The organism is Salipaludibacillus sp. CUR1, from assembly GCF_021028955.1.
Lineage (GTDB): Bacteria > Bacillota > Bacilli > Bacillales > Salisediminibacteriaceae > Salipaludibacillus.
The window spans coordinates 1-57,671 of record NZ_JAIWPE010000029.1; the positions used below are offsets into that span (position 1 = coordinate 1).

Genomic DNA, 57,671 nt, shown 5'->3' on the forward strand with positions numbered 1-57,671 from the left:
ATTTGGATATTGATAATTATGACTGTTATGATCCATCTTCCCTTAAAGAAATCGTATCTGCTCTTGAAGACATTCATTTAAATAAAGATATTAATTATATAAAATTATAAAAAGCTGGCGGACATTGTCCGGCCAGCTTTTTATTTTACCGGATGAAAAGAAAACGGGCTGACGGACTGTATACATGCATGATGGCAAACTGCACACCCATTGCATAATTCCTGATTTAGTTCCAAACGCCCGGTTTTGTCCAGCGATAACGCTTTTTCCGGACATTTTCGTATACAGGAATCGCATAATACCCCTTCATAAGTTAAGCAATGATGGGAATGAAATTGTACTTTTGCAAGCTCCTGCCCATTTTCCCCTGTCAGGGCATCAGTGGGGCATACCTCTGTACATTTATTGCACATCGTACACGGATTAACTGTTAAGTCAATATAAGGGGTAAAGGCATACGCAGTACCCCCTCTTTCATTAAAAAGCTTAATAATACTTTGCGGGCAAACATCCTGGCATTTCCCGCATCTTGTGCAGGCTGACAGAAAAGACCATTCATTGTCGGCACCTGGAGGCCGTATAATAGTTGAATCTTCCTCATATGCAGAATTTACGAATTCTGCCAGGAACCGGAAAGATGATTTCATATTCACTTTTATAAAGTCTCTTCGGTTCATTAATTCTTCCTGTGTTTTCATGTTTCTGCCTGGGAATGGCCGGCCACTTCATCTTCAAAATTAGTATACACGAGACAAAGGTGAGTCAGGCCGGATATTTTTGAGATTCTGTCAGCTGTCTTGTAACTTTCATCTAATGTTTGCTTTTCAAGAGTGAGAATAAACTTAGTGTTATCTATCACTTTATGAATTTCCACCCCTGTAATTTTCTCCAGCGCGGAACGGACACCCTTCCTCTCTTCTTCTATGAATTCTGCAATAAAGCTGGAAATGACCATAATTCTTACCTCCTTAATCCTTGGCGTCTCTGTTGAAACCAGGCTTGTCGTCCTTCTGTTCCCCGTGGCACTGTATACAGTAGGTACGGTAAACGTCGTTTTCCGGATTATTATCTATATAATGATCGTCTGGAAGCATGGCAGCTCCTGTCCCTTCATTTTCATGGCAAGTTAAACAGCTGGCTTCCTGCTGCTCTGCATTCCACCTGTTCACATGGTCTTCAGGCTGAACAGGCGGGGCTGAAACGAGGACCATTGTCGCGGCGTCAGCTCTTTCTTCTGTTAACTGGGGAAGCGTAAAGCTTTCAGCTTCCGCTTCTTCTGCCTCGTCATTTCCGCTGCATGCTGCCAGTGCGAAAATAAACGCGGCTGACAATAAGAGTAATAGAGTTTTAGATAATGGTAATTTAAACATTTACAGCCCCCCTAAGCCTTTTCCAGTTTTGCGGCGCATTTTTTATAATCAGGCTGTTTAGAGATTGGACAGTAGGCATCAAGCGTTGTTTCATTTATTAATGTTTCTTCAGCAAAGAACGGTACAAATAAATAGCCTTTAGGCGGGTTTCCCCGTCCGTTTAATGTCGCTTTCACTTTTGTTTCCCCCCGCACCGTTTTAACTTTCACCCAGTCTCCTTCACTGATTTCAAGTTTCTCGGCGTCTTCTGGATGAATCTCGCAAAAGGCTTCCGGCACCGCACGATGCAGTTCAGGAACTCTTCTTGTCATAGAACCGCTGTGCCAGTGCTCGAGTACTCTCCCTGTACAAAGCCAGAAGGGATAATTATCATCCGGGATCTCAGGGGCATCCTCAAACGGGCGGAAAATAACTGATGGTTTTTTATCATCGGACTTATAAAATGATAAATCATCATATTTCCCCTGCTCTCCAAATTCTTTAACGCCTATCTGGTCAAATCCTTCTTCCTGTGGGCCATCTGCATAACGCCATTTTGTTTCCATCCATTCTCCGTTAACTTCGCGGACAGGCCAGCATATTCCATGCTGTTTCAGATATTCATCATAAGGAGCAAGCTGCTTAGCTTTCGTTTTTAACTTGTCACCAAGTTCCTGAACTTCTTTCTTTTCATGCAAATGAGGGCTGGAGAATTTCCTGTATTCTTCCCATACATTTCGGCAGACCTCTGTCTGATCTGCTTTCATATCATCGGTTTCTTCGTCCCAGATGTCTGTTCCGCCTTTACCGAATAGCAAATCAAACGCATCCTGCCCTCCGATTTTTTTACCTTCCAATACACGTTTAGCGACTTGGACTAAAGCCCATAAATCCCATTTAGCTTCGCCAGGCGGCTCTGTACATTTCTCAAAAATAGCATTTCTCCGCTCTGCGTTTCCAAACATCCCTTCTCTTTCAACCCACATAGCTGCAGGCAATACCACATTAGCCATTTCGGTAGACCGTGTCGGGTAGACTTCGCTTACGACGATAAATGCATCGAGAACTCCTTTTCCATCCTCATCGACTCCGCGGTATCTGTTGGCTTTAGGCATGGTCTGGCCCCAGTTATTTGACATGCTCCAGAGAAAATTAACTTTTCCGTTTGCAAGTTCTCTAAACATTTTTACGGTATGAAAACCAGGCTCACTTATCTCTTCAAGGTACCCTTCAGGCAGATTCCATATCATCTCTGCAAACCGGCGGTGATCAGGATTGTTGACGACCAGGTCTGCGGGAAGCCTGTGTGAGAAAACCCCAACTTCCCGGGCAGTCCCGCAGGCGCTCGGCTGACCGGTTAATGAAAAAGGCCCGCTTCCAGGCTTGCTGATTTTCCCGGTCAATAAATGAATGTTATATATTAAGTTGTTCATCCATGTCCCTCTTGTATGCTGGTTAACCCCCATAGTCCAGGTAGACATGATTTTTTTATCCGGGTCTGCAAATTCTTTTGCCAGCGCTTCCAACTGTTCTCTCGGTACGCCTGAAATTTCTTCCACATAGTCTAGCGTATATGGATCCACCATTTGTTTGAATTCTTGAAAACTGACGTTCCATGATTCTGTTGCTGCTGCTCCTTTTTCTGTTTCATCATAATCATCTTCAAGTGAATGCCCTAAATCTTCCGTTCCTGCTTTAAACTGGCAATGCTCTTCTACAAATGTTTTATCATAGGCCTCATTTTCAATTAAATATCTTATTATTCCATTGGCTATAGCCAAATCTGTCTGAGGCCTGAAAATTAATGTTTCTTCGGCAGCTTCTGACGTACGGGAGTAGCGGGTCGTTAAATCATAATGTTTGACGTGGTCGGCAGTCTGTTTTCTGTGCAAGAGTCTTGAATATAAAACCGGGTGCATTTCCGCCATATTAGCTCCCCATGTTACAAATACATCTGCTTTATCAAGGTCTTCGTAACAGCCCATTGGCTCATCTGATTGAAAAGTACTCATGAAGCCCGTGACAGCACTTGCCATACAGAGACGGGCATTTGGGTCTATATTATTATTTAGCAGACCTGCTTTCCATAGTTTGCTGGAAATATATCCTTCATGAATTGTCTGCTGGCCTGATCCCCAAAATGCTATGGACTGTGGATCTTTTTCGTGGGATTTTCTTAAATTATCAGCAACAAGATCCAGCGCTTCTTCCCAGGTCGCTTCCCTGAACCCTTCCATCGTCCCTTTTTTATTATTATCTTCCCTGATCAGCGGCTTAGTCAGCCTGTCTTTTCCGTACATAACTTTTCCCAGATAATAGCCTTTAATACAGTTTAACCCTTTGCTAGACCTGTTTTCAGGATCTCCTTTAACAGAAATAACTTTTCCCTCTTTTATGCCTATCTGTACGCCGCAGCCGGTACCGCAGTATCTGCAGACACCTGTTTTCCATTCATCAGGCTCAACTGACAGCTTACCTTCAGCCGCAGCTCTCATCTGTTCAGTTTCTCTGACTACAGGTTTCGAACAGCCTGCAGCGGCTAATGCTGCTGTTACAGCTGAGGCTTTCAGCAAGCTTCTCCTCGAGACTTTCATAGGACCCCTCCTTATTTTCAATAACGGTTCAACTTATCTATATTGTATAAAGGAGGGTAAATTAAAAAAGTGATAAAAATCACGTATAGCTAATATTTTTTAAAAATATGAAAAGTTAGTGAAAGAGTAACCAGACGATACGCTTCAGGTTTTATTTTTGATACTCTTAAAACGTTTCTGGTCCTCAAAGCCATTTAGTCCCCGCCCCTGCTCAAATGGCTTTCAGGCCGGCTCTGACCGGTTTTGTGCTGCCCAATATACCCTGCAAGGCAAGTGGGGTTATTTAATGACAATTTTTTGAAATTAATAAAAAAACTGTGTTTCAAGCAGCTGTCAGGCTGCCGAAAACACAGTGTAAAGTAAGTAGTATAGTTAACTGCCGGATTTGTCGGTACTTTCCTTTTCCCTTTTCAGCTTCCGCCTGTAAACAATCTTTGACATGTTAATACTGATTTCATAGAGAAGCAATAACGGAATAATAACTAATACATCCGAAATAAAATCAGGCGGTGATATAAGAACACTGACGACAATTAATGCAAAATAAGCGTATTTTCGGTTTTTCCTCATTGCCTCAGGACTGATTATTCCAATACTTGTCAGAAACATAACAACCAGCGGCATCTCAAATAATATACTGAACGGGAGGGTCATACGGAGAACAAACTGAAAATACTTATCTGCTGTAAACATGGTTTCAAATGTTCCGCTTCCAAGATCTATAAGAAAGTTCAGGACAATCGGCAATACAACAAAGTAGCCGAATGCCAGACCACCCGCAAATAAAATAAATGAAGCAGGCACATAAATAACAGTGGCTCTCTTTTCTTTTTCAGTTAATGCAGGTTTAACAAACAGCCAGATTTGAAAAATTAACACAGGAACAGTCAGTGCAAGAGCAAGAACCGCCGCAATTGTAAAATAAATAATTATAATATCCAAAGGACCTAATACAGCTAAGGTCATCTCAAGATCCTTTGTAAACCATTCGTAAATATCCCTCACAAAAATAAAGACCCCGATAAAGAAGACGATAAAAGCTCCTAACACGATCATTATTCTTGTACGCAGTTCATCCAAATGGTCCAGGATGTTCATGTTTTGATCAGTCATCGCTGGTCTCTCCTTAAACATGAAAAAGATGTAAGATGGAAGACACCTCACACCTCTTCGTCTATAATTTATCGTTGGTCATCCGATTTTTTGCCATTTACTGATTCATCATCATCATCTTTTGTAAGATCTTTTGTAGAATTCTTAAATTCCTTTAATGTTTGTCCCATCGCCTTACCTATCTCCGGAAGTTTTTTAGGCCCGAATATCACTAACGCGATTACAAGTATTAATATTAAACCGGGAATTCCAATATTGGATAACATACTAACCCCCCCAACCTTAATCTCAAAATGCAAGTATTACACCCTCTATTATAAAGGCTAAGACAGGATTTTACTATAAACATACTAAATTCTCAAATAAAGTTCATATTTCATTCACTTAGTGACAATGAATTAAGTAATTCTTCGATGGGTACGCCTGCTCCAAACCCTATTGCATCTCCTTCTCTCACTTCAGGGATATGCTCTTCGGAAAAAGTTATTTCTTCAATCCGTTGTAATTCCTCTAACTCCAGTTCGTTTTTAAAAGGATCTTCCTGTTTCTTACTTTCACTTTCATTAGGGACTGCCGGAGAATCAGAGACATCCCTGCTGACTGAAGATCCCGAGTCACTGTCCGCCTCATAGTTTTCTATTTCTGCCGTTTCACCAATACGGTCAATGGATATTAAATTAAAAAATACCCCCCAGACTGCAAACGTCATGGCAAAAAACACACCTAAAGTTACCCACTTTATCATCTTATCCTCATCTCCTGTGTACGTCTTTTTAAACAAAAATGCTATAATACGAGAGACTTACTCTTATTCAAACTATTATTAAGGAGCCTCTCTATGTTTCTCTTAATTGTAAACTCGTCTTCAGGACAATCTGTTTTTAAAGATTTTGCACAGAAGCTGACAATTAAACTGGACACATCTTTTGTACCATATTTTACCCATGATTATCAAGAGGATGATCTTTGGGTGCAGGTAAAAAGTTTTATTAAAGAAAAGAAAAGCGGGTTATCGGGAATTGTGGTTGTAGGAGGAGATGGTACTTTGCACCGGGCAATAAATGAATTATTCCAGTATAACCTTCCTTTCGGCCTCGTTCCGGCAGGGTCCGGCAATGATTTTGCAAAGGCACTTAATATTCCTTTACAGCACGAAAAAGCGTTCACAAGAATATTAACGCGAACACCTGACTCATACGATCTTATTAAAGTAAACAATCACCTCGTACTTTCTGTTGCTGGAGTGGGGATAGATGCAGAAACCGCTGCAAGGACACGTAATTCTTCACTGAAAAAATGGCTGAATCGTATTGGACTCGGTAAACTCAGCTATTTAATTACTTTTATTGCCATTCTCGGTTCCTTTACACCCTATTCCCTGGAACTGACCCAAAAAGACGGCCAAAAACATATCTTTACTAAAGTTTGGCTTACTGCCGTCGGTAATACCCCTTTTTATGGAGGGGGCATTCCTGTATGTCCTCAGGCAGACCCTCAGGATGGCTTAATGGATGTAACTGTTGTCCACCGGTTATCATGGTTTAAGTTACTTTTGGTGCTGCCTGCAGTATTTTTTAAGTTTCACACAAAGCTTCCGTATGTGACATGCCATAAAACTAAACAGATGACTGTCACTACTAAAGCTCCAGTATTAACTCAAGGCGATGGAGAATTAATCGGGCATACTCCGCTGGAGATCTCTATTCTGCCCCGCAGCATCAGGTTTTTCTAACAGGGAAATGATAGGTAATATTCAGAAATTCGGGCACATAACTTTTTTCTGTAAAGGTGATATTCCCGGATCGGTCAGCCAGAATAACCGTACTGCTTCTGGTCCCATAGTTTTCAGTTTGGATAAATACAGGAGAGAGTTTTCTCTCAAGGGCAATTCCTACTCCGGTATCCGGCAATTCCTTGTCGGCAAATGGCTCATTAAATGAAAGAAGCTGAAGTAAATATTCAACCAGCCTGCTTCCGGTATAGGAGGTGCTTTTTTCGATTCCTTTCTTTAACATAAGAGACTTTGGCCAAGGTGAATTTAAAGAGGCGTTACTTAAAACATGGATACCGCTTGTTAGAACCTTTTTCTCTCCAGACTGGTTAGTAATAAAAGTCAGTTTATTTAAATTTCCGTATAACAGGTTAAAGCCGCCGTACTTCTCTCTCATATTCAGAATTTGTTTGAAAGTGTTCTTTTTATTAAAGTACGTACTTATTATTTCCCCCCGGGACCTTAAAGCTTCAGTTTCAGAAGATGGTCTTCTGACATTGGTAAGAGCTGCCACATCCCCTGACGAAGAAATTCCAAGCCAGCTCCCTCCTCTTTCCAAATCTTTTCCTCCGAGTACAGAAGGATCCTCCGGCCAGAAATGAGCTTCCTTAGTTCTTCTGTTATAAAATTCGTCCCGGTTAGCTGCCATTATAAATGGATAGTCCGGATGCACATTCAGAGCCGTACCTATAATACACATGGATGGCGCCTCCTCGTCATTAAATAAAGTATCGTATAGCACAGCACAGAGAGGTTAAAAACGGCAAAGCCCGGGGAATAGCCTTCCGGAATAAAAAGGTAGAGCAAGATTCCCGCAAAAACAGTCATAAAAGCAGGAATATTTATTTTATTTCCTCCTTTGGCCAGATAATTTAACGCTTCTGCAGGTATGGACAGTTTTTTTACTATCACATAGTCAGCAACTACGACACCGGATAACGGAATAATCAAAGCGCCTAACGCAGAAATAAAAACTTCCGCTTCGTCAACGACCTGCGGTACACCGCTTAAAATAATTCCTGCCCCGCCGAAAAGAAGAGCACTCCTGATTCTTTTAAGTTTAGGAAAGGTATTCAGTAAGCTGTATCCCCCTGTATAAGCATTGTTCATATTGATAGTTACCATACTGAATAAAGCCGAAACCATTATTACAATTAACAGCACGCCCGATCCGGTCCATTGGCTGCTGATCAGAAAAGGATTCCAGTGACCCGCTGCGGCAGCTGTATAAGCTCCAAGCAAAGCAGTAATTAAAAATCCTAAACCATTGCCGATATAAATGCCAAAAAAAGCATGTTTGGAGGACTTGCTGTAACGGGCCATATCAGCAGATGAGCTGACTCCTGAAACGTATTGAACAAAGGCAAGACTCGCGTAAAAAAGCATGACAGGTATACTGCTCATTCCTTCCCCATAAATAACCTCCGTAAACGAGGCCCCTTCAGGGTGAGAAGTAATAAAAACATAAAACATGCCAGCTGCTGAAAATAATAAAAGAGGAATAAAATAAGCTGTAACTTTCCGAATGGCCTGAAATCCTATTAAAGCAAGGCAGACCATAGCGACAGCCAGCACCATTGACAAAAGAGTAAATGGAAGATGAATATTAAATCCCCGGCTTAAAATTTCCTGAACCATATATGTTCCACCGATGGTCTGTACACTGAACCAGTAAAGAGAAGTAACAGTCCTGACAGGCGAAGAAAGCCACATGGCTCCTTTATCCCCTATCATTGTTCTAATGACGTATTGTGCCGGCAAACCATATTTTGCCCCAGGCAGAGACAGCAGTGATACAAATAAAAAAGCAATCCACGCCCCAGCCACTGTGGATAAAACGGCTGCTGTAAACGTCAGGCCGCCTTCCAAAACGGCCAGAGCAGGAACAAGCATATTCCCTGCATTCACGGAGATACCCATTTGTATTTTTATATAATCAGCTGCTGTGGTGGTTTTTAAATGCTTCGGGACAGGTTCCAGACCAAGCCGTTCTATTTTGGAATGGTAATGAAGCTGTTTTACTTCTGAGGACAATCTTTTCACTCCTGTCTAATTCAGACCGGTTCATCTATAATTAATATCCGGTCATCCCTTCTGATCTGTCTATATACTTCATCAATAAAAGCTTTTTTGGTGACCGGATGTATCAATATGTATAATTTCATATTATGATACTCTTTCTCGTTAATTAAATTTTCATGTTTTAAACGGTCCAGAGCAGGAACTCTTAATTTATCTGAACTCATATAAGCAATATGTGTCTCTCCCTCTGCTGTTTTCAAATATATTCTCAACCCTTCAATTTCCGGGAAGATAAACGATCTGAATACCGGATCAGCTTTAAAGCGGGAAAGCGGAGCCTGAAAAATATCCGGGTTTCTGTTAGGGAGAGAAACAAAATAAGTCAATTCTTCATAAGAATAATAAATATCCTTGACCTGTTTATTTAACTTAACAAGTTTCTTCTTTGAGCTCCATTTTATAAGGAAGGTTAAAAAAGGTCTACTTAAAAGAATTGTACTTAGTAAACAGAACATAGTTAGAAACGCGCCAGTTAACTGAATCATAAATATACCTCTCTCTCTTGTTCGCTGTAAACGGCCACTTGGTCGCGTCCTTTCTTTTTCGCACGGTAAACAGCCTCATCTGCTTTCTGGATTAAGTCACTCCCGCTTTCTGCCAGTTCCGGATAACTGGCTACACCTATACTCACAGTTATACGCTGTAAGGGCTGGGTTTCTCTTCCATCAAATGGATAAGTCCTGACTGCCTTACGGATAAGTTCAGCCGTTTTTTCACCTTGCCGTAAGCTCTTTTTCGGAAGGAAAATAATAAATTCTTCTCCCCCAAACCTGCACACGATATCCTCTTTAGCTACCGCTTCTTCTAACAGCTTAGCAAATTGAATTAATATTTCGTTTCCCAAAAGGTGGCCATGCGTATCATTAAAACTTTTAAAATGGTCAATATCGAGAACAAGTGCTGTCAAACAATTATTTTTAGCAGCAGCCGATTCAAGTAAATGTGGAAGCATCCGGTCCAGAAATCTCTTGTTTTTCAATCCGGTCAAAGCATCTTCAATCGCAGTGTTTTCTGATTTCTCGTAGAGCATGGCGTTCTCTATTGCCATCGCTCCCTGTGTTGCAAGCGGCATGATATTATCCAGATCTTCATGCTTTATCGGTTCATTATCTACTATGTTATCTATAATCATTAATCCAATTACTTTTCCCCGGGTTAACAAAGGGATGACAGCAAATTCTTTCATTGAAAACGTCTCTTTCATATGTTTCAGCAAACTGTCTTCTTTATCGACCTCTCCCTTAACAATGATAGGTTCCATCTCTGTTAATACATGGTGGCACAATGGCTGTTTTTCATTAATTGTAAAAGAGTAAGACCTTATTTTTCGGTTTAATTCCTGATCATTTACTTCAGCTTCCCGCTGAAGCTTGATAAAATCTCGTAATGTTAATTTTTGCATTACAACATTTTCCCAAATAACATGACCCTCCTCCATACTTAAGGGCCCTATTCCAAGACGACCGGAGTATTGATTTGGGTTAGATTCTTCCTGAAGCAGAATAAAGGCTCTGTTGAATCCCAGTCCGTAACCCGCCGTTACCGCTGTTAAAAAAATATGCATCACTTTGTCCAATTTAAGGGTACTTTGCAGGGCAAGCGAGACCTCTCTTAATACATGAAGGTTTTTGGATTGTTTATAGAAAAATTCCTGCCATTGTTTCAATTGTGTATTATGCCGGCGGAAGTAATAGAGTATCCCCCCGGTCGATAATCCAAAGAAAACGTATCCGCCCGCTGCCATGACCCAAACTTCCAGCGTATATATATTAAATAATAATAAAAGACCTGCCATAACCGCGGCAATCGTCGCAGCCCCCATCCAACCATATACTGCGGCAAAAATGTACAGTAAAAAAAAACCCAGCCATCCTGAATGCTCAAAACCAAGTAATAAAATATTACCAACTGTAAAAATGACACCAGCTGCAATAAAAATCATCCTGTTTATATGACTGGCGAATTGAAACCTGTACATGTTCAAAAATAAAAATATTAAGCTATTAATAATTAGTAACAGAACTAACAGCATAATTTAACTCCCCCGGCCCCAAAATAGTAAGCAGCACTTCAGCTTATTTTGCTATTCCTTTTTTAAAAAAGAAATCGCTTCCATTATCCTGTTACCATTTTACCATATCCATCAGGGAATTTTGATTATTTATTTTATACAAAAGGGTACCTTTAGTTTGTGTCATCAGTTTTATAACTGTATAATTTAAGGTATATACGCATAACCTGAAACTTTTTTTATAACTTAACGTAAAAAAGCTTATTAAGATAAATCCCCTCAAAAACGGAGGTTTTAACTGTGGAAGAAAATAAAAATTACCAGCAAAAATCGGACAATGATTCTGATATTCAAAATAATGAGGACGAGATGAACTATATAGAAAATCTGCGGAACGAACAAAACATTGGTGAAATTCTTGATTCAATAGGAAAACTCGGTGCCAGAGAGCAGGAGAAGGCAGGTGAATCACTTGAGGCTTTAAAACGCCCAGTCAGCGATATGATGAATGAGCCAAATCATGACTTGCCTGACCAGCTTTCAAAGCTTAAGGAAGTGGTAGGCGAGTTAGAGCCTAATTATTTGCAGCAGGGGAAATTCAAACAGTTTTTAACAAAAATGATCAGGAAAAGCCCGGTTGAAAAGTACGCTCAGAAATATCAGTCTATTGAAGCTGAAGTGGATACTATTATCGAAGCACTGCTTCATGGGAAAGACCGCCTTCAGGAAGACACTGTCATGCTTCATCAGTTAAAAGATGTGGCCCGTGAAAGAATTCAAGGGTTAAGTGAGCAAATTCAGATTGGGAAACAGCTGAATGTGATGCTCGAAGATGAAATGAAGAAAGATGAGTGGCAGGAAGACCCTACACCAGTTCAAAAAGGGCAGCAGAAAGTCCTGTCAAGGGTAAAGAATATGCAGCAGGCGGTACTCGTGCTCCAGCAGTCGCTTGCCTCTGTAGATATTATTGTAGAAAATAACGAGAAACTTGAAGAAGCAATTTTTAATGCTATAACTATGACTAAAAACATTATTACGGTTACCGCATCCATTCAGCTCTCTCTCAGTAACCAGAAAAAAGTCATCGATGCTGTTCATAACGTAAACAAAACAACGGAATCCATGCTTTTAAATAATGCAGAAATGCTGAAATCCAATACAGAAGAAACATTAAAAACACTTGAAGAACCAGCGGTTGCGATGGAGACATTTAAAAAAGCATACGAGGATGTCTACTCCGCTATTGAAATGACTGAACAGTCAAACGAACGAATTATCGCATCGAGCAAAAAATTTATTACTGAGATGGACGAACTAAATACTCAAATGGAGCGGAAGCTGTTAAATTAATCCGCTAGCGAGGTGAAATCAGTGAATTGGCGTGAGCGGTTATGGGAACAAAACTGGGTTATCCCTCTGTTGCCCAACTACATGAAACCTTTAAATGAACCTGCGCTGTCAAATGAGCATACGAAAGAATTCGTTTATGAAGCCGAGGAATTTATTTCAGATCTCTCTGCTCTGTCCGAACTGCCTCGCTTAAATAAAACTTTTAAACGGAGCATACAGGGGTTCGCTTATAAAATTAAGATAAAACAAAAGAAAATCCATTTGGAAATGGCTGACACAAGCAAATCTCCATCAAATATTAAGAAAAGAGTATATATTACTATCTACAGGAAAAACGTTAAGATGGAAAATGGATTTGGTAAAATTATTGATTCTACAATATATTATCAGCTCAATGGAAAAGCAGTAGTCAGAAATATCCGGAAACACCCCTTATTTCTCTCGCTTTTTCACCATATTCACCGGCTGGATCTTTCCCTATCTGGTGAAAGTGTGAATGTTGAGGAAATAAGAGGCCACCCGGTTCAGGAGGAACAGAATTTAGCCCCAGCCGAAGATGAAAAAGGCCAGGTGAAGATTTTACTCAGTTCAGCTGAGCACACGCGCAACCATTATAGAGCTGTGGCGCCCGATGTAGAAAAGAGTCTGGAAAATATATATGCCGAGCTCCTCCGATGCACTGAGGAGTTTCATTTACTGGATCTGGAAGAAAAACATCATATGAAACGTATGATTCAGCATGATCTTCCTAACCTTTTAAATACTTTCCAATCACTCAATGAAACCCAAAAGGAAGAAAAGTATAAGGAAATGATAAGCACACTCTCTAATATGACTAATTTCCTGAGAAAACAAGCGGATGACCTTCAGTCCACACGGATGGACCGGATGAATCATCTCCTTAAATTAAACGAACTAAGGTACAGCAATGACCCTGACAAATAATCCTGCTGTCACGTATTAAAAAGATGTAAGCGGACATTGCTTACATCTTTTTTAATTTCCGTTACCTTTGTTGTTTCCTGTTTCCCCCTCATTGGCAGACCCGGGCTTTCCTCCGCCGGCATGGTCTGGCTTGCCGCTGCCTGCATGATCTGGTTTACCGTTCCCGGCATGGTCTGGCTTGCCGCTTCCCGCATGATCTGGTTTTCCGCTGCCTGAATGGTCTGGTTTGCCGCTACCCTTCCCCTCTTTATTACTATAGTTGCTTTTATCTTCTTCAGAGACCTGATTTTTATTGGAAGATTGCGATCTATTTTCCTGCGTGTTCTCTGTTTTACCCTCTTTATTTCCTGGGCTTTCATTTTTATTTTCAGAAGACGGACTTTCGGATCGGGGGTGATTATTCTTCCCCTCTCCTTTACCGGGATGTTCGTCTCTATGAGGATGACTTTGCTGTCCAGCCGGGTTTAAAGAAGAGGTGTCCTCACTGTCTTCCACCTCCGCACCTTCTGAAACCCCATCTTCCTCAGCTTCAGCTGGGCCGTGATTATTGCCGGAGTCACTCTCATTTGTCATTTGTTGCAGAGAATCTGTTTCATCCGGTGAATATCCTAATATCTCCTGAAGATCCTGAATCGGAATGTCACTTACAGATGAAGAGTCCAAATCTATTTCTTTGTTATAAGATAAGAGCAATAACTTTACAGGTGACATAGATGCTTCCCGGGCTTCATTTACGAGTTCTCTTTCTACGTTAACAAAATAAATATCAAATCCGTATTCTTCGGTAATTTCTGATGACCATGCTTCCAGTTCCTTTTTCCAGTTCCCTTTCTTTTCCAAAGAAAAAGGAGAACTGAAATATAAAGCATTGGCAGGTTCAACTAAACCATTCTCCAATCCTTTTTTTATAAGTAAAGACGTCGCATTCACTATAGACATACCGTCCATCGGCTCATCTACTTTACTTAACAGCAATTTGCCTTTTTTATTATATCCTTCAGTATATAAGATGTCATAATTTTCATCGACAGCCATCTCTATACTTGGGTTAATATCCAAGGAAACCACTCCATGAACCTCAGAAGACTGCAATAAGGAAGAAAAAGGGAAGACCAGTATGAAAATCAAAACAAAGGCTGCAGGTACACTATATAATTTCTTATCAACGTTATGGAAGAAGGTGTATAAAACAACTGGAGAAAATTCTATCTCCTCGCCTATTTGGGCCTGTTTTTCCGGCTTTGCCCGTATGAGTTCGCCATCCTTCGTTAACACGATTACATGACGCTTTTTCACTTCCATAACGACCCCTTTGTTCACTACAACCACTCCCTTAAATAATCCTTCAAATATTTATAGTCTTCGAGCAGAACTATCACAATAGCTATAATATACTTTCTGTTTCTTTCAATTGTTTTTCGGCTCATGGTAATATAATTCATGAGCTGTTTTACAGGCAGTCTTTTTTTTGTTAAAAGAGTATTGAGGATCTCTTCCTGCCCCACAATTGTTTTAGCTATTTCAACCATATTCATTCGCGCATCGTGATGTTTAGGACATTGTTCTGCCACCTCGCTCAAAACTATTCCGAAGGACTTGAGCCTTTCTTTTAAATGGAGAATTTCTTCCCGTCTATATTCGCTTTCAAGGTCTCTGTAATAATCCTGAAAAGCTGCCGACACTTCCGCTACGTTCTCCATATTTTCTTTGTCTTCTTCTTTATAATCAAAGGATAAAGGCGTTTTTCTTCTCTGTTCCATGCGTATGTAATCTATTACTCTTCTCCTGATTACTAAATTGGCAAATGAGAGAAACGAGCTTCCTTTATCCGGAGAGTACTGGTGGATCGCTTCACTGAAAGCTATCATGGCAATACTGAATTCATCATCGGTAGCCGGATTTATAAACCTTTTACAGACTCCGGCAGTAACTTTGCGTATAAATGGAATATACTGATTTATAAATTCATTTTCAATATGATTGTTGCCTGATTGTATCTCTTTTATTTTTAAGTTAATATCATTATTATGGTCAGGTTTCGCTAAAAGGCGCTTTAGCACAACAGACACCTCGCTATGTGTGCAGTATTATAATTCGGCTCCCCCGCTTATTTTAAGGGGGGCGCAATTAAACATCATATACATAATTTGTGTCTCTGACAGGTGACCTTACTCCTAACTATCAATTACATTTGTATGTTAGACCCTTTACAAAAAGATGACGTTTCACTACAATGATGACAATTAAATAGGACAGAAAGGATGACAAACCTTGGCACAAAGAGTGTACAGTATTAATAAGCATACTTACCTGATTGACGGTTTTGATTTGAACCAGGAAAGACGAACCGGTACTTACGTTCTAATCCATCCTATCAGCGGTGACTTCTCGATTATAGAAACCGGCCCCAGCTTATCTGTTCCTCATATAAAAGAAGGACTAAAAGAGCTGAATTTATCTTTAAACCATCTTAAAAATATTATTGTAACGCACATTCATCTTGATCACGCTGGAGGCGCAGGACTTTTGCTAAAAGACTGCCCGGCAGCTAAAGTATTCGTCCACCCTAAAGGAGCAAGGCACTTGGCAGATCCTTCAAGGCTTGTTAATGGAGCCAGGGCTGTTTATGGAGACAAGTTTGATGATTTATTTGATCCAGTTCTGCCGATCCCGGAGGAAGCCATTAGTGCCTTGGACGATAGAGAAAAAATACTGTTAGATGCAGAAAGAGAATTGCTTATCCTTCATACACCAGGCCATGCTGAACACCATATAAGCATTTATGACCCGCATACAAACACGGTGTTTACCGGGGATACAATAGGCATACGATATGCCAGCCTTGAAGAAAAGGGTGTTTATTTCTACCTCCCTTCTACTTCTCCAAACCAGTTCGACCCGAATAAAATGAGAGATTCACTCAGCGCAATCCTTGATCTCAAGCCTGAAACAATTGCTTTTGGGCACTTTGGTACGTCTTCAGCGCCTCTGCTCGTTAAAGACCAGCTAATAAAGTGGCTGAATGTATTTACAACTGAAGGGGAACAAGCTTATGAAAATAAGGAAGACCACTATCAATTGAAAAATACCCTTCTTAATTATGTAAGTGATTTTTTATCTGAGAAACGTATCTCTGCAAAGGATCCAGTATATGAAGTGATTCAGCTTGACCTTTTAATAAGTGCAATGGGGATCCTTGACTATTTCAGCAAAAAGGATAAAAACAAATAAAATTGTGGACAAAACTTATTAAAGTTCGATAAAGCAGTAACCGGACAGTAGTATGATAGTTAACGGAAATTCCTTTTCCGCATACTATTTATAGTAGTTAAAGTTTTCACTAAAGTGGGGTTTTGTATGGACAGAAAGACAGCGAAAGAATATACAGGTCACCAGGTTTTACTCGATGAAGGTGAGGAAGGCACTTACGTTGGAGTGCTTTTGGAAGTTCTCACTGAACCTAAGACTCCCTGGTCAGGCAAAGTACAAATAACAGGAGTACTATCCTGCCCGTCAATTAACTTAAATAACGGACAGGGGATACACCTGCTTTACAGCGCAGACGAGGTCACCGAAGTGGCAGGAAGAAAAATAAGCCTGCTTAAAACCGCGTTTAACAAGTCTTTTAATGAATCTTTTGCCGATGCGCTGAAAACAAAATGGGACAGTCTGAGGGATATGAGCGATAAAAATGATAAATATTTATCAATCATTCAGCAGGAACTGCGAAAAATTAATTCAGAGCATGTCATTTATGAAGAGGCTTTTGTCTATTATCAGTTAGTTAAAAAGGGAAGAAACCTTTATATCTATGATGAACAGAAACGGGAATCACTTTCTTTGGAGGATTGCCCTTTTGAATTTGAAGTGGAAGTTAATGGAGAATGGAAAACGGCGTTTTATAAAAAAGGGTTTACTTTTGAAACGCTGCAGCAGGAAAATGTTGAACTGCAACACGGGTCTACAGTCCGGTTGAACCGGGCTCAATTTGACCCTTACAGAATATTATTGAATGAACTTGACGACCCTTCTCTGATTGCTTTGGAAAAAGGTTTGGAAAAGTTAGGTATCGGACATGAGCATTCTGTTTATTGCCACAATTCATTACTGATTAAATTGTTAAGTTCATTTAACGAGACGTCGTTTTCCGGAGTGAACTTTTTATCCTATGCTAACGAAACAAACCAGTTTGCAGTCCAGCACCATTACGAACGGACGATGTTAGAAAACGAGCCTGACATTACATTTGACCGGTTTGAATTTACTTCTGATGATGGACAGCGAGTACTTACCTCTTATGCCACGCATGTTTCAAAAGATTAAGTTAGGAATGCTTACCGCCCCCTGCCTGAATAAATTAGGTTTTTAAAGAGTTATATTTTTAAAACTAACAAAAAAGACATCAGGCCTTCTCCCTCAGGAAGGCTCTGATGTCTTTTTTATTTATTGCCGTCTTCCGGTGTTTCATAGGAATACCAGGCATATCTATCCTCTATTTGCTGTCCGCTTACATGGCGAAGGGAGAACGTTTTTCCCATAAGACTCGTTAAAACAGACACATGAACCGTATATAAGTCATCCATCTTTTGCAAAACATTTTGTGTAGACTCAAGATCCTGTATTCGTTTTTTAGGTAAAAATACTTCCGTCTTAGATAAGGAACGGGATCTTATACAAAGAAAATCTTCATAAGCTGTAATACCGGCAGCCCGGTACTGAATATAGCCTATAAATGCTGCAACTAGCGGCAAAGCAACTGAAAACCATCCGTAAGGAAGAAAATAAGTAGCAGTCGCCGATAAAGCCACGGCTGGAACAATCAATTTAATCATATACCTCCGCAGGCTTTCTTTTGGAAGGCCTTCATAAACAGGCGTAAATGCAAATTCCGGAACAAACTTTTCAAGCAGTTCTTCCACTTCCTCCCGCTTACATAGCGGAATTAATACGGTAGAAAGGTCTTCTTCCTTTGTCCCTCCCCCGGTACTTTCAACATACACAGAAACAAACCGGAAAGGCTGGCGGATAGGGCTTTGCACTATTCTGACTGCGGTGATTCTTGAAGAGTTGAGAGTTAGTTGTCTTTGCTCCAGAACTCCTCTCGAAATATGAATATCCACCCCGTTTTTTTTGAGTTTAAAAAATCCATATTTCAAAATGGTACTGGTCAGCGTAAATAACCAGGCAATAAAAAGTATAATGACTAATAAAGACCCGATCAGAAGTATACTCGAATGGATAAACCAGCCGATGACTTGATCCAGCAGCCATTCAGGCAGAAATTGAGGGGCCTGGGAGACAACTGCAGCGATAAATGTGGCTGCAATCCCTACACCGCTTGATGTTAAAGCGGCTATGACGAGCCGTCTTGATCCAAGCTCCCACTGTTCGTCCGGCTCAGTTTCTTCAATAGTTTCTTCAATAGTCTCTTCAAGATGGTCATCAAACTCTTCTTCAGCTAAATGAACAGCAGCTGCTTCGGAATCATTTTTAACTTCCCCCTCTTGAAACGTTTCTTCCTCGGTACTTTCTTCAGATGGATCCTCGTTTTCCCGAGTGTTTAAGTCGTGTGAAGCGGCAGATACCGGATGTTTATTTAATAATCTGCTTTTAATTTTTAATGCTTCTTCTCTTTTTAAGGCTACGATACGGAACTCAGGTTCGCCGCCTCCTCCTGCCGTCTCTATTTTCACTTCTACAAGTCCGAACAGGCGCTGAACTAATTTGGCATTTATATCAATACTTTGAATCCGGTCTTTTCTTATAAACCTGTTCTTTTTAAATATTAACCCTTGCTTAATCTGAAGTTCATCAGATTTCAGATTATAATAAAACTTCCACCAGCTTACAAATCCATTAAGTACAGAAAATAACAGGATACCTGTGAAAAAGATAAAATAAAATATTGGATTTGCTGCCTGAGCTGACTGTCCAAAAATAAAGACAGCAATTAAGGTAATGATCATTTGTTTTAAATTACTTAAAAAACTGATAAATATGGATGCCGGATGTTGTCTTTTCCACTCATTCATCTGGATCAGCTTCCCTTGCTAATTGAGCGAGATGGTCCCGCAGAGCGTCTGCTTTTTCCAATGAAAGGCCGGGTATTTCATGAACCGTTGCCGCTGTGGATATAGTCACACTTGCCAGGTTGTAATAGCGGAGGATCGGGCCTTGACGCGTATCAACATGTTGAACCCTTATCATAGGAATAATTATTCTTCTAACGACAAAGACTCCAAACATTAACTCTACTTCATTTTCATAAATTTTATAGCGCCAGCGCTTCCATTGCATTTTCTGTATAACAAAAATATTAAGCAGTGATAATAAAATGGCAATTGCAATTAAGACATATAACGGCCAGCCGGGAAGGTTCCAAATGAGTGAAACTCCCCAGTAACCTAACGGGAGTAAGAAATAAAATAACGCTCCCAGGCCTGCTGTTATTTTCCAGACTTTTAAAGTTTGCTTTGCTAAAAATTCGTCAGGCTTTGGTCTCATTCATTTTTCTCCTTTTATGTACATTTCTCCTTCAGTCTTCCTCATTGACGTAAATAATCTCCACCCCTTCTGCTTTCAGATAGTTAATAACTTGTTCATTTAATTCTTCATCTCTTAACAGTCCTAGTGAGGGTGCGAGCTCCAATTGTTCCAATTGGCCCTTCTCTGCATCCTCAATAAGTTCAATAATCTCTGTCATTTTTCTGTCTTCCAAATCATTGATAAGCTTATCCCTGCTCATTAGAATTCCTCCCAATACTGTTGATAGTTGTATGCTATCATAGTCACATTTGTTTTTCCATTTATTATAATGCCCCGCCCCATTTAATAATACATAATTAATCAGGGCTGTTGAGTAAAGTGAAATCGTAAAAATCCAATGTCCTGCTCAGATAATAATTATTCTAAGTTGCTGATAGAAGGGGGAAATTCGCCGATTGATTTTGTTTTTCGCTGATTGAATCATGTTTTCGCTGATAGAAATCTTTTTTCGCTGATTGGACCCTCAATTTCGCCGATAGAGACGCTATTTCACATGCTGAATTCATTTTTAACTGGTTAAACACCTCCTGTTCTCATATCACTGCCTCTATTTTTTTAAGAGTTCCTCTTTTTTAAGTATATAAAAGCGAAAAACCGAACAAATACCCGTAAGATTTGTTCGGCTCTCTTTATCGTTATTATTCTTTTGTCCCGGCCTCACACTTTCCGCAGAAAGTTATTTCTCAAAAGCATCTGTCATCTGCTTCCAAACTGAACCTTTAGCTTCTTCTCCACCTTCAATTCGAGCTAGAGCTAATTTTGCCTGCATGCTCACTTCAAATTCAGGATCGTTTTCAGTCTCTTTTAAAGCAGGAATCGCAGACTCATCCCCTATTTCATAAAGGAACATTGCAGCCCGCCATCTAACAAGTTTACTGGAATCATCCAGGGCTTTAATCATCGCAGGAATTCCTGCTTTGCTTCCTATATCAGACATCGCATCACCTGCTGTACGCCTGACAGTTACGGTTTTATCCAGTAAAGCTTTTTCCAGATAAGGTATCACTGCCTCGTCTTCTATCATGCCTAAATAAACTGTAGCAAGCCGTCTAATCGAGGGTTTTTCATCCTGCAACGCTTTTTCCAGTACTGGAAGGTCTTCTATGTCAGGGTTCATCTGTTCCAGCAGAGCGAAACGTTTTTTCCAGTCTTCCTCATCAAGCATATCCTCTGTTACTTTTAACCATTCTCTTTTTGGCTTCTCAAGCGTCAAACTGTCATTACTATTTGTTGCAGTTTCAACTAACTCTTTCAGACGCCTTTCCGAATAGGTAGCCTGAATTTCCTCTGCCACCTCATCAGCCACTTCCTTAAGATCTCCGTAGCGCGGGCTCTGTTCACGCCATTTTCTTAATAGAACAACATTATCATCTTCCTTTGTAGCCTTTGCCACAGCTTCAATGAACCGTTCAGGCAATCCCACTCTTTCTTCTGTTTCTCCATCTGAAACTTTAATTTGCATGGGAATATCCTTAAATTCCTGTATTTGAACGTTCACTTCTCCAAAGTGCTCATCGACTTGCACCTGTGAAGATTTTTCAGCCTCTTCTCCAAAAACCTTTCTTACTTCAGGAAGAATAACTTTCCAATCCACTTTTGGCGTACGTTCGACCGCAATAAAATCTGCTACGTGATAAACTCCTTTTACTCCTTTAATATTAAAAATTTCCCGTATGAACGAAGGTGCCTCGTCTTTATTGTTTAATGTATAGTTATTCGCTTTCCCCTGGGGAAGAGACTCGCTCAGCGTCAGTTTCATTGTATTCGGACTTGGTGTAGGTTCCAAAGATACTATTTTCATTTTCAGAAGCCCCTTTCTACTATCATTATGTTGTTTTTTCATCTTATCATAAAGCTTTGTTTAACCCAATGAGAGTGCCTGTGGTTCACTTATTTCCTACAGTTTGTTAAAGTAGAGGCAAAATTAGTTTTAATAAGGGGGCAATTATTATGAAACTTGCTCTTATTTCCGATATTCACGGAAATGAACAGGCTTTCAAAGCAGTGCTCGAAGATATATCTGCTATAGGTGCAACTCATGTGGCTGTACTTGGGGATATTTCTTTTCGAGGTCCAAAACCTAAACAGTGTCTTGATCTTGTGAGAGATCTTGATGGGAAAGTGATTAAAGGAAACGCCGATGAATGGATTGTAAGAGGAGTTAATAAAGGGGAAGTCCCTGATAAAGCGTTACAGATGATGCAGGAGGAGCAGGCATGGGCAAAAGAACAGATGACCCAGGATGATTTAACTTACTTAAACGAATTACCCGAAACAGTCGAAATTCCACTTTCAAACCAGTGCCAGTTGTTTGCCTGCCATGCTACACCCGACAGTTTATTTGATATTATTTCAAACGAAGCTGACAATAAAGAGTTTTCTATTTTTACACAAACAAACGAACGGGCTGACTATTATGCATACGGCCATATCCACCTCCCTTTTTTAAGGTCTTTTGAAAGCAAAAAAATAATAAATACAGGCAGTGTTGGTCTGCCTTTTGACGGAGATGCACGGGCGTCGTATGTCCTCTTTGACAGGAGCCTGAAAGATATACAAGTGCAGTTCAGAAGAGTTTCTTATGATGTGGAAAAAGCATGTTTTGATCTTGATGAATGCGGATATCCTGAACCTGCACGGCAACTTATAAAAAACATTTACAGGAACGCTGTAAAACCTTAATTAAACAAGCAGATGTAAAAAGCTATTCCGCCAGCCGGAATAGCTTTTTTAATACTATAATTATTCTGATAAGACCTGTCCGATCCTGGAAACCATTTGCTGAAACGAAGCTTTGTCATTGAACCTTTCAACTATTTCATGCTCTTTATTAAGCAGGAAAGTTGAAGGTACAGACATACAGCGGTACGCGTCATACGTTTCAGTACCGTTATCAAAAAGAGAAGGAAAAGAAAAGTTGTTTTCCTTATAATAAATATCTGCAGCTTCATTTTTATGCTCTCTGCCTGGAACGTTAATCATCAGTACTTCAAGGTTGTCTGTCTGCATGGCCCGGTATAATTGTTCTTTATTTGCCAGGTCTCTTTGGCAGTCAGGACACCACGATACCCAAAAAGTAAGCAGGACTGCTTTCCCTTTAAAGTCTGATAAAGATCTCGTCTTATTACTGTTAAACATATCCCTTAAAGAAAAATCAGGAGCTTTCATGTGACTCACCTTTCTGTTCTTTATTAATTCCTGTTTTTTATAAAGTCATAAACGTTGGAAACCGATTCGAACGCATACAATTTACTTTCGGGTTTTCCGTCTTCGAACCTGACCAAACAAGGGACACTTTCAATCCCCCATACTTCAGCTTCTTTCTTAAAGTAATTCAGATCAGCTTCTATCGCTACTTCCGCCTGCTCAGCTTTTTCAACGATATTTAAGAAATAGCGCGCTAATTCGCAGGTTCCGCACAGAGGGGCGTAAAAATAAACCCATACCTGTTTTTCCGACTGCAGCCGGTATTTTAACGACTTATAATCATTAACACTTTCCAATGTCAATTCCCCCTATTTCACCTTCAGCAAACAATATACCATAGAGTTTCAAAAGACAAAAGGAAACCGTATTTACCTTAAGTTTTGGCGAAATCCACTCAGTATTACCGTCTGTGAACCAAGTCTTAATAAGGGAAGAACAACGGAATGGTGAACATCATCACAATAAACAATATAATCTGGAGAGGAACACCTGCTTTTACGAAATCCATAAATGAATAACCGCCTGCTGTCATAACCAGGGCATTTGGCGGAGAAGCAACCGGAGTTGCAAAAGCCATACTGGCAGCTACTGATACTGCAATTAAAAAGGGATAGGGACTGACGCTCATTTGCAAGGCAGTCGTAATTGCTATAGGTGCAAATAAAACGGCTGTAGCCGTATTACTGATAAATTGGCTGAAAAGCATAGTGAAGAAATAAAAACCTGTCATAACAGCTAACGGACCCAGACTACCCAGCCAGTCTATCATCACATTTGATAAAAACTCTACCCCTCCTGTCTTTTCAAGGGCGGTGGCCATAGGAAGCATGCCGCCTATTAATAGAACACTCTCCCAGTTTATTCTTGAATAGGCTTCATCCATATTCCGCAAACACCCTGTTAAAACCATCGCCATGGCCGCCAGCATTACTGCAGTAACCGGGGCTGTTATTTCAAAAGTCATGAGAAGAAGCATTAAAAGCATAATTAAACCAGCTAACGGAGCCCTTCCATTTGCTTTAGCCTTGGACGCCTGTTCTCCCGGCTGCCCTACCACCACCACATCCTGATATTCTTTAGCTATAAGTTCAATTTTTTTCCATTCTCCCTGAATAAGAAGAGCATCGCCAAACTGTAGCCTTTCGTCTGCCCACTCCTGAAAAAAGTAGCGTCCTTTACGATTCATCCCGACTATATTGAGTCCATATTTCTCTCTGAATTCCAGACTGCTTACTCTCTCATTAATGAACTTTGAATGAGGTGTGAGCAGCAGCTCCGCTAAACCAATTTCTGCATTAATCAGGCTTTCATGTATGTCTTCCTCTGAATGAGAGTACAGAAGTAAGCCGTAATCTTCAGTAAAACTGTCAATCCCCTCTTTTTCGCCTTCCAGAAAAAGAGTATCTCCTCTTTTAATGACTGTATTAGCATAGGCAGGTTTTCTAATTCTTTTTGACTGAAATGTTTTTTTATCCCGCCATTTCCGTTCAATGGTTAAAATATAAATGCCGTATTTGTTAGTTAATTTTAAATCTTTTAGTTTCACCCCCGTCAGCCTGCTGTCTTCATCCGGGAGTGAAACACGGTATATTTTCTCCGTTACACCGTAAATTTTCATTAACTCGTCAGGGGCAGTTGATGAAGACTGTCCGTCTTTTAGAGCTATCCTGTCCGGAATCAGATATTTACCGAAAACCACTAGAAAAAGTATGCCTGTAATAAGTGCAACTAACCCAATAGGTGTAAAATCAAAAAAACCGAGTCTTTCATAGCCGTAATCAGCAAGGGTCTGACTGGCGATCAAATTTGGAGGTGTTCCAATAAGAGTCAGGACTCCCCCAAGGCTGCTGGCAAACGCAACAGGCATTAAAAACTTTGACGGACTTTCGTTCATTTTCAAAGCGACGCTTATAATGACAGGCATTAACACAGCCACCGTGCCAGTATTACTCATAAACGCACTTAATACAGCTACTAAAATCATAAGCATAATTAAAAGTAGAAATGGGTTTCCCCGCCCCCACTTAATTGTAAGTTTTCCAGCGGCTTCTGCCAGGCCGGTTCTGAAAATCCCTGCTCCAACGACAAAAAGGCCTGCAATCATTATGACCAGGCTATTAGAAAAGCCGCTTAGAGCTTCTTCCGTTGTGATAATGCCGAGGAGTAAAAGCGTAAGTAAAGAAAGGAGAGCTACAACATCCGACCTGAGCTTTCCCCACATAAAAAACAGAGTAGTTACAATTAAAACAGTAAACGTCAGTAATAAATCAGTGTTCATTACATAACACCTCTTCCCTGATTTAAGGAAACCACTATATGTAAAGGCTTTCACACATCTCTTTAAACAGCCGGGAGCACAAGTGCTGCTCCCGTAGAACTATTGTATACCTCAACTGATTGACAGGGCGCTTTGCTGCAAGAGTCATGAGCCTTTAATGCTATTATAACTTAATGACAGGACGCAAAAATAAAATTATCATAACAACATTATGAACGATTGATTTCTTTCAGCACCGCTCTTACGGGTGAGCCGTCTCCCCCTTTCAGCTTAAGCGGAAATGCGGTTAGTTCATAGATGCCCGGCTGTACGTGATAAAGATCAAGCCCTTCAAGAATAAAAGTACCTGCTTCTTTAAAAGCATGGTGAGCAGGCAGTGTCTCACTCTCCAGAGGATCTACCGAGGGTGCATCAATGCCTGCAAGTTCCACGCCTTTCTCACCGAGCAGACGTGCGGCTTCCTCTGTAAACACCGGGAAAGAATCATAAGAATGCCCGCCTTCACTGCTTGTTGTTTTAAATAAAACTTTCCTGATTCCTTTAAAATGTATGTTTTGAAGAAAAGATTCTTCAATAACAGGCAGGTTCACCGCTTCCACTACGATACATTCCCCGCTAACTGATTCGAGAGGAATCTCATCGACCTTCATCCCTTCTTCATCATAATGATATGGGGCATCAAGGTGTGTCCCTGTATGAGTGCTCATGACCACTCTCCCTACATTTACAGACTCTCCTTTCAGTATTGCCATCGTGCGGTCGTATTCGAATGGCTGATCTCCCGGCCAGACTGCCATACCTGATGAAAGAGACCTTGTAATATCAATATAAGACATGCAATCACTCTCCTTTTTATAACCCAGTTTAACATGGTATTTTTTTAAGCAAAATTATTTACAAAAAACACACTATCCTTTATCCTTTCATATAGATTATTAATCCCGATAAAATCTATATGTTTTGGAGTGATAGTAATGAATAATCTCGCTTATAAATCCGGCAGAGAAACGTCAGCACCCCCTCTGCCACCGATGCAAACATCTTTTTTTGCAGCAGGTACCGTTCTTTTTATTGTATTGGCCGTTATCAGCTATATAATTGCAGGAGCACCGATGGCCGTACTGACTGTATTTGGCCTTGTACTTGGGTTTACTTTATTTCATGCCCGCTTCGGCTTCACTTCCGCTTTCAGGAGATTTGTTGCTGTAGGCAATGGTGAAGCATTACGGGCGCATATGGTTATGCTTGCTGTAGCAATTACCCTTTTTGCCCCTATTCTGTATTTTGGTGTTGGACTATTCGGGGCCGAACCATCAGGGTATGTCTCCCCGGTCGGTACAAGTGTAATAGTCGGGTCTTTTCTGTTTGGTATCGGTATGCAGCTTGGCAACGGCTGCGCTTCCGGCACTCTCTATTCTATCGGCGGCGGACGTTCCTCAATGATACTCGTTTTAATCAGCTTTATTGCAGGATCAGTTATTGGCGCATGGCATTTTGAATTCTGGACAGAAACGATGCCAAATTTCGAGGGGATTTCCCTGGCAACTGATACAGGACTTGGCTTTTTCGGTGCCTGGGTGTTGCAAATGGCTATTTTTGGCGGAGTCATCTTACTTACTTTTTATGTTGCTAAAAAAAGAAAATCCCCAGTGATGAGTACTCTTCCAACTTCAACAGGCCTTAAAAGAATTGTGCGAGGGTCTTGGCCCCTTCTTGCTGCAGCTGTTATTTTAGCCGTATTTAATGCTTTAACACTAATGGTGCGCGGAGAGCCTTGGGGGATAACTGGCGCTTTCGCCTTATGGGGGTCCAAGATCGCCCAATTTATCGGTATTGATGTCCTTTCTTGGGGATACTGGTCGGGCGGCCGTGAAGTCCAGCTTGAACAGTCTGTCTTCCAGGACACAACGAGCGTAATGAACTTTGCAGTTATGATAGGAGCCTTTATGGCAGCGACAGCCGGAGGGGTATTCAGCTTTAAAAAGAAAATCCCGTTTAAAATTGCTCTGGCGTCTATTATTGGAGGACTTTTGATGGGTTACGGAGCCCGGCTTGCTTTCGGGTGCAATATTGGAGCTTATTTCGGAGGTATCGCTTCTTTCAGTGTACACGGCTGGCTATGGATGGTCTTCGGCATGCTTGGCACATTTGCGGCATTATTTATCAGGCCGTTCTTCGGACTCCAAAATCCTAAAAAAGACGATAAGTTCTGTTAAATCTAAAGAAAGGGAGCCGTCCTCAAAAGCATACTTTTGCGGCAGCTCCCTTTTCTCTTTTCATAAAGCTGAATAGCTCTACTACTCGTTTTTATTAAGCTGAGTCTGGGACCATTCATACATATGTCTTGCAAACTCATCAACATCCACATCCAGAGGATACCCGTCTTTGAACTCATTTTTTTCATTCTCATCTAAGCGCATATATGAATTCTTTAATTCCTGGCTCAGGTGCGCCACTTCTTCAAGCTTTCTTCTAATCATTTGTAATTGCATTATACATCCCTCCTATACTAACAGATACCCAGTATAAAAAGGTTCCACACGGGTTATTTTACTTCCACTCCTTTTTCCACGACTTTAGCACCTAAAGTTTTGGAAAAATGATCCAGAGCCCAATCATGTCCTACCGGATTAAAACTTTCTACAGCATCCTTATGGACAACAATTTTAAAGCCTTTATTATAAGCGTCGACAGCAGTGTGAAGAATACATATATCTGTGCAAACACCCGTCAAATGAACTTCACTGATTCCCCGCTCCCGAAGCTTTAACTCCAGCTCTGTGCCTGCAAAAGCACTGTACCTGGTTTTATCCATCCATAAATAATAGTCTTTTTCATGAGAGGGGAGTTCTTCGATAAAATGTCCGAGTTGGCCGTATAATTTCCTTCCTTTTGTCCCTTTAATATTATGGAGTGGAAAAAGGTCAGCTTCAGGATGGTAAGGATCTTCTTCTTCATGTGCATCGACCGCGAAAACAATATAATCTTCTGTATTCATAAACAATTTAGTTAAGTCGGTGATTCTTTTCTCTATTGATTGTCCTCTTGCGCCACATGTGAGCTTACCGTCATCTGCCACAAAATCGTTTGTGTAATCAATTACAATGAGCGCTTTCATTTCATTCCTCCTCAGGATGCGTAGTCAGGAAACTTAATTCTTATTGTACCATGTTCAAGGAAAGTGATTTTATAATCACTTTTAAAATTAAGAGCATTTTCCAAAAAATATTTAACTAATATTAATCCGGACTGCTATAATTAAATTAGACTGCAACAGAAAGGGGAGCTATATGAAGATTAAATATAATATTATTCCTAAAGAAAAAGTTGTTTTCTGCAAGGCTTCTTATACAATTAGAGAGGCAGTGGAAGAACTTGAGCAGAGTGGGTACCGGTGTATTCCTGTTTTGGATGGAAGTTCCTTTAAAGGAAATATTTACGTTCAGGATATATACCGGGCAATCGTAAAAGAAGCTGTCTCCTGGGATGATTCTGTCATGACCCTTATTGATGATCAGGAAGTTTACATACAAGAACAGGCATCTTTCTTCAGAATATTTTCCAGCATTAAAATGTACCCGTATTTAGCTGTGTTAAATGAAAGCCATCATTTTACAGGTATACTTACTCATGCGAACGTTATGGAGATTCTGGAAGATTCCTGGGGTATTAAAACCGGAAGTTACACTTTAACCATTTCCACTCACGAATATCAGGGTGCCTTAAGCACTATTGTTTCGAGCCTTAAGAAATATACAAATATACAGAGTTTGATGTCCCTTGATAATGAGAGTACTTTCTTCCGGCGGGTGATCGTTACCCTTCCAAAGGAAACAGATGAAACCACTCTAAAGGAAATGATCAGTCATTTGGAAGCTGAAGGTTTCAGAGTTTTTGATGTAGAAAAAATATAAAATGTACGTAAGCGGGGAAAAAGAATGAGGCTGGGACAAAACTAAAGACAAGTTTATAAAGGACGAACAATAATTTTTATTAGACATCTTATGAGGTGGCCCACTTTTAGTTTTACCAATTATTAAATAGCCTTAGTTTTTTTGATTAAAGGACAGAAGGCGGCGACGCCACAGGGGTTAAGCGCAGTCTGAAGATCCAATTTAACGAAGCTCGAGGCTGAGTTGAATTTAGCTGAAGACAAGCCCCTGGGCAAGCGTCCGCCTGGCGGACTAAAATCACTCCTTTTCTCAAAAGAACAGCCGAACAAAATTCGAAAATTTTGTTCGGCTTTCTTTATGATTACTATTCTTTTGTCCCAGCTCCATCGAATTACCCAGGATCTGCCCCTTGTTATTCTTCTTCCTCTGCGCGTTCAATAGCTGTAATACGGTAACCGTCTCTGCCCTCAGCAATATAGTACGTCCTCGTTCTTTTTTCAGTTACTGTTATACCCACCTGGTCTACTTCCACCTCTTCGTTCCATGTAAACCGGTACTCATCATATTCATTCGCTTCAATAAGAAGATCAGAAACATTTAATAATGTCTCCTTTTTCCTTTCTCCGGTCAGCTGCTGATGATGTCTTCTTTCCATGTGATAAACATGGCTGTTACCAATAAAAAAAGGTTCCACAACAGAATAGGACTGCTGTTCCAGACTCTCTTCCCATGCTTCTTTATAATCGTCCATAAATTGAACGAGTTCTGAGGCTGTGCTCTCATTCTCCAGCTCTTCCCAATTTTCGGGTTCATCACACCCGGTAACGAAAAGCAGTATAACTATTCCCCAAAAAAACATAACTTTCCTTAACACTTTTTTCCACACCCTCTATTTTTTATCACCAATAGAGTATAACATAAAGATTCTTATAAAGTCTGTTGCTGAAGCCAAGAATAAAGAAACTCCTTCTGAACTGATAGAGACTTAAAATCGCTGATAGAACTCCTCTTTTCGCTGATTGAATGCCAATCCAGCTGAATAAATGCTGTTTCGTCTAAACTAATTTAAGGGATTCCCTGTAATTTCCCTACAAAGGTAAAGAGCCCAAACAAAAAAAGCAGAATCTGTTTAAAACCGCTTGTTATTGTGCGGGCTTTTCAAATCCTGCTTATTAAGCTGCCAGTATGTCTACGGCTGCAAAATGAGCGAGAGGGTGTATTCAATCGATTTGTATCGTTCAGTCAGTTTTTTTCTTTTCGTATCTTTTTGGAAACAAGTAACTGAAAGTATTTCAAAATTTTCCTCCAGCTGCTCAATTTGTTCAGGATGAAGATAAGGCGGCTTTTTCCATTTAATCCACTCTAAAGCGAGTGGCTTCCATCTATTCAGCTCTTCTTTTACCTGATCAGCAAAAGGTTTTACTGTCTCGATGAAATCAGCTGCTTTATCTCCTTCTGAATAGAGCTTGAAATAGCCGTACGCATCGTTGTTTAACTCCTTCAGTTTATTCGTTTGTAAATGTAATTTCTTTTGTTGGTCTTCTGTCATTAAACGTCACCTCAAGGAGATTGTAGCAAAAATAGCTTAAAAACTAAATATACCTGCCAGACGGCGTTTTTTCTGGGGCCCATTTTGTGCCGTGAGATCCGCATTTTCTTTTTGCTGCAAACTCTCTTCCAGAGTTTTTAATCGGGAAGATAAATGACTGATTAATTCATTCAGCTCATTAATTTCTTTGCGTTGATTGAGAACCTGATATTCCACTACTTCGTCAGCTTTATTGTTAAGCTGCCTGTCCAGGTGTTCAACCTGCCGAATTAACATGTCTATTTTTTCATCCATAGCACTTGCCGGTACCATCTTGCCGCGTCCAGTCTCCCTGTCTCCTTCCATCACTATTTCCTTCAGCTTTTTCCCCTGCTTTGTTTCAGAATGAATAAACTTTATTTTATCGTAAGTATCGTCTGTCATCTCAAAATGTCCTTTAGCATTAACTTTCGTAGTCAGGTGAAAGTATTTAATCCAGCGTTGAACTGTTGACGGGTTTACATTAATAGCCTTTGCAACTTCTCTCGTTTTCCACATTTTTTCAGGCATCATAATCTCCCCTTTTCATTATTTACTCTGATTTTCTCCAAATCTCCGTCAAACCCTTCATGCCTGACAAAACTAGTTTATATTCGGCAAAGAAAGAAAAAAAACCAATAAAACAGCCATGAATCTTTTTATAGCATGAGAGCAGAATAATTATAAGGGAGGTGAAAGCATGAAAAAGCAACGAAATGAAAGTAAGGAGCAGCTTAGGAAAGATTACCGCACGGATAGTAAATTTCCAAAAGACGCACAGGGCCATATAGATAAAAAGAACGTAGGTCCAGATCGTCCTTCCACTTAATTGAGCCTGTTAATAAACGAATTAAAACGGTAACGGGGCTTTTCCTGCATTACCGTTTTTTTACTTTGCTGTAAAAGCAGAAGCTGAACAAGCTACTAATACATTTTACCCCTCTTCTTTCAAATCACTAATTAAAAATGCAGCTTTTCCCGCAATTTCAAGTTGTGATTGTTTAGTTAAATACCATTTTGTCAGGCAGTATGAGCGGGGAGGCTTTACTCGTTTAATTAATTGCCTGTCTGGATTATACCTGGGGTCATTTGACCAGTCAGATCTATGTTCGTCATTATGGTGAATTTCCGGAAATTTGAACCTGAGTGGGAGGTGCCCGGCATTTTTATGGATATGGGGAATATCAATTGCCCGGTTGCCGAAGTAAGGATAATTAATAAAGTAGGAATAGATGCTGTGTTTCTCTGGTGACTTTAACAGGATCCACGCAAGTTCTTTCCCTAACTTAATTCTTTTTCTTACCTCCGGGAAGTGTGTGACCGATGCCCCGTAAAGGTTACCAGTGTTGGAAGGAAACAAAACGGTGTTGAAGTGGAGTCGCTCCTGCCACTTAAAAACAGCTTTTTTAAATAGAGTTTTTTTAAAAAATGGCGCATTTATTACTGGTATATCAATGACGTGCTGTTCATTTACAATTAAAGCTTCCACCAGCCTCTGAGTGTTTTGACTGCTCCAGAAATACTCCCATTCCTTAATCATCCATCCTGCGACTTTAAATTCTGCCAGTTTTTTGAACAAAGGCCTGCCAGTTTTTTTTGAGAACTCATAAATTAGTAATTGAGGATAGGCATCAGAAAATATCATCCAGTTAGCCCTTTCAAAAGTTATAAAAAACCTTCTTCTCCATTCTTTGGATAACAGCCGGCTCATCGGCTCTCCGGTTAAATCACTCATTGACCACCCCGCATTCCTCGAAACCATACTTGCTAAATAAGCCCACTTTATTTCAGGATTGCGGAGGAAATACTCTTTATATGCCTCTGTTCGTGAAATATTATCTTTATTTAAACGCTCAGTCTGCAGCTTTATCCAGCTAATTGCAGTTTCAGCCGGTTCCTTCATACAACCACCCTTTTCCTCTATATTATTACTTCCTTATTCTCTCTCGCCTTCTCGCTTCTTACTCACCTGAAAATAGCCTTAAAGTCTATTCTCTTAATAGTTAAATATGGTAAGATATAGTGATGATTTCTTTTCCTTTGAAAAATGATGTTAGAAAAGGAAGTTGATGATGACTATTCGATACCCGAACGGAAAAAAATTTGAAAATAAGCGAATCCTTTCAAGGAAAAAAAACGTCTATAAAAAAGATGAACGTTACAGTAATCGGGGCATGACCCTGGAGGAGGATATTAACGAATCTAACCAATATTACCGGTCGCATAAACGGGCCGTCATTCATAAGAAACCTACCCCCCTGCAAATTGTAAAAGTAAATTACCCGAAGCGGAGTGCAGCTGTAGTGACTGAAGCTTACTTTAAGAAACCTTCTACAACTGATTACAACGGGGTTTACAGAGGTTACTATATAGATTTCGAAGCTAAAGAAACAAAAAATAAACAAAGTTTCCCATTAAAAAATTTCCATTCCCATCAGATACAGCATATGAAGGAAGTGCTGAATCATGGAGGTTTAACGTTTGCCCTACTAAGGTTTTCCTTATATGAAGAAGTTTACTTACTGGAAGCTGAGGAACTCATTCGTTTTTATGAAGAACAGGACACAAAACGGAAATCTATTTCGAAAAAAGATATAGAAAAATACGGTTATCATATTCCTTTAGGGTTTCACCCAAGGATAGATTACTTAAAAACTATTGATAAAATACTGGAAAACAGGTAAAGCAGTTATCTGTACAGTTTGAAAGGAAGATGAACATGTCTGAAAACAATCTTTCCAGACAAGAGAGAAAACAAAACAATAAAAAGCGGAAAAAACCGTCAGGCGGGAAGACTTCAAACCGGAGCGGCAAGTTCAAAAAAATTATGACTGCTCTGGCTGTCATTCTTCTTGCCATGATGATCGCCGGAGGTATTTCAGTTGTTGCTATTATAAGCGGTGCACCAGATCTCGATCAGGATAAACTTATTCTTGCTTTAAACCCTGAAATTATGGATAAAGATGATGAATTAATTACAACACTCCATGCGGCAGAAAATCGCCGGATGGCTAATATTAATGATGTACCCGATGTGTTGAAGGATGCCGTGCTTTCGGTTGAAGATGCGCGTTTTTATGATCATTTTGGTATAGATATGCGCCGAATCGGCGGAGCCATCCGGGCAAATATTACCGGAGGTTTCGGAAGCGAAGGTGCCAGTACAATAACCCAGCAGGTCGTTAAAAACCTCTTTTTTGAATTTGATAAAACCATAACAAGAAAACTGCAGGAACAGTATTTAGCTGTGCGCCTTGAGCAGCAGTTTACGAAAGATCAAATTCTTGAAATGTATCTGAATGCTATTTATTTCTCAGATTCACGCTATGGGGTAGTTGAAGCTGCAAACTATTATTTCAGTAAAGACCTTGATGAGCTTACGATAGAAGATGCTGCATTACTGGCAGGTATTCCGCAGCGGCCCAATGCCCACAATCCCTTTAATAATCCTGAAGGGGCTGAAAACAGGCGTAATACAGTTATTAACCGTATGTTGAATAACGACAAAATTACGGCAGAACAAGCAGAAGAAGCTATGAGTATTCCGGTGGAAGACCAGCTTCAGCGAAGCGAACGGGAAAACCATCAATATCAGGCTTATATCGATCAGGTATTAGACGAAGTTGAAAGTATTGACGGTGTGGAAGCAAGCGATATATATACCGGAGGATTAAAAATTTACACCAACCTGGATCAGGACCTCCAGTCCCATGTCGAGCACGTCATGCAGTCAGGGGATGTTATTAATTATCCTGATGACCTGTTCCAGGCAGGCATCACCTTAATGGAAACAAAAACAGGCCAAGTAAGGGCTATTGGAGGCATGCGTGAGCCTGCACAAGGTGTGAGGCAGTGGAACTGGGCAACTAACCCGAGAAGGCAAGCCGGATCTTCGATTAAACCTATTCTTGATTACGGACCGGCTATCGATGAACTTAAATGGTCGACTTACCATCAAATTGTAGATGAGGAATATACGTATTCCAATGGAACTCCTGTCAGAAACTTTACCCGATCCTTTGAAGGTTCTGTTTCTATGCGGGAAGCACTGAAAAAATCCTTGAACGTCCCTGCGGTTAAAGCCCTTCACGAGGTTGGTTTAGATAAAGCGCAGGCGTTTGGACAAAGTCTCGGCATACCGTTGGATGAGATGCATGAAGCCTATGCTTTAGGAGCTAACGGTGTGTCTTCCTATCAAATGACGGGGGCTTATGGGGCTTTCGGAAACGGCGGAGAATATAACCGCCCGCACACTGTCAGAAAAGTCGAGTTCCCTGACGGAACAGTCATTGACTTGTCTCCTGAACCGGAGCAAGCAATGAATGACTACACAGCATTTATGATTTCAGACATGCTGAAAGACGCCGTACAATCCGGAACAGGAACAGAGGCCCAAATTCCAGGGCTTCCGGTAGCAGGTAAAACGGGGTCAAGTAACTTTACACCTGAGGACAGAGAAAAATATAATATACCGGATAGAGCGATCAGAGACTCTTGGTTTGCCGGCTATACCACTGAATTGACTGCTGCTGTTTGGACAGGGTATCCAAATGCGGAAGACGGGCAAATTCTTATGAATAACAACGAACATCAAATTTCCCGGCATATTTTCAAGGCAGTCATGAGTTATGCCCATGAAAACCGTGAAACTTCCGACTTTTCACAGCCTGATTCGGTTGTAAGAGTAGCAATTGAGAAATCAACCGGCAAGCTGCCGAGTGATTATACGCCGGAAAGCGAGATTATTCAAGAATATTTTGTAAAGGGAACCGAACCTTCGACCGTGTCTGAAGAGTTTGAAGAAGCGGAATCTATCCGCGGTTTAAAAGCTTCTTACGACGAAGAGCAGCATGCCATCTCAATTGAATGGGATTATCCCGGCAATTTAAGAGATGAATTCAGTTTCAGGCTGGAGATTAAAGACAGCCAGAGCTCAGATTATACTTTGGTAGATATAACTAAAGACATGCAATATATATTAGAGAACCCTGAATACGGGGAAACTTATTCAATTCGTGTCACCGCTCTCTCTGACGAGGATGAGAATTTAACAAGCGATCCTTCAACCGTTGAAGTAAGAATTCCGGAAGAAGGTGACGGTGAGGACGACGAATTAAATGAAGAAAACGAAATGAACGAAGAGAATGAACAGAATGAGGAAAATGAAGAAAACGAGGAAAATGAACTAAATGAGGAAAATGAGCAAAACGAGAATAATGAGCCTGAAAATAACAATGATATAAATGACGATAACAGCAATACTGGAAATAACGCTCCAGGTGATAATGACACAAATGCAAGCAATAATGAAAACAACACTGAAACTAACAATGAAGAACCGAACCAGAATGAACCTGAAGAAGAACCGGAAAACGCACCTGACAATACCGATAATAACGAAGAACCACAGATCGAAGTAAGCGAGGAACCATCAAATAATGAAGATAATAACAGCAACAACAGTTAATTAACCATAAAAGGGTATCATCCAATGTACAGGATGATACCCTTTTATAATAAGTACAACGCCCACTTTTTAGCTGATTCTGTATAAAGCTGATCAAGTGCTGTAAACGCATGGTGGTGGCCAGAGCACTCTAAAATAAAGTTTAAACGGTCTTCCAGGTTGACTGGCGAATATGGCATGCGGTTAATAGATGAAGCAATACGATGCAAGTCTTCTACCGGCTTTCCGTCCACCCAGTGATTACATTGGATGTAAAGCGCCGCATATTGAATCATTAATGATTTAGCATTAAACCTGTCCCGGTTTTTCAGAAAGGCCTTTATTAAAGGCTTTCCATTATCCTTCCACCTTGTTTGAGCCAAAGCCAAAGAGTTGGATGGCTCTTCCCATGGACTGTTAATCAGCTCTTCCTTATCTTTCTTAATAAAACGCGTGATGTCATCGTAAAATAATAACTCCGGTTTGTAATCTCCTGAAAGAAATCCTCTGTCCCCGTCTATTTCTATAAACGACGTGAGGTCATAAAATGGCCTGATACAGAATGGTTTTGGAACGGCAACTGAGCTCATTTTACTTCGATCCCTTTTTTCTTTAAACGTTTTTTACCTTCGCGACACATATGAAGCAGAGGACATTCCATACATTGGGGTGATTGTGACTTACAATGGTACCGGCCGAAAAAAATGAGTCTGTGATGCGTGTCGGACCATAACTCTTCAGGGATTTTCCGCATTAACGTTTTTTCCACTTCAAGCACTGAATCTTTCCACCTGCAAATACCGAGCCGTTTACTTACTCTTTCTACATGTGTATCTACAGCAATAGCCGGTTCATCAAAAGCAACAGATGCAACGACATTCGCGGTTTTCCTTCCTACTCCCGCTAAAGTCACCAGCTCATCTCTTTCACTTGGTACTTTCCCATCATACTTTTCTATAAGAGAATAAGAAAGCTTCTTAATATTTTTAGCTTTACTTCGAAATAAACCTATAGACCTTATATCCTGTTCCAACTCTTCCAATGGCACTTCCATAAAGTCTTCCGGAGACTTATATTTTTTGAATAACCCCGGTGTGACTTTATTTACAAGCGCGTCTGTGGCCTGAGCGGAAAGAACGACGGCTACCAGCAATTCAAAAGGATTCGAATGGGTTAATTCACACTCAGCTTCGGGAAACATCTCCCCTATCGTATCAAGGACGTAGTCAATTTGTTTTTTAGTAAGCATGTTTACTCTCCATCTCCTTCCAGCCAATTATAGCCCGGATGTCTTTTCTTCGGTTTTTCTTCAGTCTGCTTTGAATAATTTCTTGAAGAATGATGACTCCGCACCTTTTCCCCATGGGCTTTCGCCTGTTCAACTGTTTTAACTCCGTTCTTCTTCCAATCAAACAGGATCCTGTCAATGTATCGAAAGTTTAATCGGGAAGAAACAACTGATTCCCTTAATGCCGCTTCAATCATATACGGCTGGTGCCTGTCTTCGTCAAGCCACATAGAGACCATTTCCATCTCCATTGGCGATAAAGGCCTGGCAAATTCCTGCTCAAATCTTTGAAACAGACGCCCTTCTTCAGCTTTCTTCTCTTCGTCCTGCCCTTTCAATTCTTCTTCATTTAAAAGAAGGTGAAGTTTTTCAAATAAAGGATCGATTGAAATAGACTCAGAAATTTTTTCTTCCCTGTTTTTAACTTCTTCGATTTCAATAAAACGATTTGTTAAAAGCTGTTTTAACTGCCGGGTGCACTCCTGTTCATCGATTGTCATCCGGTTCACCAAGTCTTGAGGAGTGGGAAAATCATTACCTTCCTGGTGAAACTGGCGTATGTGTATAAGTAATAAAAATTGCAAATCCGATAATCCAAGAGCCTTATAATGTCTAAAAAGAAGTCCAGGCAAAGTAAACGGCTTTTCCAGGAGGAGCTGTAAACTTAAATCTTTTTCCAAGTTGGTTCACCTCTTTTCCTTAAATTTCTTCAAAAAGAAGATGGTGCTCCAAAAGGCCGGTTAAGCTCTTTTTGAAACACCATTCCCGCTTCTGTACACTACTATTGGTTTTTAGTAAATATGGCTGGTTCTCCTTTATGGGTAAAGGCGGTTTAACAAGCGTGGAAATGGAATGGTTTCACGTACATGTTCTGTCCCGCTTATCCATCCGACTGTACGCTCTAGCCCTAAGCCAAATCCTGAATGAGGGACAGACCCGTATTTTCTTAAGTCTAAGTACCATTGATAAGCTTCCTGTGACAGATTGTGCTCGTCATAACGCTGTTTAAGCAATTCTTCATCATCAATTCTCTGACTGCCGCCGATAATCTCCCCATAGCCTTCCGGTGCAATCAGGTCAGCACATAAAACGACATCGTCCCGGTCAGGGTGCGGTTTCATATAAAAAGCTTTAATGTCTTTCGGATAATTAGTAATAAATACCGGCTTATCATATTTTTCAGCTATAGCCGTTTCATGTGGAGCGCCAAAGTCTTCTCCCCATTCTATTTCATAACCTTCTTCTTTTAAGAATTCAATTGCTTCATCATACGAAATTCTCGGGAAAGGAGCTTTGACATTCTCCAGTTTAGAAGTATCCCTTTCCAGTGCATTTAACTCCAGCGGGCATTTTTCAAGTACTGACTGGACTATAAAGCTTACGTAAGCTTCCTGTAATTGCAGACTTTCCTCATGATCCATGAAAGCCATCTCAGGTTCTATCATCCAGAATTCAATAAGATGCCGTCTTGTTTTTGACTTTTCAGCACGGAATGTCGGTCCGAATGAGAAAACTTTCCCTAATGCCATGGCTGCTGCTTCCATGTATAACTGTCCGCTCTGGGAGAGAAACGCATCCTCATCAAAATATTTCGTATGAAATAAGTTAGTGGTTCCTTCTGCAGAGCTTCCTGTAAGAATAGGAGGATCTACTTTAACAAATCCGTTATCATTAAAAAATTCATAAGTTGCTCTAATAATTTCGTTACGGATTTTCATAATTGCGTGCTGCCGTTTTGACCGGAGCCACAAATGACGGTGATCCATTAAGAATTCCGTCCCGTGTTCTTTTGGTGTAATCGGGTAATCATTCGCTTCGTGAATGACCTCAAATCCCTGCACGGTCAGCTCATAACCGGATGGGGCTCGGTCATCTTCTCTTACGACGCCTGTTATGTACAACGAACTTTCCTGAGTTAATTCTTTAGCTTTTTGGAAGGTTTCTTCTCCGGCTTCAGCTTTAACTAATACACCTTGAATAAAACCTGTCCCATCTCTCAATTGTAAAAAAGCGATCTTACCGCTTGAACGTTTGTTAGCCAGCCAGGCACCAATTGTTACTGTTTCTCCAACATGTTTCCCAACTTCCGAAATAGTCGTTTTCACATTATTCCCTCCAGCAATTTGCATGTTATCTTTTAATAGTGACATATCGTTTTTTATTATACCTTTCGTGTAAAAAAGAAGTCAATCACACGGGAAGCACCTGTTTCCATAAATTGAAACAGGTGCCTCTCATTCAGTTTAAGAATGCTTCTCTACAAAACGCTTGATCCGCTCGAGCGCCCCTTCGATCTGATCAAGGCTGGTGGCATAAGACAGTCTGATATTATCCGGTGCACCAAACCCGCTGCCAGGTACTACAGCCACTTTTTCTTCTTCTAGAAGAGCTTTAACCCAGTCATCTGTTGTATCATATGAACTCTTCTCAACAGCTTCTTTGACATTCGGAAAAAGATAAAAGGCTCCCTGAGGTTTAACGCACGAAAAACCTGGAATTTCATTCAGTTGAGGATAGACTTTATTTAATCTGTCTTCAAACGCGGTGCGCATATGTTCAACAGAACCGTCGTCCTCTGTATATGCGGCAATTGCGCCGTATTGTGACATGACAGCCGGATTAGAAGTCGTATGGCTTGCCACATTAGACATCTTTTTAATAATTTCCTTATTACCGGCTGTATAACCGATTCTCCAGCCTGTCATGGAATGGGATTTGGATACGCCGTTCACAATAAGAGTCTGCTCTTTCAGTTCCGGAGACAGCTGGGCAATAGACACATGTTTTTTTCCGTCATAAATGAGCTTTTCATAAATTTCATCAGAAACGATGACGATGTTATGCTTCAGGCAAAAGTCTCCTATTTCTTTCAATTCTGACTCTTCATACATGACGCCTGTTGGGTTACTGGGAGAATTGACGATTAAAGCTTTTGTTTTATCAGTTACTGCCTCTTCCAATTGCGCTAACGTCACTTTAAAATCGTGTTCTTCCTTCCCTTCCACAAAAACCGGGTTCCCCCCGGCAATTTTCACCTGCTCAGGGTAGCTTACCCAATATGGCGTTGGAATAATGACTTCTTCACCTTCCTGTAAAATCGTCTGAAAAAGAAGTGAAAGAGAATGCTTGGCTCCACTTGTTACAATGATTTCCTCATTAGTATAATCAATACCCTGATCAGCTTTAAACTTATCAGCTACTGCTTTTTTTAAGTCGGGCAAACCGGCAGCCGGCGTATATTTTGTATGGCCCTCCAGCATCGATTTATAGCTCGCTTCAATAATGTACTGAGGTGTATTAAAATCAGGTTCTCCGGCACCTAAACCGATCACATCGTGGCCTTCCGCTTTTAACTGTTTAGCTTTTGCTGTAATTGCAAGGGTTGAAGATGGTGTAATGGATGTCACGCGAGAAGAAAATTTCATGATTTAATCGCTCCTTGTATATTAATTGGATTTGAAACAGCTTACGATAAAAATTGGTAATGGCGGATATACGTGCCATCTTCAAAAGTAAGATAATAAAATGAATGACGGTCTACTTGATCCATATAACTCACTTCATATACAGGAGTAGAGCCTGTCATCCCAAGCCGAACTGATTTTATAGACTGGATCTCCAGTTCGGATACGGCAATTTCAATAACTTCCTCTTTGGTAAGTCCTTCAGAATGCAGCCTTACCTCAATATTAACATCATCCCTGTCTTCATCCTCTTCTACCCATATGTAAATATCTTCTCCATCTTCATTAACCGCATCAATGACCTGATAGGAGCGGCGGCCGTGGTAATACTGAATATCACGCACTTCAGAAAGTGAGACATGTTCAGAGGCCAGCTGAACAGCCGCTTCTTCCCGTTCCCTGAGCGGTTCTGCTGTAACGTAATAAATATAAGAAGAGAAGGCAATAAACCCTATAATAAAGACAGCTGAAATGGAAATAATCCAAGCTTTCATCTTTCATCACTCACGTTTCATAAATGGTAAAAACCATTTTCTCTCTTTCCTGGTCATCCAGGGCTAATCCGAACATAAGGTCTCTGTCTTTCAGAGTACGGTTCAGATTATCTACTATTTTATAAAGGTCTTCACACTCATTAACTTTTACAGTACTTAACTTTTTTACCCCTTTTTCTCCCATTGTCCCACTCCACCTCCAACATGGATAGTTCTGCAGCTAAAACGGAGAATATGCAACCTATTTTATCACATTTAAAAATGAATGTTAGTATTATAAGAATTTTTTTGCCAGCTGATTGGCTTCAAAAACTATCTTTTCTTCATCAAACAGCAATAACTGACGATCAGAATAAACTGCCTTACCATCAATAAATGTATCAGTCACGTCGCTGCCTCTTGCTGCATAAACAAGGTGGGAAAGGAGCCTGTCTTTGTTCCAGGGAGTAAGATGGGCCTGGCCGGGGTCCACTAAAATAAAATCTGCTTTAAAGTCCCTCTCTATTTTCCCCAATTTATCTATACTTAAAGCCTCAGCCCCTTTAAGTGTAGCCATTTCAAGAGTATCCTTCGCACTGGTAACCTCCGGATTTTCCCGTGTCCCTTTATGAATTAATGCGGATAAACGGGCCTCTTCAAACATATCAAGATTATTGTTGCTGGCAGTGGAATCTGTACCGAGACTCACCGTGATCCCCTTTTCCAGAAAATCAGGGACAGGAGCTACCCCTGAGCCCAGTTTTAAATTACTTGCAGGGTTATGGGAAATGGCTGCTCCCCTGTTTTTTAAAATTTCAATTTCTTCTTCGTTAACATGAACAGCATGCGCGGCCAAAACAGGACCGTTAAATACACCAAGTTCATCCAGATGACTAACCGGCCTCTTTCCGTAAGTTTTGATATGCTCTTCCACTTCGCCTCTTGTTTCTGAAACATGGGTATGAATCATCATCCGGTATTTTTCAGCAGTTTCAGCCACACGTTTCAAGAAAGGAGGCGGGCAGGTATAAGGAGCATGCGGTGCAAGCACAATAGATAATCTTCCGTCTCCCCCCCCATTAAATGTCTTAAATAAGGAAACAGACTCAGCTAATTTATCCTCTTGTTCATGCGAAGGGCATAAACCGATCATCCCCCGTCCGAGTACAGCTCTTAAACCTTTGTCTATAACCAGCTTTGCTGTCTCCTCCATATGCAGATGGTACATATCCAAAAACGTCGTCGTCCCTGACTTAATCATTTCAACCATAGCCACCTGGGCTGCCTGCAATACTGTTTCCCTGTCAAACCGGGATTCGTTTGGCCACATTACCTGCTTTAACCACGTCATTAAAGGCATGTCATCGCCCGCTCCACGTAATAAAGCACTCCCTAAATGTCCGTGCGTATTAATAAAACCAGGAAGGAGCCATTTTCTTTTACCATCAATGACCTTGTCAGCCTGTTCAATTTCTATATCAGGGGGGCTTCCCTCACCAGTTTTCTCAAATGTATTATTTTTAATAGTGACATACCCTTCAAAAATGTCGTTATTCCGGTTAAGTGTGACAATGGTTACGGAATGAATAATGGTAATCACTAACCTCACTCCTTATTTATCAATTAAAGGCTGGTTAAACCAATCGGCAATTCTCTCCTCCATCTCACTCATAGGCTCTTCAATCATAGGAATATCCGGAAGAGAACGGGTAAACGATTTGCCGTACCGGGTAGTTGTTAGTCTTCTGTCCAGAACAACGACTATTCCACGGTCCGTTGAGCTTCGAATCAATCTTCCAAAACCTTGTTTAAAACGGATCACAGCCTGCGGCAGAGCCAGTTTCATGAAAGGAGAGTGGCCTTCTTCTTTCAGGGTATCCGAACGCTTTTTAAATACCGGGTCATTCGGCGGGCTGAACGGCAGACGGGCCATAACAATAGCACTCAAATCACTCCCGGGTATATCTACTCCTTCCCAGAAGCTGCTTGTTCCGAACAGAATGGCCTGTTCAAATTGCTGAAAATTTTTAGTGAGTTTAGATCTGCTTTTTGTTTGAATTCCTTGTGCGATGAGCATAAATGACTCATCCAGCATTTTTTTTAATTGGAAATACGTTTTCCGAAGCATATCATAGGAAGTAAACAGAACAAGCATTTTCCCCTTGGTGACATGAGCTATGCGGTATATTTGCAGAGCCGCTGCTTCAATATAAGCTTCCTCGCCTGCTTCCTGAATTAAAGGCATATCTTCTGGAACCATAAAAGACACTTGTTTATCCCAGGAAAAAGGAGAGTCCACCTGTTTTGTCTCCACTTGAAAGTCTTCCAGGCCAAGCCTGTGGATCATATATTTGAACTGATTATTGACTGTTAACGTAGCAGACGTCAAAATAACTCTGTCTTTTTTAGCAAAGAAATTGTCTGCAAGTTTATCAGCTATCTGAATAGGTGAACCATGTACAGCTATAGACTGCTTAGGGCCCTTCGTTTCAAGCTCAAGCCAGTAAACCGAAGAGTCTTCATGATTTAGAATGAGTTCATGAAAAGAGAGGTACTGTTCTTCAATTTTAAATAACAAAGCTGCCATCCATTCAGCTTCCCGCTGGTGATGATCTGAAGTTTCTTTGTCTTCGAGCAGTAAATCCGTCTCCCTGATGATGTGATTAAGCTTTTTAAGAAGAGCTTTAAATAAATTGTCGCACCTTCCAGCTGTCTCCCGTACTGTGTCCCAGAACTTGTCGGCTGAATTTATAATTTTCGATAGTCTGCCGGTTTCATTTTTGCCAGCCATTCCTTTACCGGCATACTGATTTAACAACAGAAATAAATCGTTCCACTCCTGTTTAAACTGACCGGATAATTCAAAGAACTCCTTGCTTATTTCCTTTAATCCGGGCCCCATCAGCCGCCAGATGTTTTCCGGCACCCATCCCTCTTTCTCTCTAACTAAATCATTAAGAAGCTGAGTCATTGTCAAATAATCCAGTTTCCCTCCAAACTGTCGTGTCGCTGAATCTTCCAAATGATGCGCTTCATCAACGATCAGAGTTGAATAGGAAGGAAGTATCTGATGTTCGGCCGCCATATCAGTAAAAAGAAGCGAATGATTGGTTATAATGAGATCTGCTTTCTTAGACTGCTTTCTTGCTCTTTGGTAAAAACAGCGGCTGAACCATGGACACTGAGGTGTGGAACAGGATCTCGGGTCACTTGCAACTTCTTCCCAGAAGCGGGAATTTCCTGATGCCAGACTCAGCTCTTCTACATCCCCGGTATCTGTTTCGGTTAACCAGACTAGTATTTGAGCTTTCGATAATGTTCTGTCATAAGAATCTATAGGATCATTCATTAAAATGTTTTCAAATTTCTGCAGACATAAATAATGGGATCGGCCTTTAAGCAGAGCAGCTTTGATCTTAAAAGGCAGAAGCTGCTGCAAAGCAGGAAGTTCTTTTGAAACAATCTGATCCTGTAACTGGACAGTTTCTGTGCTGATCACTACCGGACCACTTTCTGTACGTGAATAAAGAGCCGCAGGTATTAAATAACCGAGTGTTTTTCCTGTTCCTGTTCCAGCTTCAATTAATCCTATACTATCATTCTTAAAAACGTCATCAATAAACTTAATCATGTCCATTTGCCCTTCCCTGCGTTCATATGAAGGGATCTTTTCTTTCATAAAACTTACATTTTCCAGTGTCGAGTGAAGAAAATCAGTCACAGATTCAGGGATGGAACCTGCAGTTTCTTCTCCTGAATAACCAGCCGGTTCCTTAACTGCAAGACCTCTAAAGGCGTCTATCTCTGGAAAGTCCTCAGGGGAAGATTTACTGAGCTCAATCCATTCCCGCAATATAGACCCTGTATCACTCTTTAACCGGCCTTGCAGCTTTTCTAGTTGCTGCAGCGTGAGAAGCGGAAGAGCCGACAGCCTTTGAAAGATTTCTATTAACAGTAAAGCTGTAGCTTCTGCATCGCTGTCTGCCCGGTGTGGTTCAAAATGGTCCATCTCAAAACTTTCAGTCAGCTGAGACAGTTTAAAACTGTCCTGAGTAGGAAAGGCAATCCTGGAAAGCTCAACTGTATCAATAACTGGTCCTTCAAAAGGCACGTAACCTGCATTAACCAGTTCATCATTTATAAAATTCAAATCAAATTCGACATTGTGGGCAACAAAATAAGCTCCTTCTAATTCTTCAAGCAGGCCAGGAGCAATTTCAGAAAACACAGGCGCTTCTGACACATGCTTCTCGTGTATATTAGTCAGAGACTTAATAAATGGAGGTATAGAGCGCTCCGGATTTATGTAAGTGGAATAGCGGTGAATAATTTGCTCATTTTCCACTACTGAATAAGCGAGTTGAATAATCCTGTCCCCCCGCGAAAAAGACACCCCTGTCGTTTCCACATCAAGGACAACAAAACGGTTCATAACATTACCTTCCTTCTTCATCAAAAAATAAAGCATCTCACTTATTGTAGCATGTGAGGGTGGAGGATTCACCTAAATATAAATGATAAATCTGTCCATCTCCATAAATAAACAGAACCAGTGACAAAACTCAGATAAAAAAGGAATGGCCCTCACTTAAAGAGAGCCATTCTTTTTAAATTAAGTTGATTTATTCGAACCGCACCCGCTTGTATTCTGAAGGATGAGTGTTTGCTTAATCTGCCGGTTCAGCGATAGGTAGCTGCCGGTTCGGTGCCCATCATCTCAATAATATTATTTGCTTCGTCCAGAATAGCCACTTTAGGTTCGTGTGTAAGACATTCTTTTTCTTCCAGCCATTTGTAAGAAATAATTATTACTTTGTCTCCTGGCTGAACAAGCCTTGCTGCCGCACCATTTAAACAAATTGTTTTTGAACCGCGCGGTCCGGAAATAATATACGTCTCCAGCCTTGCGCCATTATTATTGTTTACAACTTGCACTTTTTCATTTTCCATCATTCCTGTCGCATCTAGCAGATCCTGGTCTATCGTGATACTGCCTACGTAATTTAAGTCAGCTTCTGTTACCGTTGCCCGGTGAATTTTCCCGCTCATCATTTCCCTGTACATTTAATTTTCCCCTTCCATTTCACCTTGTCTCCATGTCTGATTATCTATTAATCTCGCACCGCTATAAAAGACAGCAACAGCCAGTATAACATCACCTTCAAGCCTTGAAAGCGTCGTAAGTTCGGGAAAACGGTACACTGAAACATAATCAATCTTCCCTGAGATTCTTTTTTCGAGCTTGCTGCGTGTCCAGGATTCCAGTTCATGTGAAAACTGAAACTCCCCGCTTAATGCCTTTGTGACTGCCTCTTTCAATGTTTTATAAATTTGGGGTGCTTCCTCTCTTTCACTTTCAGTTAAATTAACATTTCTGGAGCTTTTAGCGAGACCATCTTCTTCCCTTACAATATCTACAGGTACGACCCTTACATCCATATGATAATCTGAAACCATACGTTTTATTACGGCAACCTGCTGTGCGTCTTTCATTCCGAAATAAGCATAGTCAGGATTCACCGCTTGAAACAGTTTCATCACAACAGTTGCTACACCATCGAAATGGCCGGGCCGGCTCGCCCCGCAAAGAACCTCCGTCCCTTCATGGACTGTTAACGTAGCGCTCATAGGCCCCGGATACATTTCTGATATATGCGGGTAAAAGAGCACATCTACTCCGTGAGCTTCAGCCAGCCTCTTATCTCTATCATGATCCCTGGGATAATCTTCAAAGTCTTCTCCTTCTCCGAACTGAAGAGGATTGACAAAAATGCTCATCACTGTAATGTCTGTACCTTCTTTTGCTTTTTCAACGAGTTTTAGATGACCTTCATGCAGGAACCCCATTGTAGGAACGAATCCAACGGTTTTCCCTTTTTTCTTTTCACTTTTCAAATAGTCTTTCAACTCACTGATTCTATTTATTTCAATCATTTGCTCCTCTACCCCCGTAAAGCTCTATCGCATCCCGTTCAACAGGCTTAAAGACGTGTTTCTTCTCCGGGAAAGACCGACTCTTTACGTCTTCTCTGAATTGAACAAGAGATTGTTCAATAATTTCATTTATATTAGTATATTGTTTAACGAATTTTGGCATATGCCCGCTATGATAACCAATAATGTCATGGTAAACAAGCACTTGTCCGTCCGTGTAACGGCCTCCGCCAATTCCAATAACCGGAATAGTTAATGACTTGGCCACTGTCTCTGCCAGAGCTTCAGGTACACATTCAAGAACGAGGAGACAAGCCCCGGCTTCTTCAAGAGCAGCCGCATCTCTGAGCAGCTGTTCAGCCTCTGCCGCTTCTTTTCCCTGAACAGAATATCCGCCGAGTACACCGACAGCTTGCGGCGTAAGTCCAAGGTGGGAAACGACAGGTACTCCTGCCTGGACTAAAAGCGATGTCTTCTCTATAACCGGTCCGTTTCCTTCGAGCTTCACAGCATGGGCGCCGCCTTCCTGAATCAGCCTCCGTGCGTTTGCAAATGTTTCTTCTATGCCAGCATGGTAGGATAAAAATGGCATATCCACCACCACAAATGTATCAGTTGCTCCTCTTTTCACTGCTTTCGTGTGATGAACCATATCGTCCATCGTCACTGGAACGGTAGATTCATAGCCAAGCACGACCATGCCTAATGAATCCCCTACGAGAATCACGTCGACAGCTGCCTGTTCAGCTAACTTTGCTGAAGGTGCGTCATAGGCAGTTATCATAACAACAGGCTCACCACTGCTTTTCATTTTTTTAAAATCTGTCGTTGTTTTCATTTCCTGACTCCTTTCATTGAAAGGACGAAAAAGGGGCTAAAACGCAAATAAAACCTTCTCCAGCAAGGAAAGAAGGTTTGGACTGCTAATCCTTTTTAAGAAAAATACGAAAAGACACTGAAACATCATTCAGCTGCAACTCCTGTATTTTCCTTCATCTGTTTAACCCTCTGTCCCCGTCCGTCTCCGGATCAAGGCAGACTATTGTCTACTCGATTTTTAAACTGGTACAGTTCCTCAAGGATACTGTCCGTCTCTAATTATAGCAAATTATCAGAAAAAATGTGACATTTATTTAAGCTCTATATCTGCCGAATAAATACGGTGAGTCTCTCCTTGATTGTCCTGTAGTAAAAGGACGCCTTCACCGTCAATTCCTAAAGCATAGCCTTCAGTTGTTCCCGCCGTACTTCTTGCAACGATTTTTTTCCCTATAGACACTGCATGCGCTTCCCAGAGAGGCTTTATGAGGGAAAACCCTTGAGAGAGATAGGTCCTGTAAAGCCAGGAAAATTCGTTGAGAATGGCAGCAATCACCTCTGCCCGGTTAAACGGCTTCCCTGCTTCTATATTCATGGAAGTGGCAATCTCACTAAGGTCCTCAGGGAATGCGCCATGGTTAACATTGAGACCAATCCCGATAATCACTGACTGCACTCTGTCAGGATCCGCCTGCATTTCTGTTAAAATCCCGCATAGCTTTTTCCCGTTGACTAACAGGTCATTAGGCCATTTTATGGACAAGGGCAAACCGGAAACACTTTCAATTGCCCGTGTCACGGCTACTGCAGTGAGTAAAGTTAACTGAGGAGCTTTCCGGAAATCAATTTGCGGCTTTAAAACCAGGCTCATCCACACTCCTGATCCTTTTTCTGAGTCCCAAACTCTGCCAAGACGGCCCTTCCCTCCAGTCTGCTCATCTGCTACCACCACAGTTCCTTCACTCACGCCCTCATTTGCAAGCTGCTGGGCGACTGTTTGAGTTGACGTAACAGAATTATGGTAAACTACATTTTCAAAAAGATCGTTCTTTTTAATTCTTGAGTAAATATCATGTTCACTCAGCAGATAAGCACTCTTAGTTAATTGATAACCTTTGTTTTGCACAGCTATAATGTCGTATCCTTCGTCCCTGAGAGCTTTAATATGCTTCCATACAGCAGTTCTGCTGCAATTAAGCTCGTTACTGATCTTTTCACCGGATAAAAATGCGCTGTCATTCTGTCTTAATAGTTTTAGAACTTTCCCTTTCATCTGTTTAACTCCTTTTCTGCCCAGGCAAGTACTGCTTTTTTTTCATTAGCGACAGCCCCTTCCACAACCGCTTTCTCTATGCTTTTAAGCCACCGGCCAATCTCCCATCCGGACAATGCCGGGAACTGTGCTATAAGGTCCCTCCCGGTTACCGCTAATTCACTTTTATTTTTTACCGGTAAGTCTTTAAAAACCTCGTGCCATTTATCCGCTGTTATCGTTCCAGGTTTAACCAGTTTGACAAGTAGAATAGCAATATCCAGCCGTTGTTCGCCAAGCACATATATATCGTAAAGGCTCCACCCGTCTGAAAAGAACTGGTGAACTTTAGAATGAATTGTGATGACATCTTTTGTGAGGCGGTTTGACCTTTTATAGTAAGACAGTCCTGCCTTAGCGCTTTCCGGGGCGTTATTATAAAGAGCAACAGACCACCATGTCAGAAGATCCTTTATAAAGAGAGGTTTGTTCAAAGACCTCAAACTGGAATGCACTTCCGCATTTTTCAAGACAAATGGGAGCTGTTGGAAAACCCGCTGTTTCAGGAGCCAGTTCCAGTCTATACCCGATAAATTGGTCTGGCTCATTTTTTCTGTTTCCGAGGCGACTCGTTCAGCAGCGGGGTTTAATATTAATTCAGCCAGGTCGTCCATATGATCCTGAGTCTCTTTATCTATCTTAAATCCAAGCTGAAGAGCAAACCTGAGAGCCCTCAGCAGCCTGAGTGGATCTTCAAGGAACGGAGCACTGCTGTTTTCAATTGTCCGCAGCCTCTTATTATCTATGTCTTCCTGCCCGCCGAAGGGGTCAATGATATCCCCTTGCAGCGTTTTGGCCATTGAATTACAAGTAAAATCCCTATTCCTTAAATCCTCTCTAATTGTCTTGCCTTTAAATGTGCTTACTTCCACCGGTTTACCCTTTACAGGCACAAGGACTGTCCCGTGCTGTATACCTACATCAATCGTCCGGGGAAATACCGACTGAATATCTCCAGTCTTTGCCTCCGTAGAAATATCAACATCATGAACCGGATTTGACAGGTACTCATCTCTGACAGCCCCTCCGACTATATAACTTTCAAACCCAGCTTCCGTCAATACGGTAAGCACATACTTTCCCGCTTCTTCCCAAGTCATATTATCCCCGCTTTTTCAGTGCTTTGTCATAAATAGTTTCATAATCTGAAACGATTCTGTCCCGGTGAAACGTTTCGACTGCCCTTTTTACAGCCGCTTCAGCCATTCTTTTCTGGATTTCAGGGTGATCTAATAAATGTACAGCATATTCTGCTGCCTCTTCCAAATCACCAAGCCTGCTGATATATCCGCTTTTTCCGTGTTCTATTACTTCAGGAATACCTCCAATATCTGTTCCTATGACAGGTACGCCGCAAGCCATCGCTTCAAGAATAACGAGTCCGAAACTTTCTTTTTCAGATAAAAGAAGTTTTAGATCACTCATTGAAAGCAAGTCAGCCACTCGCTTCTGGTTTCCAAGAAAGCGGACATGCTCTTTAAGACCTAACTCGTTAACTAAGTCACAAATTACCGGCAGTTCCGGGCCTTCCCCTATGAGAAGCAAGACCGCATCTTTCTGGCGGCGAATGATATTAAACGTTTTTACTACATCCTGGACACGCTTAACTTTTCTGAAATTCGACACGTGGGAAATGACTTTTTGGTTCTCTTTAATTTTCAGGTCTTCTCTTAAATCATTGCACACCCTTGGATAATAAATACGGTGATCCACAAAATTATAAACTGTTTCTATCGGTTTATCGATACGCAGGAGATCTTTAGTCTGGGTAATTAAACTATCGGATACAGCGGTAACCACATCGGATTTCTCTATACCGAACCTGATCATATCTGAAAGGGAAGGGTCATAACCCAATACAGTAATGTCCGTTCCATGAAGAGTCGTTACGACTTTCACCTCATGCTCAACCATTTCTTTTGCTAAGTAAGCGCTGATCGCATGGGGGATCGCGTAATGCACATGGAGAAGATCCAGTCCCTCTCTTTTAATTACATCAGCCATTTTGCTTGCCAGCGCAAGATCATACGGCGGATATCTGAAGACTGAGTACTGATTAACTTCTACTTCATGAAAGAAAATATTTGATTTTTGTTCATCAAGCCTGAACGGGAGACTTGAGGTTATAAAATGCACCTCATGGCCTTTTTCTGCCAGTGCTTTCCCTAATTCCGTTGCTACTACTCCCGAACCACCAACAGTCGGGTAGCATGTAATGCCAATTTTATATGTCATATCAATCTCCTAATAACTCCCTGATAAGCACAGGCTTTTCACTGAAAAAGCCTTCTGCTGCGCTGATGCCTGCTTCCTCTCCCAATAGACGTTCTCTTGCCTGCAGGTTTTCCAGGAACCCACTGTTCAAAGGGGTCTGGACTGTGCCTGTCCGGGGAAAAAACTGGCTTTTAAAGCAATGTAAAGCTGCATATTTTGTATCTCTGAATTCCGTAATATCTATTAGGAAATCAGGTGCTGACAGGCCGTTGATCTGATAAAAGTACAAAGCAGAAGGACGGAAAGCTTCTTCCGTTTCTCCTTCTAAATATTTTTTAATACCGGCTGAAAAAAAAGCTTCTTTTACTAATTCACCGCAATGGCCATGGTCGGGATGGCGGTCTTCATGATAAGGAGCAAACAGGAGTTTAGGTTTAAATCTGCGAATAAGCTTCACCAGTTCTTCAATTGCCTCCTGGCGGCAGGAAAGAAGCTGTCTGTCTGGAAACTGGAGTTGCACCGGCTTCGGAACTCCTAAAGTCTCGCATGCCAGTTTGGCCTCTTTTTGCCTGGATTCCACTGTTCCATTAGAAGACAATTCAGCTTCAGTTAAATGCACCAGGCGGATATTCTTTCCTTGTGCCCTGTATTTCGCAATGGTGCCGCCCATTCCTATTTCCACGTCATCAGGATGAGCCCCAACAGCCAGAATGTCCACTCTGTCTTTATGTATCATTCCCCTGCTCCTTCTCAATTTCCCGCCACGTAAATTCGCCTCTTTGCAAACCTGAAAGCAGAATTTCAGCTGTAGCCATATTAGTGGCTAAAGGAATGGTGTAAACATCACAGAGCCTGATTAAAGCAGTGATATCCGGTTCATGGGGCTGGGCAGTAAGTGGGTCTTTAAAGAAAATTACGAGATCCATCTCGTTTTCTGCAATCATGGAGCCAATCTGCTGGTCTCCGCCCAAAGGTCCTGATTTGAACCGGTGAATATCAAGTTTTGTCTCTGCCATAATTCTTTTTCCTGTCGTGCCAGTTGAATACAGGCGATGGTCTTTCAGCACTTCCTCATAAGCTATGGCAAATTTGACAAGATCGTCTTTTTTCTTGTCATGAGCTATAAACGCTATATTCATTAAAGAATACCTCCTAATTGGTTATCAATCAACGATCTGGTCAAGTCCGTAAACGAGCCCGCTTAAATTCATTACTGTTTCACACGCCAGTTTGACACCGGGCATAAAAGAGGCTCTATTAAATGAGTCATGGCGAAGTTTTAAAGATTGGCCCTCTCCTCCAAAAATAACCTCCTGGTGAGCGACAAGCCCCGGCAGTCGCACACTATGAATGCGCATTCCTTCATACTCTGCCCCCCGCGCTCCTGACAGCTGTTCTTTTTCGTCGGGATGACCTTGTTTTTTTGGTTCCCTCACATCTGAAATCATCTGGGCCGTTTTAACAGCCGTGCCTGACGGGGCATCAAGTTTACGGTCGTGATGCTGTTCTATAATCTCAATATCAGATAAGTATTTTGCAGCCATTTGGGAAAATTTCATAAGCAACACGGCTCCAATTGCAAAATTAGGAGCGATAAGGGCGCCAAGTTCTTTCTCTTCTGCTATTTCAGAAAGCTCCTTAATGTCTTCGTCTGTAAATCCCGTAGTTCCAACGACCGGACGAACGCCATAGTCAAAAGCAGTGAGCATATGCTTTTTACCAGTTTCCGGGCTCGTCAAATCAATAAGCACATCGCAGGCCACTTGCTGAAAGCATTCCGACATATCTTCAAAAATAGGCACATCCAGATCTTCCATACCTTCTACGTCTTTCATATTAAGTCCATTATTCCTGCGGTCAACCACCGCCTGCAATTTAAATTCTGATTCTCTCTCCACCATTTTTACTGCTTCTCTTCCCATATTTCCTCTAGGTCCTGCTATAACTATATTAATCATATTTATTCCTCCGTTTTATCTATTCTTGTCCAGCGGTCATTATCTCTCGTTTTGAATTTTTCCATCACCAGCCCGAAAGCTTCCTCCATATCTATATCCAGAGAATTAGCTAGACAGATAATTACAAACAGAACGTCTCCAATTTCCTGTTCCATCGTCTTCTCTTCTTCGGACTGCTTTTTAGGCTTTTCACCATAGTAGTGATTAACTTCCCTGGCCAGTTCGCCCATTTCTTCAGTCAGCCTCGCCATCATTGCCAAAGGCGAAAAATATCCTTCTTTGAATTGCGATATGTATGTGTCCACTTCCTTCTGCATTTCCTCAATTGTTTTACTGCTCATCTATTTCCTCACGATCCTTTCTCACAAGTTCAAAAGGCTACACGATTATCGTAGCGAAAACGATCGTTTTTGACAAATGTTTTATTCCCTAAAAAGAGCTTTCGGAAAAGTTATTAATATAAAAACGTAGAAAAATAGGAAACCCCCATTGGCGGGACTGAAAAAATTCCTTATAATGTAGCAGTCTGAACATTTAAGGAGGTGTGAGCTTTGATTTCTAAAATCCATTTTAAAAATATCTTTTTTATTTTATTGGGAACGGCCATTATGTCTTTCGGCCTTGTTTATTTTAATATGGAAAATAACCTGGCTGATGGCGGATTTACCGGCATTACTCTTATTTTATACTTTATTTTAAATATTGACCCTGCCTATTCGAATCTTGTGTTAAATATTCCTTTATTCATTATAGGATGGAGAATTCTTGGCCGGAATGCTTTTATTTATACTCTCATTGGCACACTTGCAGTATCCGTCTTCCTTTGGCTTTTTCAGCGTTATAAGTTTTTTGCTATGCCTTTAGATGACGATATGACACTGGCTGCTCTATTTGCCGGTGTTTTTATTGGGGCGGGATTAGGCATTGTCTTCAGGTTTGGCGGAACCACAGGGGGAGTCGACATTATTGCGAAGCTCGGTTTTAAGTATTTCGGGTGGAGTATGGGACGAACGATGTTTGTTTTTGACGCCGCTGTCATTACATCTTCATTAGTTTATCTCAACTATCGGGAAGCTATGTACACTCTTCTCGCTGTTTTTGTTGCTGCAAAAGTGATTGACTTTATGCAGCAGGGAGCCTATTCCGGCAAGGCTGCCATGATCATCTCAGAACACGCCCCGGTTATCGCCTCAGCTATATTAGAAGAAATGGACCGCGGTGCTACCATCTTAAAAGGAAGAGGCAGCTTCACAGGCGATGACCGTGAAGTGTTATATTGTGTAGTCGGAAGAAATGAGATGGTCAGGTTAAAAAACTTAATTTCAAAAGTGGATCCTCATGCATTTGTGACATTGGCTGACGTACAAGATGTAATTGGTGAAGGATTTACACTTGATGAAAATAAGAAACCAATTGAATTATAAGGGTTATGTAAGAATAAAACCCGGAGGAGCGAAGCAGCGCAGGAAACAAGCGAGTGTATTTTGAAGAAGCAGCCTGCATTAAAGATTTTAGAAATAAATGAGGCCGGGACAAAACTAAAGACAAGTTTGTAAATGACGAACAATAATTTTATAACATGGGGCACTTTTAGTTTTACCACATATTAAATAGCCTCAGCTTTTTTATTGAAGGACAGAAGGCGGCGACGCCACCGGGGGTAAGTCTGAAGATCCAGTTTAACGGTCTGTAAATTAATGCACCGCTAAATACATTATTTTTCCAATGAACGAAGGCGAGGAAACCCAGAGGATGAGCGAAGTCTGAAAATCCACTTTCCCGAAGCAGTTCTTCGGGAAAGTTAGTTGAAGACAAGCCCTCGGGTAAAGAAAACACAGCGAACTTCCACACGGATGTGATGACTTCGGCGTTTTCACAGGACGTGAAGGGGTTAGCCGAAGATCCCTGCGACGATGTTGCACTAATGCCTGTGGTGTAAGCCTTCGCCAAGAGTGAACCGGCAGATTAAAAGGACAAGCCCCTGGGCAAGCGTCCGCCTGACGGACTGAAATCACTGCCATTACTATTTATCAGAGTTTATTAAGTACAAAAGCGAAAAGCCGAACAAAAATCATAAGATTTGTTCGGCTTTCTTTATGATTACTATTCTTTTGTCCCAGCCTCTTGCTTTAATTAATCGTTGTTCATCATCACATACATCATAATAAAACGGATAAGCTCAGCTACTGCTACTAATGCAGCGGCTACATAAGTCAAAGCTGCAGCGTTTAGCACTTTTTTAGTTTCACGTTCTTCATCGTTCCTTATCACTCCAAGAGAGACAACCTGATCCATTGCCCTGCTCGAGGCATTAAATTCCACAGGAAGAGTGACAAGCTGGAAAAGAACAGCGAAAGACATAAGGACGATTCCAGCTAAAAACATTTCAGTAATAGTGAGAAGCATGCCGCCAATAATTAAAAAGATAGAAATATTTGACCCGAAGCTTGCTACAGGCACCAGGGCGGACCTGAACTTTAGGAAGCTGTACTCTTCAGCATCCTGGATAGCGTGTCCAACTTCGTGAGCTGCTACAGCCGCTCCAGCAATAGAATTGCCGTAATAATTGTGCTCTGACAGCCGTACTACTTTTTTCCGGGGATCATAGTGATCGGTTAACTGTCCCTTTACAGGCTCTACAGACACATCGTACAAACCGTTGTCGCTTAATATTTTACGCGCTACTTCCGCACCGCTCATGCCTGAGGAAGACGCGACTTGTGAATATTTCCGATAAGTGCTTTTTACTCTTGACCCTGCCCACATTGGAATGAGCATCAAAATAGCAAAATAAAGTAAAAAGCCGCCGAATGTTTCAAACATGATGTAATTCCTCCTATAATATATTCTTCTTTTATTATATATAATTTTATCCAACCCGCCATTTAGTGTCAATTGAGATGACTCGGTTATTGCCCTCTATTTCTTTTTAAGGAATTTCTTAATATTTCTGCTTTATTTGCGCGGTATTTCTTCCATCCCGCATAAGTAAGACAGCTGAAAACGGCTCCGCTGACAGTAATTATAAGCCAGTAAAAGGACGGGTCTGTAACCTCATCTTCCATCTTCCCTTCAAATATTTCAATTAAAGCTTCTTCCAGAACGTCCATATGACGTTCCCAATCTTTCTTTGACGGTTCTCCGGCTGCCATTTTTCTTAAAAACTGCATTTGAGAATTGATCTTCTGGTATTGGGAAGCTTCTAAAGCTACACTCCAGGCAGGTTCCACTGTGCCATAGTAGGCTAAAAAGACGTCAGTCTGCTGTGTATAAGGGTTCCCGTTTTCTTCTATAGACATTCTCATCCCATGTAACTCATTGAAGAGAGGATCTTTCATTTTTTGCCACAATGGTTCATAGCTATCTGCATAAACATCCATTAGCAGCCTCAGTTTATATGTTTTCATTACCCGTTCTTCGTGAGGCATAGAGGCGCTTTTAACAGCTGATAAAGTATCATCGTAAGCGGAAGTAATAGTCTGCATCTCTCTCATAGATAAACCTTGTTCCGCCGCACTCACTTTCAGAAATTTTTCAGAAAAAGTTTCCATAATGTTTGCTGCCTCTTCATAATGCTGCTCTTTCACATATTGTAAGATCGTATCACTCGACCGATTTAACTCAGACCAGCCCTCCTTACCTTCAGCATGTCCCTCATTTGTTCCGCTGAAGGAGAAAAAGATAATAAGCGCACAGGTTACTAATTTCCACCATCCTGTCATCATGCCTGTCCCTCCTCTTATTCATAATTCATTCTATGAATAGAGGGACAAGAGTAGACCGAAAAAGAGGAAAGAATTCACTTGCGTGTTCAGCTATAAATACGTCTATTATTAAAATTTTTATTCAATAAGTAAACGGTCAGCAAAGAAAAAATACTCAGCCAAAAAGTGAAATAAGCAATTTCCTGGATATAAGGCTGTAAAGATGAAGCAACCCAAGGATGCATATCGTATATGTAGTCAATAACATCATTATGGAGTGTCCATACTGCGACGACTGTTAAATGCCAAGGTTTAATCCGGTAATAAGGAGTATAAAGCAAACCCTGCACAGC

General features: G+C 41.0%; 61 protein-coding genes (1 of these 61 running past the window's edge). 12 read left to right on the forward strand and 49 right to left on the reverse strand.

Features of this window, described 5'->3' with window-relative positions:
• Window positions 1–140: 140 nt before the first annotated feature.
• The 7 genes from K8O68_RS06630 to K8O68_RS06660 all read right to left on the reverse strand — a co-directional run bounded on the left by K8O68_RS06630 (window position 141) and on the right by K8O68_RS06660 (window position 5,801).
• Window positions 141–677: a 4Fe-4S dicluster domain-containing protein gene (locus K8O68_RS06630; protein ID WP_230896142.1), complete on the reverse strand. Its 537-nt coding sequence runs from the start codon at window positions 675–677 to the stop codon at window positions 141–143.
• Between the two features lie 17 nt (window positions 678–694).
• Window positions 695–955: a chaperone NapD gene (locus tag K8O68_RS06635; RefSeq protein WP_230896143.1), complete on the reverse strand. Its 261-nt coding sequence runs from the start codon at window positions 953–955 to the stop codon at window positions 695–697.
• Window positions 956–968: 13 nt separating this feature from the next.
• On the reverse strand, window positions 969–1,370 hold the full coding sequence (locus tag K8O68_RS06640) for a nitrate reductase cytochrome c-type subunit (protein ID WP_230896144.1): 402 nt from the start codon (window positions 1,368–1,370) through the stop codon (window positions 969–971).
• Between the two features lie 11 nt (window positions 1,371–1,381).
• The gene (napA, locus tag K8O68_RS06645; protein WP_230896145.1) at window positions 1,382–3,943 is read right to left on the reverse strand and encodes a nitrate reductase catalytic subunit NapA; all 2,562 of its coding nucleotides are present in this window, start codon (window positions 3,941–3,943) and stop codon (window positions 1,382–1,384) included.
• Between the two features lie 372 nt (window positions 3,944–4,315).
• A complete protein-coding gene (gene tatC, locus K8O68_RS06650; RefSeq protein ID WP_230896146.1) occupies window positions 4,316–5,056 on the reverse strand; it encodes a twin-arginine translocase subunit TatC in 741 nt (246 codons plus the stop codon).
• A gap of 68 nt (window positions 5,057–5,124) precedes the next feature.
• Window positions 5,125–5,322, reverse strand: a complete 198-nt coding sequence (locus K8O68_RS06655) for a twin-arginine translocase TatA/TatE family subunit (protein ID WP_093047062.1) — start codon at window positions 5,320–5,322, stop codon at window positions 5,125–5,127.
• Between the two features lie 110 nt (window positions 5,323–5,432).
• On the reverse strand, window positions 5,433–5,801 hold the full coding sequence (locus K8O68_RS06660) for a hypothetical protein (protein WP_230896147.1): 369 nt from the start codon (window positions 5,799–5,801) through the stop codon (window positions 5,433–5,435).
• 93 nt (window positions 5,802–5,894) lie between these two features.
• Here K8O68_RS06660 and K8O68_RS06665 point away from each other — a divergent pair, with 93 nt between their 5' ends.
• Window positions 5,895–6,788, forward strand: coding sequence for a diacylglycerol/lipid kinase family protein (locus tag K8O68_RS06665; RefSeq protein WP_230896148.1), 894 nt, complete (start codon window positions 5,895–5,897; stop codon window positions 6,786–6,788).
• Here K8O68_RS06665 and K8O68_RS06670 read toward each other — a convergent pair.
• Genes K8O68_RS06670 through K8O68_RS06685 form a run of 4 tightly spaced genes read right to left on the reverse strand, consistent with a single transcriptional unit; the run spans window position 6,775 to window position 10,941 of the window.
• Entirely contained in the window at window positions 6,775–7,527 is a 753-nt protein-coding gene (locus K8O68_RS06670; RefSeq protein ID WP_230896149.1) for an NRDE family protein, read from the reverse strand. The two genes, K8O68_RS06665 and K8O68_RS06670, sit on opposite strands and share 14 nt — an antisense overlap.
• Window positions 7,515–8,861 (reverse strand): purine-cytosine permease family protein, encoded by a 1,347-nt coding sequence (locus K8O68_RS06675; RefSeq protein ID WP_230896150.1) that lies wholly within the window; start codon window positions 8,859–8,861, stop codon window positions 7,515–7,517. Before K8O68_RS06675 ends, K8O68_RS06670 begins: the two co-directional genes overlap by 13 nt.
• Window positions 8,862–8,881: 20 nt before the next feature.
• On the reverse strand, window positions 8,882–9,394 hold the full coding sequence (locus K8O68_RS06680; protein WP_230896151.1) for a hypothetical protein: 513 nt from the start codon (window positions 9,392–9,394) through the stop codon (window positions 8,882–8,884).
• Entirely contained in the window at window positions 9,391–10,941 is a 1,551-nt protein-coding gene (locus K8O68_RS06685; protein ID WP_230896152.1) for a sensor domain-containing diguanylate cyclase, read from the reverse strand. The genes K8O68_RS06680 and K8O68_RS06685 overlap by 4 nt, the downstream gene beginning before the upstream one ends.
• A gap of 279 nt (window positions 10,942–11,220) precedes the next feature.
• Between K8O68_RS06685 and K8O68_RS06690 the strand changes: the two genes are divergently transcribed.
• Window positions 11,221–12,270: a toxic anion resistance protein gene (locus K8O68_RS06690; protein WP_370640496.1), complete on the forward strand. Its 1,050-nt coding sequence runs from the start codon at window positions 11,221–11,223 to the stop codon at window positions 12,268–12,270.
• 21 nt (window positions 12,271–12,291) lie between these two features.
• The gene (locus tag K8O68_RS06695) at window positions 12,292–13,215 is read left to right on the forward strand and encodes a hypothetical protein (protein WP_230896153.1); all 924 of its coding nucleotides are present in this window, start codon (window positions 12,292–12,294) and stop codon (window positions 13,213–13,215) included.
• A 51-nt stretch (window positions 13,216–13,266) separates the two neighbouring features.
• Here K8O68_RS06695 and K8O68_RS06700 read toward each other — a convergent pair whose 3' ends face one another.
• Both K8O68_RS06700 and sigI read right to left on the reverse strand, forming a co-directional pair.
• A complete protein-coding gene (locus tag K8O68_RS06700; RefSeq protein ID WP_230896154.1) occupies window positions 13,267–14,544 on the reverse strand; it encodes an anti-sigma-I factor RsgI family protein in 1,278 nt (425 codons plus the stop codon).
• Window positions 14,535–15,275: an RNA polymerase sigma-I factor gene (gene sigI / locus K8O68_RS06705; protein WP_230896155.1), complete on the reverse strand. Its 741-nt coding sequence runs from the start codon at window positions 15,273–15,275 to the stop codon at window positions 14,535–14,537. Before sigI ends, K8O68_RS06700 begins: the two co-directional genes overlap by 10 nt.
• 211 nt (window positions 15,276–15,486) lie before the next feature.
• Here sigI and K8O68_RS06710 point away from each other — a divergent pair, with 211 nt between their 5' ends.
• Entirely contained in the window at window positions 15,487–16,446 is a 960-nt protein-coding gene (locus K8O68_RS06710; RefSeq protein ID WP_230896156.1) for an MBL fold metallo-hydrolase, read from the forward strand.
• 126 nt (window positions 16,447–16,572) lie between these two features.
• Entirely contained in the window at window positions 16,573–17,538 is a 966-nt protein-coding gene (locus K8O68_RS06715; protein ID WP_230896157.1) for a DUF2777 family protein, read from the forward strand.
• Between the two features lie 116 nt (window positions 17,539–17,654).
• Here K8O68_RS06715 and K8O68_RS06720 read toward each other — a convergent pair whose 3' ends face one another.
• From K8O68_RS06720 to K8O68_RS06735, 4 genes are all read right to left on the reverse strand, one after another.
• Window positions 17,655–19,247 (reverse strand): PH domain-containing protein, encoded by a 1,593-nt coding sequence (locus K8O68_RS06720; protein WP_230896158.1) that lies wholly within the window; start codon window positions 19,245–19,247, stop codon window positions 17,655–17,657.
• Window positions 19,240–19,719 (reverse strand): PH domain-containing protein, encoded by a 480-nt coding sequence (locus tag K8O68_RS06725; RefSeq protein ID WP_230896159.1) that lies wholly within the window; start codon window positions 19,717–19,719, stop codon window positions 19,240–19,242. The genes K8O68_RS06720 and K8O68_RS06725 overlap by 8 nt, the downstream gene beginning before the upstream one ends.
• Before the next feature lie 31 nt (window positions 19,720–19,750).
• Window positions 19,751–19,960: a hypothetical protein gene (locus K8O68_RS06730; RefSeq protein WP_230896160.1), complete on the reverse strand. Its 210-nt coding sequence runs from the start codon at window positions 19,958–19,960 to the stop codon at window positions 19,751–19,753.
• Between the two features lie 477 nt (window positions 19,961–20,437).
• Window positions 20,438–21,562, reverse strand: a complete 1,125-nt coding sequence (locus K8O68_RS06735) for a conserved virulence factor C family protein (protein WP_230896161.1) — start codon at window positions 21,560–21,562, stop codon at window positions 20,438–20,440.
• Between the two features lie 149 nt (window positions 21,563–21,711).
• On the opposite strand from K8O68_RS06735, the gene K8O68_RS06740 reads away from it, so the two are divergent.
• Window positions 21,712–22,443 carry a metallophosphoesterase family protein gene (locus tag K8O68_RS06740; protein ID WP_093047075.1) on the forward strand — a complete coding sequence of 244 codons (732 nt, stop codon included), beginning with the start codon at window positions 21,712–21,714 and terminating at the stop codon, window positions 22,441–22,443.
• Between the two features lie 60 nt (window positions 22,444–22,503).
• Here the strand turns inward: K8O68_RS06740 and K8O68_RS06745 are convergent, their stop codons facing one another.
• The 4 genes from K8O68_RS06745 to K8O68_RS06760 all read right to left on the reverse strand — a co-directional run bounded on the left by K8O68_RS06745 (window position 22,504) and on the right by K8O68_RS06760 (window position 26,082).
• Window positions 22,504–22,929: a TlpA disulfide reductase family protein gene (locus K8O68_RS06745; RefSeq protein ID WP_230896162.1), complete on the reverse strand. Its 426-nt coding sequence runs from the start codon at window positions 22,927–22,929 to the stop codon at window positions 22,504–22,506.
• A 23-nt stretch (window positions 22,930–22,952) separates the two neighbouring features.
• Window positions 22,953–23,264, reverse strand: a complete 312-nt coding sequence (locus tag K8O68_RS06750; protein WP_230896163.1) for a thioredoxin family protein — start codon at window positions 23,262–23,264, stop codon at window positions 22,953–22,955.
• 125 nt (window positions 23,265–23,389) lie between these two features.
• Window positions 23,390–25,246, reverse strand: coding sequence for an SLC13 family permease (locus tag K8O68_RS06755; RefSeq protein ID WP_230896164.1), 1,857 nt, complete (start codon window positions 25,244–25,246; stop codon window positions 23,390–23,392).
• A 209-nt stretch (window positions 25,247–25,455) separates the two neighbouring features.
• Entirely contained in the window at window positions 25,456–26,082 is a 627-nt protein-coding gene (locus K8O68_RS06760) for a cyclase family protein (RefSeq protein ID WP_230896165.1), read from the reverse strand.
• Between the two features lie 138 nt (window positions 26,083–26,220).
• Here K8O68_RS06760 and K8O68_RS06765 point away from each other — a divergent pair, with 138 nt between their 5' ends.
• Window positions 26,221–27,462 (forward strand): YeeE/YedE family protein, encoded by a 1,242-nt coding sequence (locus K8O68_RS06765; RefSeq protein ID WP_230896166.1) that lies wholly within the window; start codon window positions 26,221–26,223, stop codon window positions 27,460–27,462.
• Between the two features lie 81 nt (window positions 27,463–27,543).
• Here the strand turns inward: K8O68_RS06765 and K8O68_RS06770 are convergent, their stop codons facing one another.
• Window positions 27,544–27,738: a hypothetical protein gene (locus K8O68_RS06770; RefSeq protein ID WP_230896167.1), complete on the reverse strand. Its 195-nt coding sequence runs from the start codon at window positions 27,736–27,738 to the stop codon at window positions 27,544–27,546.
• A 53-nt stretch (window positions 27,739–27,791) separates the two neighbouring features.
• Window positions 27,792–28,364 carry a cysteine hydrolase family protein gene (locus K8O68_RS06775; protein WP_230896168.1) on the reverse strand — a complete coding sequence of 191 codons (573 nt, stop codon included), beginning with the start codon at window positions 28,362–28,364 and terminating at the stop codon, window positions 27,792–27,794.
• 172 nt (window positions 28,365–28,536) lie between these two features.
• Between K8O68_RS06775 and cbpA the strand changes: the two genes are divergently transcribed.
• Window positions 28,537–29,160, forward strand: coding sequence for a cyclic di-AMP binding protein CbpA (cbpA, locus tag K8O68_RS06780; RefSeq protein WP_230896169.1), 624 nt, complete (start codon window positions 28,537–28,539; stop codon window positions 29,158–29,160).
• Between the two features lie 391 nt (window positions 29,161–29,551).
• Here the strand turns inward: cbpA and K8O68_RS06785 are convergent, their stop codons facing one another.
• From K8O68_RS06785 to K8O68_RS06795, 3 genes are all read right to left on the reverse strand, one after another.
• Complete coding sequence (locus K8O68_RS06785) at window positions 29,552–30,013, reverse strand: TcaA NTF2-like domain-containing protein (RefSeq protein ID WP_230896170.1); 462 nt, start codon at window positions 30,011–30,013, stop codon at window positions 29,552–29,554.
• Window positions 30,014–30,328: 315 nt separating this feature from the next.
• Window positions 30,329–30,688, reverse strand: coding sequence for a YppE family protein (locus K8O68_RS06790; protein WP_230896171.1), 360 nt, complete (start codon window positions 30,686–30,688; stop codon window positions 30,329–30,331).
• Between the two features lie 36 nt (window positions 30,689–30,724).
• Window positions 30,725–31,240, reverse strand: coding sequence for a MerR family transcriptional regulator (locus K8O68_RS06795; protein WP_230896172.1), 516 nt, complete (start codon window positions 31,238–31,240; stop codon window positions 30,725–30,727).
• Window positions 31,241–31,406: 166 nt separating this feature from the next.
• Between K8O68_RS06795 and K8O68_RS21405 the strand changes: the two genes are divergently transcribed.
• Window positions 31,407–31,535: a hypothetical protein gene (locus K8O68_RS21405; protein ID WP_255717048.1), complete on the forward strand. Its 129-nt coding sequence runs from the start codon at window positions 31,407–31,409 to the stop codon at window positions 31,533–31,535.
• 105 nt (window positions 31,536–31,640) lie between these two features.
• Here K8O68_RS21405 and K8O68_RS06800 read toward each other — a convergent pair whose 3' ends face one another.
• Window positions 31,641–32,609 carry a DUF2515 family protein gene (locus tag K8O68_RS06800; RefSeq protein WP_230896173.1) on the reverse strand — a complete coding sequence of 323 codons (969 nt, stop codon included), beginning with the start codon at window positions 32,607–32,609 and terminating at the stop codon, window positions 31,641–31,643.
• A gap of 169 nt (window positions 32,610–32,778) precedes the next feature.
• Between K8O68_RS06800 and recU the strand changes: the two genes are divergently transcribed.
• Both recU and K8O68_RS06810 read left to right on the forward strand, forming a co-directional pair.
• A complete protein-coding gene (gene recU, locus K8O68_RS06805; RefSeq protein ID WP_093047087.1) occupies window positions 32,779–33,390 on the forward strand; it encodes a Holliday junction resolvase RecU in 612 nt (203 codons plus the stop codon).
• Between the two features lie 35 nt (window positions 33,391–33,425).
• Window positions 33,426–36,173 (forward strand): transglycosylase domain-containing protein, encoded by a 2,748-nt coding sequence (locus K8O68_RS06810; protein ID WP_230896174.1) that lies wholly within the window; start codon window positions 33,426–33,428, stop codon window positions 36,171–36,173.
• Window positions 36,174–36,217: 44 nt separating this feature from the next.
• Here the strand turns inward: K8O68_RS06810 and K8O68_RS06815 are convergent, their stop codons facing one another.
• From K8O68_RS06815 to K8O68_RS06905, 19 genes are all read right to left on the reverse strand, one after another.
• A complete protein-coding gene (locus K8O68_RS06815; protein ID WP_230896175.1) occupies window positions 36,218–36,742 on the reverse strand; it encodes a YpoC family protein in 525 nt (174 codons plus the stop codon).
• A complete protein-coding gene (gene nth / locus K8O68_RS06820) occupies window positions 36,739–37,401 on the reverse strand; it encodes an endonuclease III (protein ID WP_230896176.1) in 663 nt (220 codons plus the stop codon). Before nth ends, K8O68_RS06815 begins: the two co-directional genes overlap by 4 nt.
• 2 nt (window positions 37,402–37,403) lie before the next feature.
• The gene (locus K8O68_RS06825) at window positions 37,404–38,120 is read right to left on the reverse strand and encodes a DnaD domain-containing protein (RefSeq protein WP_230896177.1); all 717 of its coding nucleotides are present in this window, start codon (window positions 38,118–38,120) and stop codon (window positions 37,404–37,406) included.
• A 135-nt stretch (window positions 38,121–38,255) separates the two neighbouring features.
• Window positions 38,256–39,545, reverse strand: a complete 1,290-nt coding sequence (gene asnS / locus K8O68_RS06830) for an asparagine--tRNA ligase (protein ID WP_230896178.1) — start codon at window positions 39,543–39,545, stop codon at window positions 38,256–38,258.
• Between the two features lie 138 nt (window positions 39,546–39,683).
• A complete protein-coding gene (locus tag K8O68_RS06835) occupies window positions 39,684–40,865 on the reverse strand; it encodes a pyridoxal phosphate-dependent aminotransferase (RefSeq protein ID WP_230896179.1) in 1,182 nt (393 codons plus the stop codon).
• A 41-nt stretch (window positions 40,866–40,906) separates the two neighbouring features.
• The gene (locus K8O68_RS06840) at window positions 40,907–41,398 is read right to left on the reverse strand and encodes a cell wall elongation regulator TseB-like domain-containing protein (RefSeq protein WP_230896180.1); all 492 of its coding nucleotides are present in this window, start codon (window positions 41,396–41,398) and stop codon (window positions 40,907–40,909) included.
• Window positions 41,399–41,408: 10 nt separating this feature from the next.
• The gene (locus K8O68_RS06845; RefSeq protein ID WP_093047095.1) at window positions 41,409–41,582 is read right to left on the reverse strand and encodes a YpmA family protein; all 174 of its coding nucleotides are present in this window, start codon (window positions 41,580–41,582) and stop codon (window positions 41,409–41,411) included.
• 90 nt (window positions 41,583–41,672) lie between these two features.
• Entirely contained in the window at window positions 41,673–42,977 is a 1,305-nt protein-coding gene (locus K8O68_RS06850; RefSeq protein WP_230896181.1) for an amidohydrolase, read from the reverse strand.
• Window positions 42,978–42,989: 12 nt separating this feature from the next.
• Entirely contained in the window at window positions 42,990–45,809 is a 2,820-nt protein-coding gene (gene dinG / locus K8O68_RS06855) for an ATP-dependent DNA helicase DinG (RefSeq protein WP_230896182.1), read from the reverse strand.
• A gap of 248 nt (window positions 45,810–46,057) precedes the next feature.
• Entirely contained in the window at window positions 46,058–46,441 is a 384-nt protein-coding gene (panD, locus tag K8O68_RS06860) for an aspartate 1-decarboxylase (RefSeq protein ID WP_230896183.1), read from the reverse strand.
• The gene (panC, locus tag K8O68_RS06865) at window positions 46,442–47,311 is read right to left on the reverse strand and encodes a pantoate--beta-alanine ligase (RefSeq protein ID WP_230896184.1); all 870 of its coding nucleotides are present in this window, start codon (window positions 47,309–47,311) and stop codon (window positions 46,442–46,444) included.
• A complete protein-coding gene (gene panB, locus K8O68_RS06870; RefSeq protein ID WP_230896185.1) occupies window positions 47,304–48,149 on the reverse strand; it encodes a 3-methyl-2-oxobutanoate hydroxymethyltransferase in 846 nt (281 codons plus the stop codon). The genes panC and panB overlap by 8 nt, the downstream gene beginning before the upstream one ends.
• 291 nt (window positions 48,150–48,440) lie before the next feature.
• Window positions 48,441–49,403 carry a biotin--[acetyl-CoA-carboxylase] ligase gene (locus K8O68_RS06875; protein WP_230896186.1) on the reverse strand — a complete coding sequence of 321 codons (963 nt, stop codon included), beginning with the start codon at window positions 49,401–49,403 and terminating at the stop codon, window positions 48,441–48,443.
• Complete coding sequence (locus K8O68_RS06880; protein WP_230896187.1) at window positions 49,400–50,542, reverse strand: CCA tRNA nucleotidyltransferase; 1,143 nt, start codon at window positions 50,540–50,542, stop codon at window positions 49,400–49,402. The genes K8O68_RS06875 and K8O68_RS06880 overlap by 4 nt, the downstream gene beginning before the upstream one ends.
• A 1-nt stretch (window position 50,543) precedes the next feature.
• Complete coding sequence (bshA, locus tag K8O68_RS06885; protein ID WP_230896188.1) at window positions 50,544–51,677, reverse strand: N-acetyl-alpha-D-glucosaminyl L-malate synthase BshA; 1,134 nt, start codon at window positions 51,675–51,677, stop codon at window positions 50,544–50,546.
• Between the two features lies 1 nt (window position 51,678).
• Window positions 51,679–52,392, reverse strand: a complete 714-nt coding sequence (bshB1, locus tag K8O68_RS06890; protein WP_230896189.1) for a bacillithiol biosynthesis deacetylase BshB1 — start codon at window positions 52,390–52,392, stop codon at window positions 51,679–51,681.
• Complete coding sequence (locus K8O68_RS06895; protein WP_230896190.1) at window positions 52,382–52,795, reverse strand: methylglyoxal synthase; 414 nt, start codon at window positions 52,793–52,795, stop codon at window positions 52,382–52,384. The genes bshB1 and K8O68_RS06895 overlap by 11 nt, the downstream gene beginning before the upstream one ends.
• A 24-nt stretch (window positions 52,796–52,819) precedes the next feature.
• Window positions 52,820–53,614: a 4-hydroxy-tetrahydrodipicolinate reductase gene (dapB, locus tag K8O68_RS06900; RefSeq protein WP_230896191.1), complete on the reverse strand. Its 795-nt coding sequence runs from the start codon at window positions 53,612–53,614 to the stop codon at window positions 52,820–52,822.
• A gap of 2 nt (window positions 53,615–53,616) precedes the next feature.
• Window positions 53,617–53,955 carry a nucleotide pyrophosphohydrolase gene (locus K8O68_RS06905; RefSeq protein WP_230896192.1) on the reverse strand — a complete coding sequence of 113 codons (339 nt, stop codon included), beginning with the start codon at window positions 53,953–53,955 and terminating at the stop codon, window positions 53,617–53,619.
• A 210-nt stretch (window positions 53,956–54,165) separates the two neighbouring features.
• Between K8O68_RS06905 and K8O68_RS06910 the strand changes: the two genes are divergently transcribed.
• Window positions 54,166–55,038 (forward strand): YitT family protein, encoded by an 873-nt coding sequence (locus K8O68_RS06910; protein WP_255717058.1) that lies wholly within the window; start codon window positions 54,166–54,168, stop codon window positions 55,036–55,038.
• Window positions 55,039–55,747: 709 nt separating this feature from the next.
• On the opposite strand, the gene K8O68_RS06915 is transcribed toward K8O68_RS06910, so the two are convergent.
• From K8O68_RS06915 to lhaT, 3 genes are all read right to left on the reverse strand, one after another.
• Complete coding sequence (locus tag K8O68_RS06915; RefSeq protein WP_230896193.1) at window positions 55,748–56,437, reverse strand: zinc metallopeptidase; 690 nt, start codon at window positions 56,435–56,437, stop codon at window positions 55,748–55,750.
• Window positions 56,438–56,523: 86 nt separating this feature from the next.
• The gene (locus K8O68_RS06920) at window positions 56,524–57,339 is read right to left on the reverse strand and encodes a sporulation protein YpjB (protein ID WP_230896194.1); all 816 of its coding nucleotides are present in this window, start codon (window positions 57,337–57,339) and stop codon (window positions 56,524–56,526) included.
• A gap of 86 nt (window positions 57,340–57,425) precedes the next feature.
• Window positions 57,426–57,671, reverse strand: partial view of a lipoprotein heptaprenylglyceryl N-acetyltransferase LhaT gene (gene lhaT / locus K8O68_RS06925; protein ID WP_230896195.1) — the end only. Its footprint extends 351 nt past the window's final position; 246 of the gene's 597 nt are visible here — the last part of the coding sequence; its start codon lies beyond the right edge, outside the window; the stop codon is at window positions 57,426–57,428.

Coding starts and splice junctions, on each gene's coding strand:
- K8O68_RS06730 (WP_230896160.1), bottom strand. CDS start 19,960: ATGAGCAGGGATAAGCTTATCAATGATTTGGAAGACAGAAAAATGACA.
- K8O68_RS06635 (WP_230896143.1), bottom strand. CDS start 955: ATGGTCATTTCCAGCTTTATTGCAGAATTCATAGAAGAAGAGAGGAAG.
- K8O68_RS06765 (WP_230896166.1), top strand. CDS start 26,221: ATGAATAATCTCGCTTATAAATCCGGCAGAGAAACGTCAGCACCCCCT.
- K8O68_RS06905 (WP_230896192.1), bottom strand. CDS start 53,955: ATGAGCAGTAAAACAATTGAGGAAATGCAGAAGGAAGTGGACACATAC.
- K8O68_RS06665 (WP_230896148.1), top strand. CDS start 5,895: ATGTTTCTCTTAATTGTAAACTCGTCTTCAGGACAATCTGTTTTTAAA.
- K8O68_RS06795 (WP_230896172.1), bottom strand. CDS start 31,240: ATGATGCCTGAAAAAATGTGGAAAACGAGAGAAGTTGCAAAGGCTATT.
- K8O68_RS06880 (WP_230896187.1), bottom strand. CDS start 50,542: ATGACTTGGGAAGAAGCGGGAAAGTATGTGCTTACCGTATTGACGGAA.
- K8O68_RS06755 (WP_230896164.1), bottom strand. CDS start 25,246: ATGAACACTGATTTATTACTGACGTTTACTGTTTTAATTGTAACTACT.
- K8O68_RS06670 (WP_230896149.1), bottom strand. CDS start 7,527: ATGTGTATTATAGGTACGGCTCTGAATGTGCATCCGGACTATCCATTT.
- K8O68_RS06875 (WP_230896186.1), bottom strand. CDS start 49,403: ATGAAAGGGAAAGTTCTAAAACTATTAAGACAGAATGACAGCGCATTT.
- K8O68_RS06920 (WP_230896194.1), bottom strand. CDS start 57,339: ATGATGACAGGATGGTGGAAATTAGTAACCTGTGCGCTTATTATCTTT.
- K8O68_RS06770 (WP_230896167.1), bottom strand. CDS start 27,738: ATGCAATTACAAATGATTAGAAGAAAGCTTGAAGAAGTGGCGCACCTG.
- K8O68_RS06735 (WP_230896161.1), bottom strand. CDS start 21,562: ATGAAAATAGTATCTTTGGAACCTACACCAAGTCCGAATACAATGAAA.
- K8O68_RS06800 (WP_230896173.1), bottom strand. CDS start 32,609: ATGAAGGAACCGGCTGAAACTGCAATTAGCTGGATAAAGCTGCAGACT.
- K8O68_RS06630 (WP_230896142.1), bottom strand. CDS start 677: ATGAACCGAAGAGACTTTATAAAAGTGAATATGAAATCATCTTTCCGG.
- K8O68_RS06680 (WP_230896151.1), bottom strand. CDS start 9,394: ATGATTCAGTTAACTGGCGCGTTTCTAACTATGTTCTGTTTACTAAGT.
- K8O68_RS06775 (WP_230896168.1), bottom strand. CDS start 28,364: ATGAAAGCGCTCATTGTAATTGATTACACAAACGATTTTGTGGCAGAT.
- K8O68_RS06720 (WP_230896158.1), bottom strand. CDS start 19,247: ATGAATGAGTGGAAAAGACAACATCCGGCATCCATATTTATCAGTTTT.
- dinG (WP_230896182.1), bottom strand. CDS start 45,809: ATGAACCGTTTTGTTGTCCTTGATGTGGAAACGACAGGGGTGTCTTTT.
- bshB1 (WP_230896189.1), bottom strand. CDS start 52,392: ATGATACATAAAGACAGAGTGGACATTCTGGCTGTTGGGGCTCATCCT.
- K8O68_RS06840 (WP_230896180.1), bottom strand. CDS start 41,398: ATGAAAGCTTGGATTATTTCCATTTCAGCTGTCTTTATTATAGGGTTT.
- tatC (WP_230896146.1), bottom strand. CDS start 5,056: ATGACTGATCAAAACATGAACATCCTGGACCATTTGGATGAACTGCGT.
- recU (WP_093047087.1), top strand. CDS start 32,779: ATGACTATTCGATACCCGAACGGAAAAAAATTTGAAAATAAGCGAATC.
- napA (WP_230896145.1), bottom strand. CDS start 3,943: ATGAAAGTCTCGAGGAGAAGCTTGCTGAAAGCCTCAGCTGTAACAGCA.
- bshA (WP_230896188.1), bottom strand. CDS start 51,677: ATGACATATAAAATTGGCATTACATGCTACCCGACTGTTGGTGGTTCG.
- panD (WP_230896183.1), bottom strand. CDS start 46,441: ATGTACAGGGAAATGATGAGCGGGAAAATTCACCGGGCAACGGTAACA.
- K8O68_RS06740 (WP_093047075.1), top strand. CDS start 21,712: ATGAAACTTGCTCTTATTTCCGATATTCACGGAAATGAACAGGCTTTC.
- K8O68_RS21405 (WP_255717048.1), top strand. CDS start 31,407: ATGAAAAAGCAACGAAATGAAAGTAAGGAGCAGCTTAGGAAAGATTAC.
- K8O68_RS06810 (WP_230896174.1), top strand. CDS start 33,426: ATGTCTGAAAACAATCTTTCCAGACAAGAGAGAAAACAAAACAATAAA.
- K8O68_RS06760 (WP_230896165.1), bottom strand. CDS start 26,082: ATGTCTTATATTGATATTACAAGGTCTCTTTCATCAGGTATGGCAGTC.
- dapB (WP_230896191.1), bottom strand. CDS start 53,614: ATGATTAATATAGTTATAGCAGGACCTAGAGGAAATATGGGAAGAGAA.
- K8O68_RS06725 (WP_230896159.1), bottom strand. CDS start 19,719: ATGAGACCAAAGCCTGACGAATTTTTAGCAAAGCAAACTTTAAAAGTC.
- K8O68_RS06835 (WP_230896179.1), bottom strand. CDS start 40,865: ATGAAATTTTCTTCTCGCGTGACATCCATTACACCATCTTCAACCCTT.
- K8O68_RS06915 (WP_230896193.1), bottom strand. CDS start 56,437: ATGTTTGAAACATTCGGCGGCTTTTTACTTTATTTTGCTATTTTGATG.
- K8O68_RS06895 (WP_230896190.1), bottom strand. CDS start 52,795: ATGAATATAGCGTTTATAGCTCATGACAAGAAAAAAGACGATCTTGTC.
- K8O68_RS06685 (WP_230896152.1), bottom strand. CDS start 10,941: ATGCTGTTAGTTCTGTTACTAATTATTAATAGCTTAATATTTTTATTT.
- K8O68_RS06815 (WP_230896175.1), bottom strand. CDS start 36,742: ATGAGCTCAGTTGCCGTTCCAAAACCATTCTGTATCAGGCCATTTTAT.
- K8O68_RS06640 (WP_230896144.1), bottom strand. CDS start 1,370: ATGTTTAAATTACCATTATCTAAAACTCTATTACTCTTATTGTCAGCC.
- panB (WP_230896185.1), bottom strand. CDS start 48,149: ATGAAAACAACGACAGATTTTAAAAAAATGAAAAGCAGTGGTGAGCCT.
- K8O68_RS06660 (WP_230896147.1), bottom strand. CDS start 5,801: ATGATAAAGTGGGTAACTTTAGGTGTGTTTTTTGCCATGACGTTTGCA.
- K8O68_RS06655 (WP_093047062.1), bottom strand. CDS start 5,322: ATGTTATCCAATATTGGAATTCCCGGTTTAATATTAATACTTGTAATC.
- K8O68_RS06845 (WP_093047095.1), bottom strand. CDS start 41,582: ATGGGAGAAAAAGGGGTAAAAAAGTTAAGTACTGTAAAAGTTAATGAG.
- nth (WP_230896176.1), bottom strand. CDS start 37,401: ATGCTTACTAAAAAACAAATTGACTACGTCCTTGATACGATAGGGGAG.
- K8O68_RS06745 (WP_230896162.1), bottom strand. CDS start 22,929: ATGAAAGCTCCTGATTTTTCTTTAAGGGATATGTTTAACAGTAATAAG.
- cbpA (WP_230896169.1), top strand. CDS start 28,537: ATGAAGATTAAATATAATATTATTCCTAAAGAAAAAGTTGTTTTCTGC.
- K8O68_RS06715 (WP_230896157.1), top strand. CDS start 16,573: ATGGACAGAAAGACAGCGAAAGAATATACAGGTCACCAGGTTTTACTC.
- K8O68_RS06790 (WP_230896171.1), bottom strand. CDS start 30,688: ATGACAGAAGACCAACAAAAGAAATTACATTTACAAACGAATAAACTG.
- panC (WP_230896184.1), bottom strand. CDS start 47,311: ATGATTGAAATAAATAGAATCAGTGAGTTGAAAGACTATTTGAAAAGT.